The following is a 57,671-nucleotide window of genomic DNA, read 5'->3' on the forward strand; positions in this document are numbered from 1 at the left end:
GCCTTCGCCGACGTGCTCTACCGCCTGATCGAACAACCGTTCATCAAACTCGGCCGGCACATCGTCACCACCCGCCAGACCCGACGCAAGACCCGCCAGACAGCGCAGACAGCGCAGACAGCGGCACCGGCGGACGCCAGCGCAGCGGAGCCGGCCCGGCACCCCACCGCCGAACCGGTCACGGTGCCACCCGCGCAGGCCACCGGCAGCTGAACCACCAGACCCAGCGCCGAGCCGCGCCCGCGGCAAGCCCACGGTGATCCAAGTCGCGCCCCGGCCGTCTGGACGACCACGACGCGACTTCGATCAACCAGGCAAGAACACGAGTGGGCCGCCCGCCACCTGAACAGCGGTCTGACCAACACCGCGAACGGTGGTGGTCAGCGCGCTAGCGGGGAGTGTTGTCGTCGCGGTCGCGCGTGTAGTAGTCGGCGGTGTCCGCGTCCTCCGGCTCGGGGAGGTGTACGCCGGCGAGCTCGTGCTGGAGGGCGGTGAGGTCGGTCGGCGGGGTGAAGTACTTCAGCTCCCGGGCGATCCGCGTCTGCTTGGCCTTGGCCCGTCCACGTCCCATGTCGGCTCCCCGTCTCCCGTGCGCCGAGGGGCGGTGGCAGTGCCGCGCCCGGCGTCGTGACAACTTGAATTCATCCTCGTGCCCGACACGGTACATCCCCTCCGCAGCTGTCGTCTTCCGGCGATGGGACAAGAGTCCGACGCCACTGTCCCGCCGGTCGTTCCGGGTGGAAGCTTCCGGCCGTCAGGCAGCGCCGCCGTTGACGTAGATCGTCTGGCCGTTGATCCAGCGGGCCGGGCCGGCCAGCGACGAGACCACCTCGGCGATGTCCTCCGGGGTGCCCAGGCGCTCCATCGGGTTCATCTTCGCCATGCGCTCGACCGTGGCGTCGTCCTTGCCGTCGAGGAACAGGTCGGTGGCGGTGGGCCCGGGCGCGACGGCGTTGACCGTGACGTCCCGGCCGCGCAGCTCCTTGGCGAGGATCGGGCTGATCGCCTCCACGGCCGCCTTGCTCGCGGCGTATCCGGCGTACGCCGGCAGCGACAAGCGCGTGACCGAGGTGGAGAAGTTGACGATCGCGCCGCCACGGCGGACCCTGCGGGCGGCCTCCCGGCCCACCACGAACGTGCCGCGCACGTTGGTGCGGTGCATCCGGTCCAGCGCGTCGAGGTCGAGCTCGGCGACCGGCGCGAGCACCATGACGCCGGCCGCGTTGACGACCACGTCGACCCCGCCGAAGCGCTGCTCCGCGGTGTCGAAGAGCGCCGCGACGGCGGCCTCGTCGGCGACGTCCGCGCGCACCGCGACCGCCTGCCCGCCCTTGCCGGTGATCTCGGCCACCACCGCGTCTGCGGCGTCGGATGCGCGGCCGTACGCGACGACCACGGCCTGCCCGTCCAACGCCAGCCGCAGCGCGACGGCCCGCCCGATCCCGCGCGACCCACCGGTGACGACGGCAACCCGGTTCATGACAACCTCCTGCTGTTAGCGATGATAACAACTTTACGTTAGCACTAAGTCGCTAACGTGCAAGTGTTAACGTTGTTACCGTGACCACTACCCGCGAGAGGATCGTCGAAGCCGCCGCGGCCCTGCTGGACGAGGGTGGCCGCGAGGCGATCTCCACCCGGGCCGTCAGCGCTGCCGCCGGCGTGCAGGCCCCGACCATCTACCGGCTGTTCGGCGACAAACAGGGCCTCCTGGACGCCGTCGCGAGCCACGGATTTGTGTCGTACCTCGATGGCAAGATGTCGCTCGGGCACAGCGAGGATCCCGTCGAGGACCTGCGGCGGGGTTGGGACCTGCACGTCGGGTTCGGATTGGCGCACCCTGCCGTCTACACGCTGATCTATGGCGAGCCCCGCCCGGGGGTCGAGTCGCCCGCGGCCCGTGCCGCCGCCGAGGTGCTGGCGGGGCAGGTGCGGCGCATCGCAGCGGCGGGCCGGCTGCGGGTCAGCGAGGAGCGCGCGGCGCACCTGATCCACGCGGCGGGCTGCGGGCTGACGCTGACGCTGATCGCGCTGCCGCCGCAGCAGCGCGACCCCGCCCTGTCGGTCCTGGCCCGCGAGTCGATCCTGGCTGCGGTGACCAGCGACCCGCCACCGGCCGCGGGCGGCGCCGCGCCTGCGGGCGGAGTGGTCGGCGCGGACGCGGTGGCGGGCGCGGCCGGGGCCCTGCGGACCGCCCTGCCGGAGGTCACGGTGCTGAGCGGCGCCGAGCGGGCCCTGCTCGACGAGTGGTTGATGAGGATCGCCAAGGGCTGAGCTTTCGGGCCGCCTTTGCCCGGCGTGCGCGCCGGATCGCCGCGCTGGGGCGGGTCGGGTTGCCGTGCCGCGCCGGGTTCGTCGCGCCGTGCCGAGTGGGTCGCCGGGCCAGGTCGGGTCGCCGTGCGGTCGCCGGGCCGTGCGGGTTGCCGTGCCGGCGTGCCGTGCCGCGCCGCCACCTCGCCGCGCCGGTGACCTCGCCGGGCCGGGCTGCTTCACCGGGTCCGGTCGTCCCACCGCATCTTCCGTCCGCACCACAGCTTCCGTTCACCGTGTCTTCCTGCGGCGGGCGTCCGCCTGCGCGGCGCTGGGCGTCGCAACGATGGCCGCAGTTTTGTGCAACAAACCGACAAGCCGACGACAATTCCCTCCCGTTCGTTGCGTAAATATTTCGCAAGACCTTGTGGAGCGGGGGACGGGGGTCCTAATGTCACCTCACCCTCACCCTCATGGCGCCGCCCCGCCGTAGAGCGTCTCGGGCGTCCGCCCCCTCCCGAGAGAATCGAGTCATCGATGTCACGGAGCACAGGACCCTTACCGCGGTGGTCCAGCGGACCACCGCGGTGGGCCGCGGCGGCGACGGCCGCCGCCGTCGGTCTCGGTGTGGTGGTCACCGGTGCCGCACCGGCCGCCGCGGCCGGGGCCTCACCAGCGGTGACCCGCGCCGCCATCGACCCGGCGCTGACCGCGGGCCGCGGCGCCAGTGTCGCCTTCGTCGAGCAGGAGGCCGAGAAGGCCAAGACGAACGGCACCGTCATCGGCCCGGACCGCACGGCGTACACGCTGCCCGCCGAGGCCTCCGGGCGCAGCGCGGTGAAGCTGACGCCGGGGCAGTACGTGGAGTTCACGCTGCCGAAGTCGGCCAACGCCATCAACGTCCGCTACAGCATTCCCGACGCGCCCAACGGCGGCGGCATCACCTCGCCGCTGGACGTGACGGTCAACGGCGGCAAGAAGACCACGGTGACGCTCACGTCGCAGTACTCGTGGCTGTACAACCAGTACCCGTTCTCCAACGACCCGAACGCGGGGCTGCTGCACCCCGACTGGTGGATCACCGAGTGCGCGTGCGTGCCGGCCGCCACGACGCCCGCGCCGACGATCACCACCCCGTTCCGGCCGAACCACTTCTACGACGAGCAGCGGCTGCTGCTGGGCAAGACGTACCGGGCCGGTGACAAGGTCCGGCTGACCGCGCCGAAGAACAGCGCCGCGTGGACGGTCATCGACCTGCTCGACTCGGAGCTGGTCGGCCCGCCGAAGATCAGCATCATCGCGGCGAACGTGCTGCTGTTCGGCGCGGACCCGACGGGTCGCCGCGACTCGGCCGACGCGATCGACAGGGCCATCGCCTTCGCCAAGAAGACGCACCTGAAGGTGTACATCCCGCCGGGCACGTACCAGGTGAACCGCCACATCATCGTCGACAACGTCACGATCGAGGGCGCGGGCTCCTGGTACACCATCATCAAGGGCAAGGAGGTCGCGCTCAGCGAGCCGGCCCCGGACAACTCGATCCACACCGGCGTCGGGTTCTACGGCAAGTACGCCCAGGACGGCGGCAGCAGCAACGTGCACCTGTCCGGCTTCTCGATCATCGGCGACGTGCGCGAGCGTATCGACACCGACCAGGTCAACGGCATCGGCGGCGCGATGAGCAACTCGACCATCGACGGGCTGTACATCCAGCACACCAAGGTCGGCCTGTGGTTCGACGGACCGATGACCAACACGAAGGTCACCAACAACGTGATCGTCGACCAGATCGCCGACGGGCTCAACTTCCACACCGGCGTGACCAACTCGACCGCGTCGAACAACTTCGTGCGCAACTCGGGCGACGACGGCCTGGCGATGTGGGCCGAGAAGACCACCAACGCCGGCAACACGTTCGACCACAACACGGTGCAGACGCCGGTCCTCGCCAACGGCATCGCGATCTACGGCGGTAAGGACACCACGGTGTCCGGCAACCTGATCGCGGACCCGATCCGTGAGGGCAGCGCGATCCACATCGGCTCCCGCTTCGGCGCCGAGCCGTTCACCGGCTTCGTGAAGGTCAAGGACAACACCACGGTCCGCGCCGGCACGTACGAGCTGAACTGGAACATCGGCCTCGGCGCGATCTGGTTCCTCGCGCTGGAGAAGAACATCGACGCGGACATCCAGGTGACCGGGGACCACTTCCTCGACAACACCTACAACGCGATCATGCTCGTCGCCGACTGGCCGGTGAAGGACCTGTACTCCATCACCAACGTCAAGTTCAAGGACATCCGGGTCGACGGCACGGGCACCTCGGTGCTCAGCGCCCGGGCCGCGGGCTCCGCCTCGTTCCAGAACGTGGACGCCCGCAACGTCGGCGCCGTCGGCATCAACAACTGCGGCACGTTCCACTTCACCCCGGCCGGCTCCGAGTTCTCGGTCGTCGACCTGGGCGGCAACGACGGCGGCGGCACCACGGGCCCGTGGCTCGCCCCCTGGGAGCTGCCGAACACGATCACCTGCGACGACCGCCCGCCGGTCGTCGTGCCCCCGGCCCCCGCGCCGTGGTGACGAAACTGCTGTAGAGCGAGGGGCGGGCGTCCGAGGGGGCGCCCGCCCTTGCGCTGTCAGTGCTCCTGCGGCACCGCCGGCTGCTGCGGTACCGGCACCGCCGCTGCCTCCGGTGGGGGCGCCTGGGGCGGCAGGACTGGCGGGGGCAGGAACAGCAGGCGGTCGCCCGGGTCAGGCGGTCGCGGCGGTACCGGTCTCAGCGGCCGACGCCCGGGTCAGGCGGTCGCGGACGGCGAGCCAGTCGTCGCCTCCGGGCGGGGTCTGCGCGAGGATTGTCGTCACGCCGGCGTCGTCGAGGCGGTGCAGGGCGGCGTACAGGTCGGCGGCGTACTCGAGCGGGTCCGCGGACAGCAGCTCCACGTGCGCCCCCGGCGGTGCCGTCGGGTGGTGGGTGAGGATGCCCAGCGTGCCCGGGTCCGCGTCCTCGGCCCGCTCGGCCAGCAGGGCCGGGTCGTCGACGAGGAGCAGCCGGGCCCGCGGCGCGTAGTGGCGGTGGGCGAGCCCCGGCGAGCGGACCCCGGCGGCCGGGCTCTCGCCGGGGCCGTCGTCGCCGGGCAGCCGCAGCGCGCCGACCACGTCGCGGATCGCCCGCAGGCTCAGCGCGCCGGGGCGCAGCAGCCGGGGCGGCGACACGGTCACGTCGACCACCGTGGACTCGATGCCGAGGCGGCACGGGCCGCCGTCGAGGACCAATGGCACGTCGGGCAGGCTGCGGATCACGTGCTCGGCGGTGGTGGGGGAGATGCTCTCGGACCGGTTGGCGCTCGGCGCGGCGAGCGGCAGCCCGCACTCCTCCAGCAGCGCGAGCGCGACCGGGTGCGCGGGGACCCGGACCGCGACTGTCGCTGGGCCGCCGTTGGCCGGCAGGTGGTGGGCCCGCTCCACGACGAGGCTGAGCGGGCCGGGCCAGAACCGCTCCGCCAACAGCCGCGCCGCCTCGGGCCACGTATGGGCGAGCGCCTCAGCGTCCGCCGCCGACGCCACGTGCACGATCAGCGGGTTCCACGAGGGGCGGCGCTTCAGCCGGTACACCTCCGCGACGGCCTTGGCGGAGAAGGCGTGCGCGCCCAGCCCGTACACCGTCTCAGTGGGGAACGCGCAGACGGACTCCTGCCGCAGCAGCTCGGCGGCCCGGCGCAGCCCGGCGGCGTCGGCGGCGACCACCCCGTCAGTCATGTGCGCAAGGTTAGAGGGTCGCCGGGGCCACCGGCGGGCGCAGGTCGACCCCGTTGAGCATGGCGGCCGGCCCTCCCCCGAACGAGGTCAGCCTCCGCTGCAGGAACCCGGGCAGCCGGGGCAGCAGGCGCATCGCCTGGGCCATCGTCCAGACCTGCAGCTCGCTGCGCGGGATCAGGGTCGCCAGGACCGACGGCCCGACCGTCCTGCTGGCGGCGACCGCGTCGGCCATCGCGCGCTCGTACGCCGGAAACGCCACCGCATGGTCGTCACCGGCGGCGGCCAGCTCCGAGGCGAGCACGTACGCCCCGACGACCGCCAGGCTGCTGCCGCCACCGACCGCCGGCCCAGGACCGTAACCGGCGTCGCCGGCGAGCGTGACCCGCCCGCGCGACCACGACGGCAGCCGGATCTGGCTGATCCCGTCGAGGTAGAAGTCGTCGGCCGCGTCGAGGTGCTCGAGCAGCCGCGGGACCTCCCAGCCGAGCCCGGCGCAGACCTCGCGCAGCAGCCGCCGCTGCGCGGCCGGGTCGCGGTGGTCGGCCTGCTGTTCGCGGTTGTCGGGCCGCGGGTCGCGGCGGTCGGCCTGCGGGGCGCGGTTGTCGGCCTGCGGGGCGCGGTTGTCGGGCTGCGGGGCGCGGAACAGGATGACGACGCGGGTGCGGCCGGGCGTGCGGGTCGGGTAGAGGGCGACGGCCCGGTCGACGGTGTTGTAGCCGAGGACCTGCCCGTCGAGACCGATGAAGTCCGGCACGCTGAACACCGCAAGGTAGCCGCCGAGGAAGTGGCTGTAGTCCTCCTCCGGCCCGAACACCAGCCGCCGCACCCCGGAGTGCAGCCCGTCGGCGCCGACGACCAGGTCGAAGGTGCCCTTGGTCCCGTCGGAGAAGGTTGCGTCGACCCCGCCGTCGTGCTCGCGAAGCTCCTGGATGGTGGTGCCGAAGGTGTACGCGACGTGCTTGCGGGTCGCCTCGTACAAGATCTCCGCCAGGTCGCCGCGCATGATCTCCACGTGCCGGTCGGACACCCCGGCGAGGAGCTGGGCGGCGTCGATCGTGACGTCGGCCCGGCCCGGCCGGATCAGCGTCATCGTGTCGGTGGTCGTCCGCGCCGCCCGGACCTGCGGCAGCAGCCCCATCCGGTCGATGACCTCGACGGCCGGCCCGAGGATGTCGACCGCCTGCCCGCCGTCGCCGACCCGCAGCTCGGAGGTGCGTTCCACGACGCTGACCCGGTGCCCGTTGCGACGCAGCCAGTACGCGAGGACGGGCCCGGCGACGCTCGCACCGGAGATGAGCACGTGCATGACTCCCCCTACGTCCGTTTACTTACCGATAGGTAAAGGGAACCACTTACCTCCCGGTAAGTAAAGTAAGATGTGACCCGTGCCAAGGGTGAGGACCACAGAGACCGCCGACCGCATCCGCGCCGTCGCGATGGAGCTGATCGCCGAGAAGGGCGTCGCGCAGGTCAGCCTGCGCGAGATCGCCGAGCGCGTCGGCATCAGCAAACCCGCGCTGTACTACCACTTCGCCTCACGCGAGGACCTGGTCCGCAGCCTGTTCCAGCCCCTGGTCGACGACGTGGCCGCGCTGCTCGACGACTTCGAGTCGGGTCGCTGGCCGGGCGAACTCACCGACCGTCGCGCGGTGCTCGGCGCGTACTTCGACGTCACGTACGCCCACCGCGACATCACCAAGATGGTCATGCAGGACCCGAGCGTCCTGGCCGAGCTGAACCTGGCCGCCGCCGTCACCGACTGGGGCCGCCGCCTGACCACCCTGCTGTTCGGCCCGGCGCCGACCCTCGCCCAGCAGGCCCGGGCCACGGTGGCCGTCGGCGGCCTGGGCGACTGCACGGTGATGTTCACCGACGTACCGAAGGACGAACTGAAGACGGCCGTCCTGGACGCCGTCTGCGCCACCCTCGGCCAGACGCCATGACCTGACCGGCGCGCAGTGGGCGGTGGACGCGCAGTGGCTCGTGGCCGCGCAGGTGTGACGGTGCCGGCTCGCTGCTGATCTTGCTTGCTTGATCGAAGTCGTGTCGTGGTCACCCTGATGGCCAGCACGCGACTTGGATCACCGCGATGGTCCGGCCGGCGCGACGGCGAGGCCCGGATTGCCGCGCGCAGCGCAGGCAGCGCGCGGCGGCGAGGATGGGCGGCTCCGAGTTGGGGCCTGGCTGGCCCGCGGCGTCGGCCACGCCGAAGCTCGTGCTGTCGTCTGGTGACGTTGGCTGGGTTTTCGGTCGTGCGCTGACCGCGAGTCGCGCGAAGCGCGGCCTACCGTGCCGCGCGGCGAGGAGGTAACGGCGGGCCGCCATCGCAGCAGCGGACGGTGCGACGGTGCGCGGCAGGGACAGTCAGGGGCGTCAGGAACGGCAGGGACGTCAGGGGCGGCAAAGACGCCCGGAACGGCAGCGGAGGGCCAGTGGGCGCGACCGTGCAGGCCAGCCCGGGCGCGATGAGGCCGACTGCCGGAGCGGATCGAAGGTGCGGTTCGGGCCGCCGATGCCCAGCCTGCCGACGGGCAGGGCGGTGATGGGTAGGGCGGTGATGGGCGCGGCGCCGATCGCCGCCCTGATGACCGCGGCCCAGTGGGCCGGTGCGCCTTGACCACCCTGGTGCGCCGGACCTGGCATGTGACCAGCCCGGCCCGGCCGCGCCGACGAACGGCCACCCAGAAAGCGGCCGCCCAGCAAGCGACCGTGCCAGCGAACCGGCGAGCCGGCGAACGGTCGCGGAGCCCGGCGAGACTCCGCGACCGTGGCTCGGCCGCCGACGTCGCCGGGCGGGACGCGCCCGCTGGCGCGATCCGCCCGGCGACCGCCTGTCTGCGTCCTCCCCCTATCCCCCGTGTGAACGCGGACGTGCCGTTGGCTTCGGCCGGAGCTGGTCGATGCACGGCCATGCATCGTCCCCTCCGAACACCCCCCGTTGAAACCGTCTGGCTGGCTGGTCCAGATCAGCGTATCTAGACGTCTAGGTTCGCGCAATTGTTGATTTGAGGAACGGTGGTCTAGATTTGCCGGGTGCGTGGCCGGCTCTTTCCAGTCGTCGACGGCTGGTATGAATGGCGCCAGGAGCCGCCCCTGGCGCAGAGCGTGCAGGTGCGGGTCGGCGTCTCGGACGGTGGTCGGCTGGTGCTGACGGGGTTGCGCATCGACGGCAGCCCGAGCGCGGATCTGCTGCGCGCCATCCCGGTCGGGCGCATCGAGGCCGCGGCCAACGCGCAGCTCGCGGTCGTGCACGAGTCGATCGGCACGCCGCCGGTGTTCAACCCGCGGGCCCGGCCCGTCGCGCCGCCGGTGGTCGTCGACGGTGGGTGGGAGACGGTCGAGCCGGCTCTGGCGGTGCCCCGCGACGCGGCGGCCGGCGGCGGCAGGTCGCGCGGGCGGCCCGATGTGTTCTACCGCGAGGTCGCCGACGTCTATCTCGACTTCGCGCAGGACTCGCCGCGGCCCGCCTGCGACCTCGCCGACCAGCACGGCGTACCGGTCAGCACCGCACACCGGTGGGTGAAGGAGGCCCGCCGGCGCGGGTTCCTGCCGCCGGGCAGGCCAGGCAAGAGCGGCTGACGCAGAAACCCAAGAGCTGGCCACGAGAGGTCCGGACGCCGGCCACGAGCGGCGCGGGGGCGGGCAGCGGACCAGCGGCCGGTGGTGAGGGTGCGGCCGTTCGATAGGGTGGCGGCGTGTCGATCGACGCCGCTGTGCGCACCCGGGTGCACCGCCTGCTCACCGACTACCTCGGCGGGCAGCCGGTGCCTGCCGACCTGAGCGCCACCCCGGCCGCGATCCGCAGCGGCACCGCCGTGGTCTACCTGCGCCTGGTGGCCAACGAGCCACCGTTCGTGCGGGTCTTCTCGCCGCTGTTGCGCCGTCTGGAGTGCTCCCCGCAGCTGCTGAGCGAGCTCAACGAGCTCAACGGCCGGCTCAACTTCGTCCGGCTGTTCTGGCGCGACGACTCCGTCATCGCCTCCTACGAGCTGATGGCCGCGACCCTCGACGCGGTCGAGCTGAGCAACGCCTGCGACTGGGTCGCCGACGCCGCGGACTACTACGACGTGCGGCTGCGTGAGCAGTTCGGCGGCGAGCTGGCGTTCACGCCACCGCCGACGTCGCAGCACCCGGCCGACACGCCCCACGGCAAGATGGAGTGATGAGCAGCCTCCTCGTCTCCACCGTCGGCGGCAGATCCGTCGACGCGCCCGGCGAAGCCCGCTTCGTCTCCACCGACCCGGCCCGCCTCGACCAGGTCGTCGCCGAGGTCGCGCTGGCCGACGCCGACACGTTCGTGGCCGCGTGCCGCTCCGCCCGCCGCGCGCAGCGTGACTGGGCGGACGTGCCGGCCCCCGTCCGGGGGCGCGTGATCGCCAACCTGGGCCGTCTCGTCGAGGCCAACTTCGAGGCCCTGGCGGCGCTGGTCACCCGGGAGGTCGGCAAGACCGTCGCCGAGGCCCGGGGCGAGGTGCAGGAGATCGTGGACACCTGCGACTTCTTCCTCGGTGAGGGCCGCCGCATGTACGGGCAGACCGTGCCCAGCGAGATGCCGGACAAGCAGCTGTTCACGTTCCGGGTACCGGTCGGTGTGGCGGCGATCATCACGGCCGGCAACTTCCCGGTCGCGGTGCCGAGCTGGTACCTGGTGCCCGCGCTGCTGTGCGGCAACGCGGTGGTGTGGAAGCCGGCTGAGTACTCCGCTGCCTGCGCCGACGCGTTCGCCCAGCTGATCCGGCACGCCGGAGTGCCCGACGGGGTGTTCGACGTGGTGTACGCCGACGGCCCGACCACGTTCGCCGGTCTCGAGCGGGCCCTGGACGCCGGGCTGGTCGACAAGGTCGGGTTCACCGGCTCGTCGGAGGTCGGCGCGCGCATCGGCGAGCTCGCCGGCCGGCACCTGCAGAGCGCCTGCCTGGAGCTCGGCGGGAAGAACCCGATGATCGTCACCGAGGACGCCGACCTGGACCTCGCCGTGCACGGGGCGTTGTTCGCGGGGTTCGGCACGGCCGGCCAGCGGTGCACGTCGCTCGGCACGCTGATCGTGCACGACAGCGTCCTGCCCGAGTTCACCGCCCGTCTCGAGGATGCGGTCCGCCGCGCGCCCATCGGCGACCCCACCGACCCGTCGGTGCTCTACGGTCCGCTGATGACGGAGCGGTTCGCCGCCCGGTTCGAGGAGTACCTCGGCTGGATCGAGGACCACCACCGGGTGCCGGGCCCGACCGGCCGCATCGGCGCCGCCAGCCCGCGGGAGGGGTTCGTCGGCGACCCGGGATCCGGCCTCTTCTACCACCCTGTCCTGGTTCATGGTGTACGGCCAGAGGACAAGATCTTCCAGCAGGAAACCTTCGGCCCGCTGGTCGGGGTGACCGGCTACGCCACGCTGGACGAGGCGATCGAGCTGGCCGACGCCCCGGGGTACGGGCTGTCCGCGGCGATCTACACGACCGACCCGCGCAAGGCGTTCACGTTCCGGCGCCGCACCCGGGCCGGGATGGTCAGCGTCAACAACTCCACCTCCGGCGCGGAGGCGCACCTGCCGTTCGGCGGCAACGGCAAGTCCGGCAACGGCAGCCGCCAGTCCGGCGTGTGGGTGCTCGACCAGTTCACCCGCTGGCAGTCGATGAACTGGGACTACTCCGGCCGCCTGCAGCGCGCCCAGATGGACACCCTGGAAATCTTGCCAGACCTGGATTATCGGCTCAGCTGACCACGGACAGGGGCCGCATCACGACCGCGGTGCCGAGCCAGGACATCGTGGTCATCGGCACCGGGTTCATGCCGTACTCGACCGCGACGATCGTCATCTACTCGCAGCCGATCGTGCTGGGCACGGCGGTCACCGACGGCCTGGGCAACTTCAGCAAGCCGGTGAAGGTGCCGGCGGACCTGGTGGCCGGCGCCCACTCGCTGGTCGCGGCGGGGGTCGACCCGGCCGGCCTGCCGCACAGCCTGAAGATGGCGATCCAGGTGGCGGCGAGCACGGCGAGCTCGGGCTCGCTGGCGGTGACCGGCGCGCCGGTCACGATGATGCTGCTGGTCGGCCTCGCGCTGACGACCTCGGGCGGCGGGCTGCTGCTGGCCGGCCGGCCGCGGCGCAGGACCGCCTGACGCGCGCCGCACGACAAGGACGCGCGCCGCACGACAAGGACGCGCGCCGCACGACAAGGACGCCGGCCGATCGGAACTCGATCGGCCGGCGTCTTCATGCCGGTCAGGCGGCCGCGACGGCCACCGGGGCGGGGACCGTGAGGCCGCGCCGGGTGCGCAGGAGCAGCAGCGACAGCGCCGCCGCCGAGATCGACAGCCCGCCGGCGATGTACCAGGCGAGGTCGTAGTTGCCGAGCCGGTCGCGCAGCAGGCCGGTGGTCGTGGCCGCGATCGCCGCGCCGAACTGGTGCGACGCGAACACCCAGCCGAAGACGACCGGGCCGCTGGCCCCGAAGTACTCCCGGCACAGCGCGACCGTCGGCGGCACCGTCGCCACCCAGTCGAGGCCGTAGAACAGGATGAACACCACCATGCTCGGCCGGACGGTCGCCGCGAACAGGACCGGCAGCACCAGCAGCGAGGCGCCGCGCAACGCGTAGTACCAGCCGAGCAGGATGCGGCTGTCCATCCGGTCGGTGAGCCAGCCCGACGCGATCGTGCCCACGATGTCGAACAGGCCGATGAGCGCGAGCAGCGACGCCGCCACCGGCTCGGTCATCCCGTGGTCGTGCGCGGCGGGGATGAAGTGGGTGCCGATGAGGCCGTTGGTGGTCGCGCCGCAGATCGCGAACCCGCCGGCGAGCAGCCAGAACGCCGGCACGCGGGACGCGTCGCGCAGCGCGCCCAGCGCCCGCCGGGCCGCGCCGCCGGGCGCGACGGGCGCGGGCGGGGTGTCGGACTCGGCGCCGTAGGCGGTCACACCCAGCTCGGACGGGTGGTCGCGCAGCCGCCACAGGACCAGCGGCACCACCACGAGGGCCGCGCCGGCGACCGTCAGCGCGGCGGCGCGCCAGCCGCGGGCGTCGACCAGCAGCGCCAGCAGCGGCAGGAACACCAGCTGCCCGGCGGCGCCGCCGGCGGTCAGGACGCCGGTGACCAGGCCCCGCCGCGTGACGAACCAGCGCCCGGTGATCGTGGCGACGAACGCGAGCGCCATGGAGCCGGTACCCAGGCCGACCAGCACACCCCACAGCGCGATGAGCTCCCAGCTGTGCCGCATGAACACCGTCAGGCCGCTGCCCGCGGAGACGAGCAGCAGCGCGTACGCCACCACCCGCCGGATCCCGAAACGCTCCATGAGCGCGGCGGCGAAGGGTGCGGTGAGCCCGAACAGCAGCAGGTTGATCGACACCGCGAGGGAGATGGTCCCCAGCGACCAGCCGAACTCCTCGTGCAGCGGGTGCAGCATCACGCCGGGCGTGGCGCGGAAGCCGGCCGCGCCGACCAGCGCGACGAACGCGACGGCGGCGACCAGCCAGGCCGGATGGATTCGTTTCACGAAAAACATAATCTTCGACCCGGTACCGCCGGGCGAGTGGCCCGACAGCCATAGTGCGCAAGAATTGGGCCATGGAGCAGCACCTCGTGGCCGTGATCGCGCTGGACGGCGTCGTGGCGTTCGACCTCGGCACCCCGTCGCAGATCTTCGGCTCGGCCCGCGGCGAGGACGGCCGCCGCAGGTACCGCATCGAGGTGTGCACCCCCGGCGGGCTGCCGGTCCGCAGCGCGGCCGGCTTCCAGGTGCTGCCCGAGCACGGCCTGGAGCTCACCGAGGTGGCCGGCACGGTGATCGTGGCCGGCATCGCCCGCGGCGGGCCGGTGGAGGACGCCAGCGTCGAGCCGGCGGTCGCCGCCGCGCTGAAGGCCGCCCTGGCCCGCGGCGCCCGGGTCATGTCGATCTGCACCGGCGCGTTCGTCCTCGCCGCCGCCGGCCTGCTCGACGACCGCCCGGCGACCACGCACTGGGGCTGGGCCGAGCAGTTCCGGACGCTGTACCCGCAGGTCAAGCTCGACCCGGACGTGCTGTTCATCGACGACGGCGACGTGCTCACCTCCGCCGGCGTCGGTGCCGGGGTCGACCTGTGCCTGCACGTGGTGCGCACCGACTTCGGCAGCGAGGTCGCCAACCGGGCGGCCCGCCGCAGCGTGGTGCCGCCGTGGCGGGAGGGCGGCCAGGCGCAGTACGTCGAGCGGCCGCTGCCCCGGGTCGCCGACACGAGCACCGCGCCGACCCGCGCGTGGGCGCTGCAGCGGCTGGGTGAGCCGTTGACCCTGCAGGACATGGCCGCGTACGCGACGATGAGTGTGCGCACGTTCACCCGCCGTTTCCGCGAGGAGACCGGGGTGAGTCCGGCCCGGTGGTTGCTGCAGCAGCGGGTCGACCACGCCCGTGGCCTGCTGGAGAGCACCGACCTGGCGGTGGAGCAGATCGCCCGCAGCTCGGGGCTCGGCACCGCCGCGTCACTGCGCCAGCACCTGCAGACCACGATCGGGGTCGCGCCGAGCGCGTACCGCCGCACGTTCCGGGTTGTGCCGGGCGCGCCGGGGCGGTAGGCAGGAGGAACGATCACCGTCGATCCTCCGGGAGGCATCGTGCGCAGGCTCGTCCCGCTCTTCCTGATCCTCGTCCTGCTCGTGCCCGCCGCGCCCGCGCAGGCCGGCGCGCCACCGACCGCCGGGCCCACCGCGAGCGGCTACGGCGGGGCGGTGAGCTCGGTCGATCCGACGGCCACCGCGGTCGGCCTGGACGTGCTGCGCCGCGGCGGCAACGCGGTCGACGCCGCCGTCGCGGTCGCGGCGACCCTGGGCGTGACCGAGCCGTTCTCGGCCGGCATCGGCGGCGGCGGCTTCTTCGTGTACTACGACGCCCGCAGCGGTAGGGTGTCCACTCTCGACGGCCGCGAGACCGCGCCCCGGTCGATGACGCAGACCGCGTTCGTGAACCCCGCGACCGGCCAGCCCTACGCGTTCCAGGAGGCCCGCGTCAGCGGCCTGTCCGCCGGCGTACCGGGGACCCTGGCGACGTGGGACACCGCGGTGCGCCGCTGGGGCAAGCGCTCCCTCGCCACGAACCTGCGCCCCGCCGCCGACGTGGCCCGGCGCGGGTTCACCGTCGACCAGACGTTCGCGACCCAGGTCAACGACAACGCGGCCGCGTTCGCGCAGTTCACGCCGACCGCGGCGCTGTTCCTGCCGGGCGGCCGGGCGCCAGCGGTCGGCAGCACGCTGCGCAACCCCGACCTCGCCGCGACCTACGACCTGGTGGCGCGCCGCGGCATCGACGCCTTCTACCGCGGCGAGGTGGCCCGCGACATCGTCCAGGCCGTGCAGCAGCCGCCGGTCGCCACCAGCCCCTCCCTGCCGTGGCAGTACGAGATCCGCCCCGGCGGCATGACCCTGGCCGACCTGCGCGCCTACGAGGTCCGCAGCCCCGCGCCGACGCACATGGTCTACCGCGGCTACGACGTCTACGGCATGGCCACCCCGTCCTCGGGCGGCTCCACCGTCGGCGAGGCCCTCAACATCCTCGAGCGCTCCGACCTCGGTGCGTTGGACCGCACGCAGGCGCTGCACCGGTACCTGGAGGCGAGCGCCCTCGCCTTCGCCGACCGCAACCGGTACGTCGGCGACCACACCCCCCGGCGCCTGCTCGACGCGCTGCTGACCGACGGGTTCGCGGCCGAGCGCGCCTGCCGGATCGACCCGCTGCACGCGGCGGCCAAGCCCGTGCTGCCCGGCGACCCGGACGGCCGCTACGACGCGTGCGCCACCACCGCCGGCGGCGCGAGCACCGACTTCGGCAAGTCGACGACCAACCTCACCGTCGCCGACAAGTGGGGCAACGTGGTCGAGTACACCCTCACCATCGAGCAGATCGGCGGCAACGGCATCGTGGTCCCGGGCCGCGGCTTCCTGCTCAACAACGAGCTGACCGACTTCAACTTCACCAACACCCAGGGCACCGCCGACGACCCGAACCTGCCCGGCCCCGGCAAGCGCCCGCGCAGCTCGATGGCCCCCACGATCGTCCTGCGCGACGGCCGGCCGTTCCTCGCCCTCGGTTCCCCGGGCGGCTCCACCATCATCACCACCGTCCTGCAGATCCTGATCAACCGGATCGACCTGGGCATGACGCTGCCCGAGGCCCTCGCCGCGCCCCGTGCCACCCAGCGCAACACCGCGGCGGTGGTGGCCGAGCCGGCCTTCATCGCCGGCCCCGGACCGGCCCTGGGCGCGCTCGGGCACACGTTCACGCCGATGGCCGAGATCGGCGCGGCGACGGCGATCGAGTTCATGCCCCGCGGCAAGCTCCTCGCCTGCGCCGAGCCGGTCCGCCGCGGTGCCGGCTCGGCGGGCACCGTGCGCTGAGCCCGCCGGTCACGCCGCCGCGGTTCATCGCCGCCGTGCGCCCGCCGCCGGTCAGCGGGCGCACGGCACCGGCGGCGGACGTGGCCGCCGGCACCCACGGTGGACATGGGTGCCGGCGCCGCCGGTGGCCGTGGGATGTTGGACGCCGTGGGGGTCGAGGAGGAGGAGCTGCGCCGGCTGGCGCCGCAGGTGCTCGGGGTGCTGGTCCGGCGGCACGGGCAGTTCGACGCCTGCGAGGACGCCGTGCAGGAGGCGCTGCTCGCGGCGGCCGTGCAGTGGCCGCGGGAAGGGGTACCGGACAACCCGCGCGGGTGGCTGATCACCGTGGCTGGGCGGCGGCTGACGGACCAGTTCCGCAGCGAGGACGCGCGGCGGCGGCGGGAGCTCGCCGTTGCCCACGAGGTTTCACATGAAACATCGGAATCGCCGGACATCCAGCACAAAGACGACACGTTGCTGCTGCTGTTCCTGTGCTGCCACCCGGCGCTGCCGAGCGCGTCGCAGCTGGCGCTGACGTTGCGGGCGGTGGGCGGGCTGACCACCGCGCAGATCGCGCACGCGTTCATGGCGCCGGAGGCGACCGTGGCGCAGCGCATCAGCCGCGCCAAGCAGAAGATCAAGGCGGCGGGCGCGCGGTTCACGCTGCCACCGGCGGGCGAGCGGACGGGCCGGCTGCAGGTCGTCCTGCAGGTGCTGTACCTGATCTTCAACGAGGGGTACACGGCCTCGTCGGGGGAGGACCTGCACCGGCCCGAGCTGACCACCGAGGCGATCCGCCTGGTCCGCGAGGTGCACCGGCTGCTGCCCGACGAGGGCGAGGTCGCCGGGCTGCTCGCGCTGATGCTGCTGACCGACGCCCGCCGGGCCGCCCGTACCCGGCCGGACGGCGCGCTGGTCCCGCTCGCCGCGCAGGACCGCACGCTGTGGCACCCGGCGATGATCGCCGAGGGGGTCGACCTGATCACGCGGACGCTGCCGAAGGGGGCGCCCGGGCCGTACCAGCTGCAGGCCGCGATCGCCGCGATCCACGCCGAGGCGCCGTCGGCCGCCGCGACCGACTGGCCGCAGATCCTCGCGCTGTACCGGCTGCTGCAGCGGGTCGCCCCGAACCCGATGGTGACGCTCAACCAGGCGGTGGCGGTGGCGATGGTGCAGGGCCCGGGGGCGGGCCTGCGGCTGCTGTCGGCGCTGGACGGCGACGACCGGCTGGCCCGGCACCACCGGCTCGCCGCGGTCCGCGCCCACCTGCTGGAGATGTCCGGCGACGCCGAGGCGGCGCGGTCGGCGTACGAGCTCGCCGCCCACCGCACGACCAGCCTCCCCGAGCAGCGCTACCTGCTGTCCAAGGCGGCGTCCCTGCGGGGGTGAGCCCGCTCAGTGCACCGGCAGCGGCCTCGCCTTGTCGGTCGCCAGCCGGACCGCGATCATGCCGAGCAGCGTGCCCGTCACGTACCGCTGGATCCGCAGCCACGTGGGCCGCTTCGCGAGGAAGACGGCGATCGCGCCGGCCGCCAGCACGATGCCCGCGTTGACCAGCATGCTGACCGCGATCTGCACCCCGCCGAGAAGGAAGCTCTGGGCCATCAGGTGACCGGCGGCGGGGTCGACGAACTGCGGGATCAGCGACGCGTACATGATCGCCGCCTTCGGGTTGAGCAGGTTGGTCATCAGGCCCATCGTGAGCAGCCGGCGGGTCGAGTCGGGCGGCAGCTCCTGGTGCGTGAACACCGACGTGCCGCCGGGCCGGACCGCCTGCCAGGCGAGGTAGGCGAGGTACGCGGCGCCGGCGAGCTTCACGGTGACGTACAGCGCCGGGACGGTCGCGAAGATCACCGACAGGCCGGCGGCGGCCAGGGCCAGGTAGACGAGGAACCCGGCGGCGACCCCGGCGAGGGAGATCAGCCCGGCCCGGCGGCCCTGGGAGATGCTCCGCGAGACCAGATACATCATGTTCGGCCCGGGGGTGAGCACCATGCCGAGCGCCACCAGCGCCACCCCTGCCGCCGCCCCGAGCGTGATCATGATGCTGACGCTGCCAGCCGGCGGGCCGCGGGTCGAGTGCCAATCGGCGGTCAGAGGCTCTTCACCCAGCGCCGCCAGTCGTCCTGCGGGGTGTACCCGGCGGCGGCCCACGCGTGGTGGGCGAGGCTGTTGTCGTCGAGGACCATGGCGTCGGCGCGGCGGCCGCCGAAGCCGCGGAACCGCTCCTCGGCGTCGGCGAGCAGCATCGCCCCGATGCCCTGCCGGCGGCGCGCGGGGTGCACGGCGAAGCGGTACAGGTGGCAACGCCACCCGTCGAACCCGGCGATGAGCGAGCCGACGATGTCGCCGCCCCCGTCGCCGGCGCTGTTGTCGGCGCCGCTGTCGACCGCGAGCCGCAGGGCCGCCGGGTCCCGCTCGATCAGCGCCCGCACGGCCGCGGTGTCGTCGCCGCCACGGTTGGTGTCCTCGGCGGCGAGCTTCCAGAAGGCGAGCACGGCCGGCACGTCGTCCGGCGTGGCGAAGCGGAGGATCATGCCGCCGACCGTACGGCACGAGGGCCTGACCGGCGGCGGGATGAACCGGCGGACCCGGCTCGCCGGATTCGGCCTCGCGGCGCGTGACCTGCGCATAGTGTCGGGTCGACGTGCCGTCGGCGGTCCGGCCTCGCGACCAAAGGGAGTTTGTGATGACCTCTCGGCTCAACCCGTACCTGAGCTTCCAGGGCAACGCCCGGCAGGCCATGGAGTTCTACCAGGGCGTCTTCGGCGGCACCCTGCGGCTGAACACATTCGGCGAGTTCGACCCCGACGCCGGCCCGATCGCCGGGCAGATCATGCACGGCATGCTGGAGACGCCGAGCGGCTACACGATCATGGCTGCGGACGCGCCGCCGGAGATGGCGCACAACCTCGGCGACACGATCACGGTCAGCATCAGCGGCGACGACGGTCTCGAGCTTCGCCGGTACTGGGACAAGCTGTCCGCGAGCGGCAAGGTGAGCGTCCCGCTGGAGAAGCAGATGTGGGGCGACGAGTTCGGTGCCTGCACCGACCAATTCGGCATCCCGTGGATGGTCAACATCGTCCAGCGGGGCTAGGACCCGCGGCGGGCGTCAGCGGCCGGCGACGACGAGGAGGACGCCCACCAGCACGACGCTGACGCACAGCAGCGAGACCGTGGCGATCGTGACCAGGACCCAGATGAGGGCGCCGGCCCTGCGGCCCGGGGTGATCGCGATCGGTGGCGGCGGTCCGGCCGGATCGCCGCCGGCCTGCAGTTGCGCGGCGACGTCGGCGGGGTCGCCGAGCAGGTCCAGGACCGAGCGCACCTCGGCCTCCGACGCGCCCTGGGCAGGCGGCTGACCGGCCCGGGTCTCGGCCAGTTTGGCGGCGATGTGGTCGCTGAGGTCGGCAAGCAGCTCGTCGCGACGGCTCGCGGGCACGCCGTCCAGCGCCTGCTCGACGGCGCGCAGATAGTCGTTGACCTGGTCATCGTAGGTGTTCACGGGCTCCCCGTCCGGAAAACTGGCACTCTCCGACATGATCAGTAAGACTTTTCGCGCAGAGCATGGTGCGCGACGCGCACCCGTGGAGGGAGCGACGTGAGCCCACCGACCCGCTGGCTCGATGCCGACGAGCAACGTGCCTGGCGTGCTTTCTACACCGCCGCGACGCAGCTCATCGACCGGCTCGACCGGGAGCTGCAGCACGACGCGGGCATGCCGCACGCGTACTACGAGATCCTCGTCGTGCTGTCGGAGTCGCCGGGGCGCACCCGGCGGATGAGCGACCTCGCCGACCTCACCAGGTCCTCCCGGAGCCGGCTGAGCCACGCCGTCACCAAGCTCGAGGCCCGTGGCTGGGTGCGCCGGCGCGACTGCGACGACGACAAGCGGGGGCAGTTCGCCGACCTGACCGAGGCGGGATTCGCCGCGATCGAGGCCGCCGCGCCCGGGCACGTGGAGACGGTGCGCGCGCACCTGTTCGACCCGCTGACCCCGGAGCAGGTCGAGCAGCTGCGCGCCATCAGCGAGGCCATCACCAGGACGCTGCACCGGGACTGATCAACCGCGGCAAGCCTTGTGTCGATCATTCTGTGTCGATACGTTCACGGCCTGCCGCGAGATGATGAGGCCCCGCCATGAAGCGTCTGAAACTCACGCAAACCATCGCCGCCGCCGGTTTCGTCCTGGCCATGCTCGCCGCGTTGCCGGGCAGCGTCCCCACGCTGCCGGACCAGGCGCAGGCGCCGAGCGGCTACGCCGGCGGCATACCCCAGTGGGAGGGCGAGCCGTCGATCGCGAGCCTGCTCGCCGGCAGCACCGCCCAGCACGCCGAGCAGTTCTACTTCGTGCTGCCGGACCGCTTCGCCGACGGCGACCCGTCCAACAACACCGGCGGCCTTCCCGGCGACCGGCTCAGCACCGGCTACGACCCGGCGGACAAGGGCTTCTACCACGGCGGTGACCTCAAGGGCCTCATCGACCGGCTCGACTACATCGAAGGGCTCGGCACCACCGCGATCTGGCTCGCGCCGGTGCTGAAGAACCGGCCCGTGCAGGGCAGCGGCGCCGACATCTCGGCCGGCTACCACGGGTACTGGACCACCGACTTCACCCAGATCGACCCGCACTTCGGCACGAAGGACGATCTGCAACGGCTGGTCCGGCTGGCGCACGGGCGCGGCATCAAGGTCTACCTCGACGTCATCACCAACCACACCGCCGACGTCATCCGGTACGCGCAGGACCAGTACTCGTACCGGAACAAGACCGACTACCCGTACAAGGACGCGGCCGGCAACAGGTTCGACGACCGTGCGTTCGCCGACGGGCGGCACGGCTTCCCCGCCGTCAACGCGCAGTCGTTCCCCTACACGCCGGTATTCGCGAACGAGGCGGACAAGACGGTCAAGAAACCGGCCTGGCTCAACGACCCGCTGATGTACCACAACCGCGGCGACTCCACCTTCAGCGGCGAGAACAGCGAGTACGGCGACTTCTTCGGCCTCGACGACCTGTGGACCGAGCGCCCCGAGGTGGTCCGGGGCATGACGAAGATCTACGCCGACTGGGTCAAGGACACCGGCATCGACGGCTACCGCATCGACACCACCAAGCACGTCAACCTGGACTTCTGGCCGCAGTTCGTCGAGGGCATCGACAAGGTCGCCAAGCCCGACTTCTTCATGTTCGGCGAGGTGTACGACGCCGACCCCGAGTTCGACTCGATCTACGTGCGCAAGGGGCGGCTCCCGGCGACCCTGGACTTCCCGTTCCAGCAGGCCGCGACGGACTTCGTGGCACGCGGCGGCTCGGCCGCCGGCCTGGCGGGCGTGTACGCCAAGGACGACCTGTACACCTCGGCCGGCACCACCGCGGGCACCCTGCCCACGTTCCTGGGCAACCACGACATGGGCCGCATCGGCATGTTCGTCGCCGGCGGCGGCACCGACCCGGCCACCCACCTGCGCCGCGACCTGCTCGGCCACGAGCTGATGTTCCTGACCCGCGGCCAGCCGGTCGTCTACTCCGGCGACGAGCAGGGCTTCACCGGCGCCGGCGGCGACAAGGACGCCCGGCAGGACATGTTCCCGAGCGTCTCGCCCGACTACCTCGACGACGACCTGCTCGGCACGGACACCACCCACGCCACCGCGCACTACGACATGACCCACCCGATCTACCGCACCATCGCCGACCTGGCCCGGCTGCGGCAGGCGCACCCGGCGCTGAAGCAGGGCATCCAGGTGACCCGCTACGCGGCGCAGGGCGCGGGCGTGTTCGCGTTCTCCCGCATCGACCCGAAGCAGCGCGTCGAGTACCTGGTCGCGACGAACAACGCCACCACGACACAGACGGTCACCGTGCCGACGGCCATGGCGAGCACCACGTTCGACCGGATCTACCCGGCCGGCGGGCCGATCGCCGCCTCCGCCGGTGACGGCCGGCTGCAGCTGGACGTCCCGCCGCTGAGCACGGTGGTGTTCAAGGCCCGCGGCACGATCGCCAAGCCGGCCGGCAAGCCCACGATCACGCTGGTCGCGCCCACCGCCGGGCAGCCCGTCCCGGCCCGCGCCGAGGTCAGGGCCGAGGTCACCGGCGACCCGCTGGCCACGGTCACGTTCGCCGCGAAGGTCGGCAACGGCCCGTGGCAGCTGCTCGGCACCGACACCGCCGCGCCGTACGCCGTCTACCACGACCTCGACGGGCTGCCGGCCGGCACGAAGCTGGAGTACAAGGCGGTCGTCCGGGACGGCTCCGGCCGGGCCGCTGAGACGAGGGTCACGGCGAAGGTCGGCACGCCGCCGAGCGCGGTCGCGCCCGACTACGCGGTCGTGCACTACCAGCGCCCGGCCGGCGGATACGAGCCGTGGAGCCTCTACGCGTGGGGTGACATCGAGACGCCGATGACGTGGCCGGTGGGTGCCCCGTTCGCCGGGGAGGACTCGTACGGGCGCTTCGCATGGGTCAAGCTGAAACCGGGAGCGACGAATGTGGGCTTCCTCGTGGTCGACTCGGGCGGGGTGAAGGACGTCGCCGTCGACCGCTCGCTCGACCCGACGAAGACGCCGGAGATCTGGCTCAAGCAAGGAGACGCGACCATCTACACCTCCCAGGCCGCGGCCACCGGCACCGTCGCCGTGCACTACGCGCGACCCGACGGCGATTACACCGGATGGGGCCTGCACCTGTGGGGCGACGGCCTCGCGCCCGGCACGGCCACCGAATGGACCGCGCCCCGCCCGCCCGACGGCACCGACACGTTCGGCGCCGTCTGGCACGTACCGGTGAGCGACCCGAACAAACCCGTCAACTTCATCGTGCACAAGGGCGACGTGAAGGACCCCGGCCCAGACCAGTCGGTGCTGCCGGCCCGGCAGGGCGAGGCGTGGATCCGCTCCGGCGAGGCGACCGTCCACCCGACCCGCGCCGCCGCCGAGCACACCGCCGTGCTGCACTACCGCCGCCCGGCCGGTGACTACACCGGGTGGGGTCTGCACGTGTGGACGGGCGCGGCGACCCCGACGGAGTGGGCGAGCCCGCTGCCGCCGGAGGGCTCCGACGCGTTCGGCGCCAGGTTCCGCGTCCCGCTCGCCGGCAACGCGACGACGCTCAACTACATCGTGCACAACGGCGACACCAAGGACCTGCCCGCCGACCAGGCGCTCGACCTGGTCACCGTCGGCCACGAGGTGTGGATCCTGTCGGGCCGGGAGCGCTACCTGCTGCCGATCCCGCCGCAGGGCACCCCGGACACCGACCTGACCAAGGCCAAGGCGGTGTGGGTCGACCGCGACACGGTCGCGTGGCGGGCCGGGCCGACCGACGGGCACACCTACGAGCTGCTGTCCGCGCGGGCCGGCGGCCTGTCGGTGGTCGACGGGCAGGTCGTGGGGACCGCGACGGCGCTGCCGATGCGGGCGACCGGCAGCCTGACCGAGCCGCAGCGGGCGAAGTACCCGCACCTGTGGGCGTATCAGGCGTTCCACGTCACCGGCGACCGGGCGGCGATCGCGAACGCGCTGCGCGGACAGGTCGTCGTGGTCGAGCGCGACGCCGCCGGCGCCGTCACCGAGGCCAGCGCCGTGCAGCTCGCCGGGGCGCTCGACGACCTGTACGTCGGCGCGGTCGGGGCGAAGCTCGGCCCGCACTTCGAGGGCGGCCGGGTCACCGTCAGCGTGTGGGCTCCGACGGCGCAGAACGTCGCGCTGGAGCTGTTCGACGACCCGGCAGGGCAGCCGGTACTGAAGCCGATGAAGCGCGACGAGCACACCGGGGTGTGGAGCGCGGCCGGCGACCGGAGCTGGAAGGGGCGCTACTACCGCTTCCGGGTCACCGCCTGGCAGCCGGCGGTGCGGGGGGTGACGACGGCGTCGGTGACGGACCCGTACTCGGTGTCCCTGGCCGCGAACTCCACCCACAGCCAGATCGCCGACCTGTCCGACGCCGCGCTGCAGCCGCCCGGCTGGTCGGCGGTGAAGAAGCCGCCGGTGCCGTCCCGGCCACAGATCCAGGAGCTGCACGTCCGGGACTTCTCCATCGCCGACACCACCGTGCCGGAGCAGCAGCGCGGCACGTACCTGGCGTTCACGCAGGCGCAGTCGGCGGGCATGACGCACCTGCGGGACCTCGCCCGGGCCGGCACGTCCTACGTGCACCTGCTGCCGGTCTTCGACATCTCCACGATCCCCGAGCGGCGGGCCGACCAGCAGCAGCCGCCGTGCGACCTGGCCGCCCTGCCGCCGGACTCCAGCCAGCAGCAGGCGTGCATCGCACAGATCGCCGAGCAGGACGGCTACAACTGGGGCTACGACCCGCTGCACTACTCGACCCCGGAAGGCTCCTACGCGACCGACCCGCAGGGCACCGCGCGGATCAACCAGTTCCGCCAGATGGTCGCCGGGCTCAACGGCGCCGGGCTGCGGGTCGTCGTGGACGTCGTCTACAACCACACCACCGCCGCCGGCACCGACCCGCACTCGGTCCTCGACCAGATCGTGCCCGGGTACTACCACCGGCTGCTGGACGACGGGACCGTGGCCAACTCGACCTGCTGCGCCAACACCGCGCCGGAGAACGCGATGATGGGCAAGCTCGTCGTGGACTCGGTGGTGCTGTGGGCCAAGCAGTACAAGGTCGACGGGTTCCGCTTCGACCTGATGGGCCACCACCCGAAGGCCAACATCCTGGCCGTGCGGGCAGCCCTGGACCAGCTGACCCTCGGCAAGGACGGCGTCGACGGCAAGAAGATCCTCATCTACGGCGAGGGCTGGAACTTCGGCGAGGTCGCCGACAACGCCCGCTTCGTCCAGGCCACCCAGGCCAACATGGCCGGCACCGGGATCGGCACCTTCAACGACCGGCTCCGCGACGCGGTCCGCGGCGGCGGCCCGTTCGACGGCGACCCGCGCATCCAGGGTTTCGCCTCGGGCCTGTACACCGCGCCCAACGGCGACCCGGCCAACGGCACCCTCGCCGAGCAGCGGGCCAGGCTGCTGCACTACCAGGACCTGATCCAGGTCGGGCTCACCGGCAACCTCGCCGCCTACGAGTTCGTCGACTCCACCGGCCGCCGGGTCACCGGCGCGCAGGTCGACTACAACGGCTCACCCGCCGGCTACACGAGGCTGCCCGCCGAAGGGGTCACGTACGTCGACGCGCACGACAACGAGATCCTGTACGACGCGCTGGCCTACAAGCTGCCCACCGGCACGACCGCCGAGCAGCGGGCCAGGCTGCAGGTGCTCGCGCTGTCCACGACGGTGTTCGGGCAGGGGACCGGGTTCGTCACCACCGGCTCCGACCGGCTGCGCTCCAAGTCCCTGGACCGCAACTCGTTCAACTCCGGCGACTGGTTCAACCAGATCCGGTGGGACTGCACGGTGGGCAACGGCTTCGGCGCCGGCCTGCCACCGGCCGCCGACAACCAGGACAAGTGGTCCTACGCGCAGCCGCTGCTGGCCGACCCGGCCCTGGTGCCGGACTGCGCCGCGGTCGACCTGGCCGCGGCCCGCTTCCAGGAGCTGCTGCGGATCCGGGCGAGTTCGCCGGTCTTCGCCCTCGGCACCGCCGGGCAGGTCCAGCAGCGGGTCGCGTTCCCGCTGTCGGGCCCGTCGGCGACGCCCGGCGTGATCACGATGACGCTGGACGCCCGCGGCCTGGACCAGCGCTACCGCACCGTCGTCGTGATCTTCAACGCCGGCCCGACCGCCGCCACGCAGACGGTCGCCGGGTACGCCGGCGCCGGGTTCGCCCTGCACCCCGTCCAGGCGGCCTCGGCCGACCCCCTGGCCCGGCAGGCGACATTCGCCGCCACCCACGGCACGTTCACCGTCCCGGCCAGGACCGTCTCGGTCTTCGTCCGGCCCGCGTAACCACCGCACCACCGGCACCGGCCGCCAGAAGTTCTCAGGAACGGGCGGTCGGTGCCGTTTCGTCCGGTGTGAAGGCGTTCACTGTCGCGGGGGTGCTGCTGGTCGCGCTGCTCACCGGGGCGACCGGCAAACCGTCGCCGCCGCCCGGGCCGCCGCTGCCCGGACCCCCGGCCGTCATCGAGCCCGGCGCGCCGCCCTCCACCCTGCCGGCGCTGAGCGACCTGCCGTCGCTGCGCGAGCCGTCCGGCCGGTCCGTCGCGCCGTCGGGCTCCTCCACGGCGCCGGCGCCCCCGGCGACCACTGCGGCCGCCGACCCGGACGTTAAAACAACCTCAACGCCGAGCCCTGCGGCGACCACCGGGACCGGCCGCCACTCGTCGGTCTGGATCGGCCTCGGCGTCGTCATCGTGGTCGCCGGAGCGGTCGTTTTCCTCGTACTGCGACGCCGCCGTCACGCATAGTCGCGCCCCGGGGGCCGTTTGGCTTGTGACGGCCGCCGTTCGGCGAATGAAGTCTTATCGGAGCAGCACTCTTCCAGTACCGTGCCCTTTCGTGCTCCTTAACGATCCCTCTCACTCCGGTGGGTCGGGGGAGTGCGCTCGTCTTCACTCTCCGCATGTATGTGCGGAGATCGCGTGTCCTCTGTGACGGCTAGGGGATGACGGTGACAGGCAGCAGCTCCTCCCGAGCGGCCGGTGCCGACTCGGCCCGTGCGATCGGCGCCGGCGGCGGCCGGCGCAGGCCGGGCGTGCCCGACACGTCGGTCGCCGGGCACCGCCGCGGCGGCGGCGCGCGGCCCAGCCGCCTGCGCTCCGTGCGCACGCAGCTGCTCGCCCCCATCGTCGTGGCCATGATCGGCCTCGCCGCCCTGAGCACCGCGCAGGCCGCGACCGCCACCTCCGCCGCGCAGGACGCGGTGCGCGCCCGCACCCTCGCCTCCACCGCGACCAGCGCCGTCAGCTTCGTCCACGAGCTGGAGCGCGAGGTCGCCGAGACCGCCGCGCTGCGGCAACGTGGCGGCAAGTCCGGGGTCGCGCTCGTGGTCGCCCAGCGGCAGCGCACCGACGCGGCCGCCGCCCGGTACCTCGCCGACAGCCGCGCCGCCGTGCAGGCCGTCCCGGCGTTCGAACTCCTCGTGCGGACCGTCAGCGACATCTACAGCCGGCTCGGCGCCACCCGCGAGGCCGCCGACAACAACGCCGCGGTCTCGCTGATGGCCGACCCCGTGTACCGGCCGCTCGCCGAGGCACTACTCGCCATCGCCGACGCCGTGCCGGCCCAGATCGCCGACATCGAGCTGGCCAACGCCGCCCGCGCGGTCGCCTCCGTCGGCGCGGTCGAGCACTTCGCCGCCCTCGAACGCGACCTGTTGCGCGCCGTCTTCTCCCGGGGTGCCCTCGTGCCCGGCGACCTCGGCACCATGTCGGAGCTGCGCGGCGCCCGTGACCAGCGGATCGCGGAGTTCCAGCGGGCCGCGACGCCCGCCGGGCGCACCCTGTACGACGACGAGGTCCGCGGCCTGGACGTCGACCGGGCCGACAAGCTCAGCGCCGCGGCCCGCAACGCGGAGAAGGAGCCGGACGGGCTGAAGGTCGACGCCGACACCTGGTTCGTCGCGCAGTCCGGCCTCATCCGCCGGCTCAACATCGTCAGCCTCGACCTGTCCGACCGCCTCGACGTGCGGGCCGAGCAGATCGCGGTCACCGCGCAGCGGCGCGCCTGGGCCACCGTCATCGGCACCGTCGTCATCGGCCTCGCCGCGCTCGCCATCGCGATCACGCTCGCCGTGCGGACCGCCCGCCGGCTGCGCCGCCTGCGCGCCGCCGCGCTCACCGTCGCCCGGCAGGAGCTGCCCGACGTCATCCACTCCGTGACCACCGGCGCGCCGATACCGACCGGCACCGCCGCCGCGGCGGCCACCCGCAGCATCGCCGCCACCAACGACGAGATCGGCCAGGTCGCCGACGCGTTCGCCACCGTGCACCGCACCGCGCTGCGGCTCGCCGGTGAGCAGGCCGAGCTGCGCGTCGATGTGTCGCGGATGGCCGAGGTCCTGGCCCGGCGCATCCGTACCCTCATCACCCGGCAGCTGCGCCTGCTGGACGAGTTCGAACGCGACGAGACCGACCCCGACGTGCTGGCCCGCCTCTTCGCGCTCGACCACATCGCCGCCCGCCTGCGCCGCAACGGGGAGAACCTGCTGGTCCTCTCCGGCGGCGAGCCGGGCCGCCCGGCGACCCAGGCGGTCGGCATCGGCGCTGTCATCACCGCCGCCGCCTCCGAGATCGAGGACTTCCAGCGGGTCGAGGTCCAGTCCGCCGACCTGGCGATCACCGGGCCGGTCGTCGGTGACCTCGTCCACCTGCTGGCCGAGCTGCTGGAGAACGCGACCGCCTTCTCCCCGCCGACGCAGCAGGTCCGCGTCGACGCCCGGCCCACGGTCGACGGCGCGATCATCCGGGTCCACGACAGCGGCATCGGCATCGCGCCCCGCCGGCTCGCCGAGATCAACTCCCGGCTGGCCACGCCGACGACGCTGAGCAGCGCCGCGGCCGGCACGATGGGGCTGCACGTGGTGTCGCACCTCGCCGCCCGGCACCGCATCCGGGTCGAGCTGCACGCCACCGGCACCGGGACCGTCGCGTACGTGGCGCTGCCGCACCGGGTCCTGGAGCGGGTCAGCGCGCTGCCGTCCTCGCCGGTGACCTCGGCACCCTTGCCGTCCGCCGAGCCGTTGGTGTCCGCCGAGTCCTTGGCGTCCGCGCCGGTGTCCGCCGCGCCCGTCTCGGCCGTGCCCATCTCCGCCGCGCCGGTGTCGTCGGCGCCGATCTCGGCGGTGCCGGTGTCCGGCTCGTCCCGGACCGGGCCGCCGCCGGTGGTCGTGCCGTCGACCGTCGGCGCGCCGCTCGGGCGGCCCCGGATTCCGCAGCAGCGGTCGGCGCCGGTCGCGCCCGCACCGGCCGCGGCGTCGTCCGCGTACGTGCCCGCACCGTCGGCGTCCTCGTCGTTCGTGCCTGCGCCCCCGGCGCCGGCGGTACCGCAGCAGCATCAGGCAACTCCGTCCGGGCCGCCGGCACCCTGGTTCCGCCCGTACCTCAGCGGTGGCGACATCCAGCAGCCATCCCTCCCCTTTGCCCCGCCCGCGCCCGGCGCATGGCCGCCACGCGCGGGGATCCCGTCCGGTGCCGGAGGTGGCGCGATGTCCGAGGGCGACCTACCCCGCCGCAGCCCCGGAGCGCAGCTCGCCCCCGGAGTCACCGAACCGCAACCGCAGCCCACCCGCAGTACCGCGGTCGACCCGGAGACCGTCCGGTCCCGGCTGTCCGCGTTCGCCGAGGGCGTGTCGGCCGCCGCACGCCGTACGAACAGCACGACCCCAGGACAGAAGGACCAGTGATGGCGATGCCAGACGCTCAGAACCCGACCGGTGCAGGCCAGCTCGACTGGCTGATGGCGAGCTTCGCCCGGCAGGTGCCCGATGTCGCGCACGCGATCACCGTCTCCGGCGACGGGCTGCGCCTGGCCTGCTCCGCCGACCTGCCGGTCGACCAGGCCGACCACCTCTCCGCCGTGATCAGCGGCCTGGCCAGCCTCACCTTCGGCGCGGCCCGCGTCATGCAGGCCGGGCAGGTGCGCCAGACCATCGTCGACATGGACGGCGGCGTCATGATCGTCATGGCGGTGGGTGACCGCGCGCTGCTCGGCGTGCTCGCCGCGCCCGGCTGCGACCTCGGCCAGGTCGGCTACGAGACCGCGATGCTCGTCCACCGGGTCGCCGACGCGCTCGACCCCCTGCCCCGGGATGCGATGCTGCGGTGAGGCGTCTCGCGCTTGTACTGGCGGTCCTGGGTCTGCTCGCGGGCTGCGGCGCCACGGCACCGCCCCGGGCCGGCGCCGGCCTGTGGCACGGCGGGCGGATCTACATCGCCACCGGCAACACCACCGGCGTGTACTACCAGATCGGCGGCGGCTACGCCGACCTGATCACCAAGCACGTGCCCGGTTACGAGGCGCGCGCCGAGGCGACCGGCGCCTCCGGCGAGAACATCCAGCGCGTCGCGACCGGTGACATGGACGTCGCGTTCAGCATCGCCGACACCGCCGCCGACGCCGTCGCCGGCAAGGGGGCCTTCGACGGCGGGCCGCGGAAGGTGGTCGCGCTGGCCAAGGTGTACCGCAGCTACGCCCAGGTCGTGGTCCGCAACAGCGCGCGCATCACCACCTTCGCCGACTTGCGCGGCAAACGGGTCTCCACCGGTTCGGCCGGCTCCGGCGCCGACGTGTTCGCGGGCCGGCTGCTCTCCGCCGGCGGGCTCAACCCGGACACCGACATCGTCCGGCATCGGCTGTCGCTGCCCGAGACGACCAAGGGCATGCAGGCCGGCACCCTCGACGCGCTCATCTTCACCGGTGGTCTGCCCACGCCGGGCATCGCCGACCTGCTGGCCAGCGCGCCTGGGCAGTATTCCCTGCTGCCGCTCGGCGAGGTCTACCGGGCGCTCACGTCCCGTCATGGCGCGGTCTACGCCGCCGGAAAGCTGCCCAAGTCGGCCTACCAGACCCCGGCCGACATCGACACGATCGTGATCGGAAACCTGGTGCTGGTCTCCCCGGACATGCCCGAGCCGCTGGCGTACGCCCTCACCAAGATCCTCTTCGATTACCAGGTGGAGCTGAGCCGGGTCCACCCCGAGGGCGCCAACTACGACAAAGCGGGTGCTTCGGGCACCGACCCCGTCCCCCTGCACCCGGGCGCCGCGAGGTTCTTCAACAGCGGCTGACGAGCGACGTTATGGATCTCTCATTCGCCGGACGCGAGGAGGGTGATCAAGCTCGTGGGCTGTCAAGATGACCTCGTGACCGCCACCCAGCAAGACCTCGTCCGCCTGGACGACATCCGCGACGCCGCCGCGCGGATCTCCGGCCTCGTGGTCCGCACCCCGCTGCTGCCGTGCCCGTGGGCCGACGAACTGTGGCTGAAGCCCGAGAGTCTCCAGCCGATCGGCGCCTTCAAGCTCCGCGGGGCCACCAACGCGCTGCACCGCCTCGACCTCGACCAGCGCCGCGCCGGCGTGGTCACGCACTCCTCCGGCAACCACGGCCAGGCCCTCGCCTACGCCGGCCGCGCCCTCGGCGTCCCCGTCGCCGTCGTCATGCCCGACGTGTCCACCCCGCTGAAGATCGAGGCGACCCGCGGCTACGGCGCCGAGGTCATCCTCGTGCCGCAGGCCGACCGCGAGACCGTCGCCAGGCAGCTCGTCGCCGAGCGCGGCATGACCCTCGTCCCGCCGTACGACCACCCCGACATCATCGCCGGCCAGGGCACCGTCGGCCTGGAGATCTTCGAGGACCTCTCCAACGTCGACGTCGTCGTCGTCCCCGTCGGCGGCGGCGGCCTCTCCTCCGGCGTCGCGACCGCGATCAAGGCCCTCGCCCCGCACGTCGCCGTGATCGGCGTCGAGCCCGCCGTCGCCGCCGACGCCGCGGAGAGCCTCGCCGCCGGGATCGTGCGCATCTGGCCCGAGCAGCGCATGCTCAGCACGGTCGCGGACGGCCTGCGGACCCCGCTGTCGGAGCTGACCCTCGCGCACCTCAGCGCCCACCTCGACGCGATCGTCACCGTCGCCGAGGACGAGATCCTCGACGCGGTCAAGGTCCTCGCCCGCCGCGGCCGCCTCATCGCCGAACCCAGCGGCGCGGTCACCACCGCCGCCGTCCTCCACCACCGCGACGAACTCCCGGCCGGCCGCACCGTGGCCGTCGTCAGCGGCGGCAACATCGACCCCCGCCTGGCCGCCACCCTCTTCGCCGACTGACAGTTATCCACAGGCTGTGGGTAACGCCTGTGGGCATCGCCACTCCCATCACCCCTCGCCCGCGTGATGATCAGGCAACACGCAGGCGGATCCCCGGCGTACGCCACGTGGTTATCCACAGGCGTGCACACGTGTATCCACAGCTTAGGCGGGCGTTATCCACAGGTGGGGACAGAACGCTGTGGACAGCCGCACGGGTTATCCCCACCCTTTCGGGTGTCACCCGCGACCCTTGCCGCTCTGTGACCAGCGGCCGCCTGGCCGCCGCCGCGCTGTGGCCGCCGGCCGCATGGCTGCCGCCGCTTCGTGGCCGGCGGGCGCCCCTGGCCGCCGACCGGCTCACTGATGATCTTGCAGGGTTGATCGAAGTCGCGTCGTGGTCGTCCGGATGACCCGGACGCGACTTGGATCATCATGGCGGCCCGGCTGGCGGCCCGGCTGGCGAATGGCGACCACCGGCTGTCGCACGCGCGGGGCTGTCGCACGCCGGCGCAAGCAGTGCCAGCGGCAACGAGCATGGGGCCCAGGGCGGGACCCCGACCGGCCCTGGGCAGCACGAGCCGCGCCGAAGTTGGTGCGGTGGCCGTGACGTTGGCCGGGCCTTTCTGTCGTACCCCGACCCCCACCACGTCACCACCGCATCAGACGGCGGCGCGACCGTACACACGGCAAGGACGGCAGCAAGGGTCCGTCAGCCGGCTGAGGCCCGCCCACCACGGAGGGGAGCCGCTCGCCGCGCCCGCCCGGCGCACCAGGCCCGGCACCTCACCGGCCGCGTCCGGCTCGACCGTCCAGGCGCCGGACCTGCCCTCCGCGCGACCCGCTCAGCGAGCCGGCGAAACCGGGCGGCCCGGGCGGCCCGCGCGGCTCAGGCGAGCCCGACCCGGTCCAGGACCCACGCCGTGATGAAGGACTCCTCGCGCCAGGCGTCATACCGGCCGCTCGGGCCACCGTGGCCGGCGCCCATCTCGGTCTTCAGCAGCACGTGCGAACCGGGGGAGAGGGCGCGCAGGCGGGCGACCCACTTGGCCGGCTCGTGGTAGAGGACGCGGGTGTCGTTGAGACTGGTCACGGCCAGGATCGCCGGATACGGGCGGGCCGAGAGGTTCTCATACGGCGTGTACGACTTCATGTACGCATACACCTCGGGGTCCTCGAGCGGGTTGCCCCACTCCTCCCACTCGGTGACGGTCAGCGGCAGCGACGGGTCGAGGATGGTGTTGAGGGCATCGACGAACGGGACCTGCGCGACGATCCCGGCGAACGTTTCCGGGGCGAGGTTGGCCACCGCGCCCATGAGCAGGCCGCCGGCCGAGCCGCCGCGGGCGACGAGCCTGTCCGACGAGGTCCAGCCGGCCTTGACCAGGTGCTCGGAGCAGGCGACGAAGTCGGTGAACGTGTTCTTCTTCGCCAGCAGCTTGCCCTCGTCATACCAGCGGCGGCCCATCTCGCCGCCGCCGCGGATGTGGGCGACGGCGAAGACGACGCCGCGGTCGAGCAGCGACAGGCGCGGGATGGAGAACCAGGGGTCCATCGAGGCCTCGTAGGAGCCGTAGCCGTAGATGACGGCGGGGGCCGAACCGTCGCGCGGGGTGCCGGCGCGGGCCACGATGGAGATCGGCACGCGGGTGCCGTCCTCGGCGAGGGCCCACTCGCGGTGCTGCTCGTAGCGGGCCGGGTCGAAGTCGCCTAGGACGGGCTTCTGCTTGCGCAGGGTCAGCTCGCCGCTGTCGAGGTTGCAGTCGTAGACCGAGTCCGGCGTGACCAGCGAGACGTAGTGCAGGCGGAACGAGGTGGTGTCGTATTCGAGGTTGGCCTCGGGGCCGACGGCGTAGATCGGCTCGGGGAAGGCGATGTCATACGGCGCGGCGCCCTGCAGCGGCACCACCCGGATGCCGGTGAGCCCGTCGCGGCGCAGCGAGACGACCAGGTGGCCGGCGAACGCGTCGACGCCGAGCAGCCGGGTGCCGGGCTCGTGCTCGATGAGCGTGGTCCACGAGCCGGGGGCGTCGGCGGACGTGTAGGCCAGCGCGAAGTCCTCGGCGCCGTCGTTGTGCAGGATCAGGAACCGGTGGCCGTGGTGCTCCACCGAATACTCGATGCCCTGGCGGCGGGGCGCGATCGACAGCGGCGTGCTGGCCGGCGCGTCGGCCGGGATGGCCAGGACCTCGCTGGTGACCTTGCTGTGGATGTCGATGAGGATGAAGCGCTCGGAGCGGGTGAGGTCGACGCCGACCCAGAAGCGCTCGTCGGTCTCCTCGTGGACGATCACGTCCTCGCTCGCGGCGGTGCCGAGGGTGTGCCGCCAGACCCGGTTGGGCCGCCACGCCTCGTCGACCGTGATGTAGAACAGCGTCGAGCCGTCGGCGGACCACGCCGAGCCGTAGAACGCGGCCTCGACGGTGTCGGGCAGCAGTTCGCCGGTGTCGAGGTCCTTCACGCGCAGGGTGAAGCGCTCGTCGCCGGCGAAGTCGGTGCTGTAGGCCAGGCGGCGGCTGTCGGGGCTGATGTCGAACGTGCCCAGCGCGAAGAACTCGGAGTCGCCGGCCAGCTCATTGCCGTCCAGCAGCACCTGCTCGCCGGGGAGGGCGCCGCCGTCGCCGAGGTCGGGCGGGGTCGTCTGGCCCGCGGCGACCGGCACGCGGCAGTGGATCCCGTACTGCTTGCCCTCTTCGGTGCGCGTGTAATACCAGTAGGCGCCCTTGCGGGTCGGCACCGAGAGGTCGGTCTCCTTGGTGCGGGACTTGATCTCGTTGAACGCCGTCTCGCGCAGGCTCTCCAGGTGTGCGGTCGCCGCCGTGGTGAACGCGTTCTCCGCCTCGAGATAGGCGACCGTGTCCGGGTCTTCCTTGTTCTGGAGCCAGAAATACTCGTCGACCACGGTGTCGCCGTGGTGCGTCCGCTCGTGCGGAACCTGCTTCGCCGTCGGCGGCTGAACGCCCGTCACACCTGAAGTCACGCTCCAAGACGTTACCCGCAACCTCTGACACTTTCCGCCGCGCCGAGCCCCCGAGGGCACCCCACGGAAAAACCCGAAGGCAACCAGGGGGGTACCTCGCCGGTCTGTCCTGTAGGAGAAAGCGACGCCGGTACCGTCATGGTCTCGAAGTTCGGGCGAGCTCATGGAGGAGTGCGGTGCGGCGTCGCGGGGTGTTGCACATCGGGGTGGCGGGACTGGCAGCGATGCTGGTCCAAGCGTGCGCCGAGGAGTCGAATGCACCTGACGTGAAGGGCGGCGCGGCACCGGGCTCCTCCGGTGCGGTCCAGCCGACCAGCACGTTCGACCCCTCGGCGTACGTGCCCGCCGCGATCCCGATCGCGGAACTGGAGAAGCTGTTCGGCTACGACGCCAAGGCGACGATGAACGCCCAGCTGACCGACAAGCGGACCGGCGACGGCGTGATCCTCGAGGACGTCACGTACTCCGACACCAGGGGGCGCGAGGAGATCCCGGCGTACGTGCTGGGCCCGGAGAAGTTCACCGGCCGGCTGCCGGCGGTCGTCTACGCGCACGGCAGCGACGGCAACCGCGACACCCTGCTCGCCGAGGCGCTGGCGGTGGCCCGGCTGGGCGCGCTGGTCTGCGTGCCGGAGCTGCCGCTCAAGCCGTCGGGCGACCCGGTCGCCGACAGCAAGGTGGTCGCGGACTCGGTCGTGGCCCTGCGCCGGGCCTTCGACCTGCTGATCCGCCGCTCGGACTGCGACGGCTCCAGGGCCGGGTTCGCCGGGCACAGCTGGGGCGCCGTCCAGGGCGCCGTCCTGTACGGCATCGACACCCGTATCACGGCGAGCGTCCTGGCGTCGGGGACCAGCCGGATCTCCCGGTGGATGGTCCGGCAGCCGGTGCCGCAGGACTGGCACGCGTACCTGGACGCACTGTCGCGCTTCGATGCGCCGCCGTACGTGGCGGTGACCGGCCGCAAGCCCGTCCTGCTGCAGTTCGGCAGGCAGGACACGGTGGTGCCGGAGGCCGAGCGCGCCGAGCTGGCCAACGGCGTCGCCGGCCCGAAGGAACGCAAGGACTACGACACCGGTCATGATCTCGTCGCGTTCGAGGCGGCGCGCGCCGACCGGGTGGCGTTCCTGCGCAAGCAGTTGCGGCTGAAGTAGGGACCCACTACGCTTTCGAACATATGTTCGATGTGCTTGGTGCGCCATGTGCATGGTTCGGGCGCTCGATCATATTTGAACGCGTCGTTGGGAAAGCCTGGACCATGCCCTCACCGGCCGGCCCAGGCTGCCGCGAATCCCGCCGGCGAGCACTTCCCCGTGTGGTCGTCTCGTCGGACGGTCCAGCTGGTGCTGGGCCGTGAGCAGGGAAGCGTGGGCTGCGGTGAGCGTGATCGAAGTGCTGGCGGAGGCATGCGGGCCGGAGCACGTGTGGGAGGCCGGCCCCGGTGACAGGGTGGACGGCGTGCCGGCCGGTTGGGTCGTCGCGCCCGGCACCGCCGAGGAGGTCTCCGGCGTGCTGCGCGCCGCGGCCGCCGCAGGCCTGTCGATCGTGCCGTCCGGCGCCGGCACCAAGCTCGACTGGGGACTTCCGCCCGCGCACGTCGACATCCTCATGGACCTCGGCCGCCTGTCGGGCGTGCTCGACCACGAGCCGGACGACCTGGTCGCCACCGTCGCCGCCGGCACCCCCATGCGGGCGCTGCGCGCCCACCTGCTGCGCAAGGGCCAGCGGATCCCGCTCGACGTCGCCTCGCCCGGCGCGACCGTCGGCGGGGTGCTCGCCACCAACGAGGCGGGCCCGCTGCGCCACCGGTTCGGCACGCCCCGGGACCTGGTCGCCGGCGTAAGAGTGGCACTGGACGAAGGCAGTCTCGAGCGTCACGTGGACGGTCACGACCTGGCCCGGCACATCTGCGGCTCCTTCGGCACCCTCGGCGTGATCACGGAGGCGACGCTGCGGCTGGAGCCGATGCCGTCCGCCCGTGCCTGGGTGATCCGCCCTGTGTCGACCCCGCGCGAGGTCCACCAGCTGACCGAGGCGCTCGTCGGCTCGTCGTTCGGCGCCGCCGCGATCGAGGCCGACCTGCCCGGCGGCACCGGCCGCCCCGCCGAGCTCGCCGCCCTGTTCGAAGGCAGCCGGGCCGGCAGCGCCGCCCGTGCCGAGGCGGCGGCCCACCTGCTCGGCGGCGGCGCCTCCGTCGAGCACGCGCCGCCCGACTGGTGGGGGCGCTACCCGTTCGACGCCGACGACGTGGCGCTGAAGATCTGGGGCCAGCCGAGTGAGCTGTTCGCCGTCGTGTACGCGCTGCGCGACGCCGCCGGCATCCCGGTGCCCGTCCGCGGCTCGGTCGGCGCGGGCGTTGCCCACGTCGCACTGCCCGGCACGGTCCCGGCCGAGCGGCTCGCGGGCATGCTGACCGCCGCCCGGACCGTCCTCCTGGCCCGGGGCGGCGGTGGCTGCACCCTGCTGCGCGCCCCCGCCGACCTGCGGGAACTCGTGGAGACCTACGGCCCCGGCCGGCTGTCCGACGCGACCGTCCGCCTGAAGCTCGCCCTCGACCCCGAGGAGCGGATGGCCCCCGGCCGGCTGCCCACGTGCTAGCACTCCGGCCACGAGCGCTCACGGTGTGATCTTGCCTGGTCGATCGAAGTCGCGTCGTGGTCGTCCAGACGGCCGGGACGCGACTTCGATCACCACGACGGTCCGGCCCGCGGCGCTAACGGGTCTTCTGCGTCCAGAGCACCAGCTGCTCCACGCCGTCGATCTCGGTGGCGTACCGCCGCGACGGCACCTCGACGAAGCCGAACCGCCGGTGCAGGGCGAGCACCGGCGTGTTCCAGGCGAGGGTCCGGCCGCCGACGGACGTGAGCTTCATCTCGTCGAAGGCGTAGGCGACCGCGGCCTTCTCCAGCTCCATCCACGCGGGGAGCAGCTCGCCGCGCTCCTCCAGCCCGTCGACGTCGAGAAAGAATCCCCACTCGGCAGTGCCGGAGAACTCGTCGTGGTCGTTGAACATCACGACACCGCAGTCATGGCCCCGGTACGCGAAGACGAGCACCCGGCGGGACGGGTCCGACTGGACCTTCGCCCACCACCGAGCGTGACCCTCCGGGGTGATGAATGCGGTGTAGATACTGGCACCGCGGGTCTTCGGGTGATTGCGCCAGCGGCGGATGATTTCGACGTCCGATTCGTCGGCTTCGCGCATCACCTGAAACCTCCTATTGGGCAGCGTGCGTCCATTAAAAGACCGGACAACGGTACAAACGGTACACTCGCTCGCGGATGTCAGCCCTGCTTTCCCGATCGAACAGGACCCTGATCTGATGAGCAATTTCGATCGTCTGCGCGTCGCCTTCCGTACCGCCCTGGCTCTGCCAGAAGACTATGACGTCGACAAGCTCGAATACCGGGGCATCGAGAAGTGGGACTCGCTGGCGCACCTTTCCCTGGTCGGCGAGATCGAGGACGCGTTCGACGTCATGATTGACACCGACGAGGTGATCGACCTCAGCTCGTTCGGCAAGGCCGTCGAGATTCTCGGAAAGCACGACGTTGCATTCTTCGACTGACGCCAGAGTCGCGCTCGTGACGGGATCCTCCCGCGGGATCGGCCGGGCCGTCGCGCGTAAACTCACTACCGAGGGTTACCAGCTCGTCCTGCACGGCATGCGGGAGGGCTCGGCGAAGACCACGGCCGACGAGCTGCGCGCCGAGTTCGACGCCGAGCCGCTCGTCGTGCACGGCGACGTCAGCGACGCGGCCGAGGTCAAGGCGATGCTCCGGCTCGTCTTCGAGCGGCACCACCACCTCGACGCCCTGGTCGTCAACGCCGGCACGCACGAGGCCGGCCTGCTCGGCATGATGGGCGACGCCGCCGTCGAGCGGCTGTTCGCCGTCAACGCCGTCGGCGCCGCCCACACCGTCAACGGCGCGGTCAAGCTGCTGCGCCGCGGCCACGCGTCCTCCGTCGTGCTGGTGTCCTCGGTCATGGGCACCGCTGGCGCCGCCGGCCAGGTCGTGTACGGCGCGACCAAGGCCGCCGTCGCCGGGTTCGCCCGCGCGGCGGCCAAGGAGCTCGGCCCGGCCGGCATTCGGGTCAACGCGGTCGCGCCCGGGTTCATCGCCACCGAGATGCTCGAGTCCCTCGACGAGGCCGGGCGCGCCGACCGGGTCGCGTCGACCGCGCTGCGCCGCCTCGGCGAGCCCGAGGACGTCGCCGACGTGATCGCGTTCCTGCTCTCCGACGCGGCGAGGTTCGTCACCGGCCAGGTGATCGAGGTCGACGGCGGTCTGGTCATATGACGGCCCCCGGCGCACGCACCGGACATGCAGAGGTCGCAGCGTGACGCTGTTGCACCCCGATGCCAGGCTGATCGACGCCGCGACCGGCGCCGAACTCAGTGGTGTGCCGCTGCGCGAAGCCGTGCACGCCGCCGTCGCCGGCTTCGCGCAACTGACCCCGGGCGTGGTGTTCCTGCGCACGCCGACGACCGTCGAGGCGATCGTCCGCTACCTCGGCGCCTTCGAGGCCGGTCGCCCGCTCGCGCTGCTCGACCCGGGCCTGCCCGCCGAGACCCTCGCCGACTTCGTGGAGCGCTTCGAGCCCGCCGCCGTCTGCGGGCCGCCACTCCCGCCGGACGCGCAGCCCGAAGGGCTCAAGGGGTACACCCGCCGCGACGACGAGCCGTGGGAGCGCGGCACGGAGCTGCGAGAGCGGGGCACCGAGCCGTGGGAACGCGGCACGGAGCTGTGGGAGCGGGACACGCCGTCGAGCACCGTGCCGCACCCCGAACTCGCGACGCTGCTGGCGACGTCCGGCTCGACCGGGGACCCGAAGCTCGTCCGGCTCTCCCGCGGCGCGGTCCTGGCCAACACGACCTCGATCATCGAGGCGCTCGGCATCAGCGGTGAGGACGTGGCGGTCAGCAGCCTGCCGTTCTACTACAGCTTCGGCATGTCGGTGCTCAACACGCACTTCGCCGCCGGCGCGACCGTCGTGGTCGAGGCCGGTGGGTTGGTCGCCCGGTCGTTCTGGCCGGCGGTCGACAGGTATCAGGTGACCTCGCTCGCGCTGGTGCCGTCGCAGTACGAGATGCTGCGCCGCCTGCGGTTCGACCCACGGCGTCACCCGAGTCTGCGCACCCTGACCCAGGCCGGCGGCCGGCTGCGGACCGAGCTCGTCCGGGACTTCCACGGGCGCATGGCGTCCGTCGGAGGGCGGCTGTTCGTCATGTACGGCCAGACCGAGGCCGCCCCGCGGCTCACCACGCTGCCCGCCGGGCGGCTCGCGGAGAAGCTCGGCTCGGTCGGGCCCGCGGTGCCCGGCGGCCGGCTCACCGTGCGGCTCGAGGACGGGACCGAGACCACCGCGCCCGGTGTCGTCGGCGAGGTGCTCTACCGGGGTCCCAACGTGATGATGGGGTACGCCGAGACCGCCGCAGACCTGGCCCGCGGCGACGAGCGGGGCGGGCTGCTGGAGACCGGCGACCTGGGGCACCTCGACGAGGAGGGGTACCTCTTCATCGACGGCCGGCTCAAGCGGTTCGGCAAGGTGTTCGGCGTACGGCTCAACCTCGACGACGTCGAGCGGCTCGCCGCCGCGACGGGCCCGGGCGCGGTGGCCGCGGTCGCCGGCGACGACAAGGTCGTCGTCTTCGTCGAGGGGGCCACCGTCGAGCAGCTGGCGACGCGGGTGAACGAGCTCGCCGACCGGCTGAAGCTGCACTGGTCGGGCTTCACGATGCGCGGCGTCCCCGCGCTGCCGCTGCTCAGCAACGGCAAGGTCGACTACCGAGCGCTGGAGTCCGCACGATGAGCGTGTTCACCCTGCCGCAGCCGGAGCGGGAGGCGCGGCTGCTGCCCCGCCTGGTCGAGCTGACCGAGCGGCACCGGGCGCGCAGCACGGCGTACGCCAACATCCTCGCCGCCACCGGCCACGGCCCCGGCCGCCCGTACGCGCGGATCAGCGACCTGCCCTGGCTGCCGGTCCGGCTGTTCAAGACCCACGAGCTCAAGAGCATCCCCGATGACGAGGTGTTCAAGGTCCTGACGTCCAGCGGCACCACCGGCGACGTCAGCCGCATCTATCTGGACAGGGCGGCCGCGGCGGCCCAGACGCGGATGCTCGGCCAGACGCTGCAGGCCGTCCTCGGCCCGAAGCGGCTGCCGATGCTCATCGTCGACACCACCGCGATCATCAAGGACCGCCGCTCGTTCAGCGCCCGCGGCGCCGGGGTCCTCGGCATGGTCACGTTCGGCCGGGACCACGTCTGGGCCCTCGACGACGCCGGCGAGCCCGATCTCCAGGCGGTCCGCGGCTTCCTGGCCAGGCACGGTGACCGGCCGTTCCTGGTGTTCGGCTTCACGTTCATGGTCTGGCTTCACCTGTACGAACTGGCGCGCGCCCACGGTCTCGACCTGAGCAACGGGATCCTGGTCCACTCCGGCGGCTGGAAGAAGCTGGTCGACCGGCGGGTCGACAACGCCGAGTTCCGCCGCGCGTTCCGGGACGACACCGGGCTGACCCGCATCCACAACTTCTACGGCATGGTCGAGCAGATCGGCGTCGTGTACCTCGAAGGCCCCGAGGGCGGCTCGCTGTACTGCCCCGACTTCGCCGACGTCGTGATCCGCGACCCGGGGACGTGGGAGCCGCTGCCGCCGGGCGAGCCGGGGCTCGTCGAGGTGATCAGTACGCTGCCGGAGTCGTACCCCGGCCACCTGCTGCTCACCGAAGATCTGGGCGTCATCGACGGCGTCGACGACGGTGCCTGGCCCGGCAAGCGCTTCTCCATCCTGGGCCGGCTGCCCCGCGCCGAGGCCCGGGGCTGCAGCGACACGCTGGTGGGCGCGTCATGAAAACCGTCTTCCCAGCCACCGCCGGCGGCCCAGCCGCCCCCGGCTCCGCCGGTCCAGCCGGCTCCGCCGCGGACCTCGGCGTCGAGCGGCTCCTGGCAGAGATCACCGACGAGCCGGCCGGCGGCCGGCTCACCGTTGGCGACCAGCGGGTCCGGGCGTTCCTGATCGCGTTCTCCCGGCGGCTGCTGCGGCCCGACCTCGCCCGCCGCCACCCGGAGCTCGGCTCGCTCGGCTTCTTCCTGCGCAAGGGTGAGCTGGCCCGGGCCGTCGAGCGCCTCGGCGACGGCGTCGCCGGCCAGCGCCGGGCGCCGCGCGGCCTCGTCGTGCACTTCCCGCCGGCGAACGTCGACACGATTTTCGTGTACTCATGGGCGCTGTCCGCGCTCGCCGGCAACCACAACGTCGTGCGGGTCTCGCCCCGCGCCGCCGGCGCCGCGCAGGCCGTCCTCGAGGCGCTCAACGACGTGCTCGCCGCCGCCCACCCGGCGATCGGGCAGACCCAGCGCATGGTCACGTACGACCGCGACGACGCGGTCACCGGCGCCCTGATCGGCGCCTGCGACCTGCGCGTGCTGTGGGGCGGCGACCAGTCCGTCAATGAGCTGCGCAGGCACCCGATCCGGCCGCTGGCGCGGGACCTCGCGTTCCCGGACCGTTCCTCGTTCGCCGCGATCTCCGTCGCCGGCTGGCGGGCCGCCACGCGGGACGAGCGGCGGGCGGCGGTCGAGGGATTCGCCAACGACGTGTACTGGTTCGACCAGGCCGCCTGTTCCTCGCCCCGGGCCCTGTTCTGGATCGACCCTGGGGAAGGGAACGCCGTGGTGGCCCGCGCCGAGTTCGACGAGCTGCTGGAAGAGGTCGTCACGCGCCGCGGCTGGGGCGTCGACCCCGCGATGGCCGTCGAGAAGCACGTCGCCACCTACGGCCTCGCCGCGACCGGCGCCGCCACGAAGGTGCTGTTCAACGGCAACGCCGTCGCCAACGTGTCGCTCGCCGGCCTCGGCGACGTGCAGCGGCGCTGGCTCGGCGCCGGCACCATCTGTCACGTCACCGTCGGCTCCCTCGCCGAGCTCGCCCCGGCGATCCATCGCAAGGACCAGACGCTCAGCCAGTACGGCTTCACCATGTCCGAGCTTGACGACTTCGTCACCGCCCTGGCCGGCCGCGGCATCGACCGGATCGTGCCGTTCGGCCAGGCGTTGACCTTCGCGGGCACCTGGGACGGATGCAACCTGCTCCACGAGTTCACCCGCATCATCACGATCCAGGCCTGACGCAACGGTCCAGGCCCGACGGATCACGCTCGCCGTACGTCTGTGAGGAGCTCCGCACCGTGTCACTGTCCGTCGTCGTCCCGTGCTACCGCTCCGCACGCATCCTTCCGACGCTGGTGGAGCGGCTCAACGGCGTGCTGCCCGGCATCACCCCCGACCACGAGGTGATTCTCGTGGTCGACAGCACCGACGACACGTGGGACGTCGCCGGCCAGCTCGCCGAGAAGTACGAGCATGTCCAGGCGATCCGCATGGCCCGCAACTACGGGCAGCACAACGCGCTCATCGCCGGGATCCGGGCCGCCTCGTTCGAGCGCATCATCACCATGGACGACGACCTGCAGCACCCGCCGGAGGAGCTGCCCAAGCTCGTCGACGCGCTCACCGACGACCTCGACGTCGTCTATGCGGTCTCCGAGCAGGAGGAGCACGGCGTCCTGCGCAACATCACCTCGTGGGGCGCGAAGACGCTCGTCCTGGGCCGCACGATGGGCATCCCCAACGCGGACGTGCTGGGTGCCCTGCGCATCTTCCGCACGTTCCTGCGCGCCGGCTTCGACCAGGTCAGCGGCCCGCACGTCTCCGTCGACATCGTGCTGTCCTGGACCACGACCCGGGTCGGCTCGACGACGGTGCGCATGGAGCAGCGCGTCGAGGGGCGGTCGGGGTTCACGTTCCGGTCCCTGGTGAAGCACGCCGTGAACATGATCCTCGGGTACTCGACGAAGCCGCTGCGGCTGGTTACGTACCTGGGATCCCTGATCGGCATCTGCGGTCTCGTGCTGACGATCCGGCTCGTCTACCTGTACCTCGTCGGCGACACGACGGTGGCCGGCTTCACGACGATCGCGTCACTGGTGACGGTGTTCTCCTCGGCGCAGCTCATCGGGATCGGGGTGCTGGGGGAGTACCTGGGGCGGGTGCACGCACACGGCATGGGGCGGCCCACGTACGTGATCCGCGAGCACATGCACGGGGGCGATGCGGGCGCGCGAGCCGACCGGCCGGCCCGCCGGACTGCGGCGGCACCGGGTACCCGCCGGGAAAAGGCCGCGAACGTCAGCGGCGGAAGGCCCAGAGCTTACTGAGCTGGTAGTTGATCAGCGGGGCGACCACGATCAGGACCGCCTGGGCGACCAGGACCGGCACGTGGCACACCTCGACCAGCAGCGGCAGCCCGAGCAGGGTGAACGCCAGCGCCCACAGACAGATCACGTAGAACTTCAGGAACCCGGCGAGGACCGGGCCGTTCGACCGGAAGACGAAGCGCCGCTGCAGCGGGTACGTGACGACGGCGCAGACGAAGTTGGCCAGGATCGTCAGGATCAGGTAGTGCAGGTGGTCGCCGGCCAGCAGGTACGCGCCCGCGAAGCAGCCGTAGTACGAGACCGCGGAGACGCCACCGACGGCGAGGTAGCGCACCCGGCGGTCGTGGTAGAGCGTGACCGCGGCGCGCACCGGCCACGACCGCGACGCCGGCGCGGACGCCGGGCGGGCCGCGGCGTCCAGGATCCTCGTCATCCGCGGGGCTGGAACGACTCGACGGCGCCGATGACCAGCTCGATGTCGGCGTCGGTCATGCCGCCGTAGAGCGGCAGGCGCAGCAGGCGGTCCGCGACGTCCTCGGTGACGGGGCAACCCTCCGGCCCGGTGCGCCCGAACTTCATGCCGGCGGGCGACAGGTGCAGCGGCTGGTAGTGGAACGTGCCGAGGACGCCGTGGCCGAGCAGGTGCTTGAGCATGCGTTGCCGGCTGTCGAGGTCGGGCAGGAGCAGGTAGTACAGGTGCGCGGGATGCTCCCGGTCGTCGGGGATCGTGGGCTGGGCGACCCCGTGCTCGACGGCCCAGGTGGCGAGGCGCTGGTGGTAGCTGTTCCAGATGTGCTTGCGGCGGCGCTGGATGTCGGTGAAGTGCTCCAGCTGCGCGGTGAGGAACGCGGCGAGCAGGTCCGACGGCAGGTAGGACGAGCCGATGTCGATCCAGCGGTACTTGTCGACCATGCCGCGGAAGAACTGGCCGCGGTTGGTGCCCTTCTCCCGGATGATCTCGGCCCGTTCGAAGTACGTGTCGTCGTTGAGGATGAGGGCGCCGCCCTCGCCGCACTGGACGTTCTTCGTCTCGTGGAAGCTCTGGGTGGCCATCGCGCCGATCGAGCCGAGCTTGCGGCCGCGGTAGGTGCCGCCGATGCCGTGCGCGTTGTCCTCGATGACCACGAGGCCGTGCCTGCGGGCGATCGCCTCGATCGCGTCCATCTCGACCGCGACGCCGGCGTAGTGCACGACGAGGATCGCCTTGGTGCGCCCCGTGACGGCCGCCTCGACCTGGCGCTCGTCGAGGTTGAGCGTGTCGGGGCGGCAGTCGACGAAGACCGGCACGGCGCCGCGCAGGGCGCAGGCGTTGGCGGTCGAGCAGAACGTGAACGACGGCACGATGACCTCGTCACCCGGCTCGAGGTCCAGCAGCAGCGCGGTCATGTCCAGCGCGTGCGTGCAGGAGGTGGTCAGCAGCGCGTGTTCCGCCCCCAGGATCTGCGTGAGCAGGGTGCTCGCGCGTTTGGTGAACGGGCCGTCCCCGGTGAGGGGTCCGCTTTTCATCGCCTGCTTCATATAGCCGGTCTCGTTACCGGTGAAATAGGCCCTGTTGAATGGGACGTTGAGCTGATTCGTTCGGGTCACTGCTGGAGCCTGCCTCGCGGTGAGCGGTCATGCCGACGGCAGTTCATACACCGCGGCGACCCCCGACCGATAACGTTCGGTAGCGAAGTCCGGTAGCCGCGGTGAAACGTTGTCCTGACTCTCGTCAACGAAAAGCCAGCGTATCCCGTAACGGTCGCGCAGCAGACCTACCCTTTGGGATGACGGATCCTGGAACGCTGCGTCATTGTCGGCGAGGACGTCGGGGCGCCAGTAGGGTACGTGCCCGACCCAGGTGCGCAGCCGTGCCGCCTCCTCGTGCGCGGTCGTGGTGAAGCCCCAGCCCTCCACGAGCATGCGCCGTTCGCTGTACGCGGACATCGAAAAATGAAGATTCGTGCACTGTTTGTACAACCGCTGGCAGTGCGCATTGGTGGCGACGAGGTCGTCGGGGTCGGAGTGCGCGCGCAGCCACCGGCCGGCCTCCAGGACGCCCTCGGAGACGATCGGCTCGCCCTTGACCACGTTCCGCCAGCCGGTGTGCGCCGAGTCCCGCAGGATCGTGAGGTAGTTCTGCAGGCTGGTGTTGCCGCCGTACCCCGCGAGCAGGGCCACGACCAGGGCCACCACCATGCCACGCAGGGCCGGCACGCGGTGCCGGGCGAGCAGCAGCGCGGCGGCGACCGCGACCGCGACGACGGCGAGCGCCGCGTAGGGCAGCACGACGGCGCGGGTCAGCGCCGCGGCCGAGCCGGTGCCGGCGAGGTTGGGCACGCGGCCGTGGCCCGCGACCTGGATCGCCTGGGTGACCGCCACGCCGAGCACGACGAAGCCGGTCAGCGCCCACGCCCGGCGGGCGGTCAGCCGGCCGCCGGGCAGCAGCGACGCCAGCCCGGCGACCGCCGCGACCGACAGGTACGGCCGGGCCGCCTCGATGAAGAACCGCTGGCTGTCACCGTCCTGGCCGGTCAGCAGCGTCGCGGCGGCCCCGGCGAGCCCGATGCCGACCATGGTCAGCACGGCGGGCTCCGGCAGGCGGCGGCGCAGCAGGCCGGCCAGGCCGGCCCAGATGCACGCCCAGCAGAACAGCAGCAGGACCAGCAGCACGAGCAGCCGCCCGGTGGCCCCGGCCGCGGCGTAGCCGGTGCTCACGCCCAGCGCCCCGGTGACCAGCGTGGTGAGCGGCTTGATCGCCGTGCCCTGGCTGCTGCCGCCGAACAGCACGACCTGCGCGAAGACCAGCCCGGCGGCGGTGAGGCCGAGGCCGGCCAGCGCACCGCGGTGCAGGGTGTGGTGCAGCAGCAACTCGGCCCCGACGACCACCAGCAGGCCGCAGCACAGCAGCGGCAGGTAGGTGGCCTTGGCGCCCATGACCCCGGCGAGCAGCACCGCGAACAGCGCCCATCCGCGGCCGTCGCGCCACTGCCGCAGCCGGTCGACGAGCACGATCATCAGCGGCACCATGAGCAGCGCGCCGAAGGTCTGCGTCGGGCCGCTCCACACGGTGAGCCGCAGCGCCGAGCCGTCCTCCAGGGTGCTGAACGCGAGGTTCCGGTAGAACTCCGTGGTCACCCACTGGTACGGGTTGGGTGACAGCACGAACAACGTCAGCGTGCTCGCCGCGACGCCGCTCCACCAGCCGCCGGTGACCTTGCCGGCCAGCACGGCGACGAGCACGGCGAACGCCATCAGCATCGGCAGCATCGACAGGCGCAGCAGCAGCACCTGCGGCTCGATCCCGGTGACCCAGCTGGTCGCGGCCAGCTCCGGGTAGACGAACCAGTGGTAGTACAGCGGCTCGCCGGTGAGCCACGGGACCGCCATCGGCACGTGGTGCTTCGCCTCGCCGACGAGCGCCAGATGGAAGGTCGAGTCGGTGTCCGGTGTCGAGTTGTACGGGTACCGCAACCCGTACAACCGGTAGAACTTGCAGCTCCACAGCACCGTCATGGCGGCGGTCAGCGTCAGGCACCAGCGCCACAGCAGCGGCGGGACCGGCGCGCCGGCGGCGCTGCGCCAGTACCGGCGCAGCGCCGGCACCAGCAGGAACACCGCGACCGTGCCGGCCGGCCAGGCGAGCACCAGCAGCGGCAGGCCGAGCAGCCGGGCACCGAGGTAGACGAAGACCTCACCGACGTAGCCGAGCGCGAGCCCCGCTGCGACGTCGGCGACGAAGAAGCCGCGGGACCGGCTGAGCAGGCGCCACCACAGGGTGCCCGGCAGCGCGACGCCGAGCGCCAGGTAGGCGGTGAACACGACGGTGGTGAGCGGGGTGACCTCGAACCACCACAGCACGGCCGTGGTCGCGGCCCAGAGCAGCGAGACCGGCAGCCAGCCGGAGGTGAGCACGGCCCGCACGCCCCGTGCCGGCGCGGCCGCCGGCTCCGGGACGGTGTCCGTCACGTCCGGGTCGGCGGCTCCGGTCGGCGTCTGCACCATCTGTCTCCCCCCGAGACATCGGCATCGGCCCCGGATCAGGTTATCTGACGGTCCCCGACAGGTGCGGTCTGCCGGAACGCCGGTCATGCACCCCGAAATCCCACCCGTCGCCGGACCCGTCACGCTGTCCGTCACGCTGCCTGTCACCCGGTACGGTGGCGCTGAAGCCGACCGTCGCGGGCAACAGGACTGGCAGCTTGAAGGCGACGGCGACGGTGTACGTGTCGGGCAGCCGCCCCTCCAGCGCGGCGAGGCAGCGGGCCTTCGTCCACATGCCGTGCGCGATCGTGCGGGGGAAGCCGAACACCTTCGCCAGCAGCCGCGAGGTGTGGATCGGGTTGCGGTCGCCGGACACGGCCGCGTAGTCGGTGCCCACCCGCCGCGGCACCCGCCACACGGCGTTCGGCGCCGGCGCCCCGGCGGAAGCGCCGCCCGCTGCCCCGCTATCGGCCGCGCCGGTCGCCGAGCCGCCCGCCGAGCCGCCACCGGAGGAGCCGCCGGAAGAACCGGACGAGGTACGGCGCAGGTAGGTGGACGTGTCCCGCCAGACCACCTCGCCGTCCACCGCCGCGGTCGTGACCACGTCGAGCTGGGTCCCGCGGTCGTGCGGTCGCAGCGCCTCGGCCCGTACCCGGAACGACAGCGGCGACGAGAACCGCACGGGTCGCAGCAGCTCGATGCGGTTGGCCACGTGGATCAGCCCGAGCAGCGGGAACGGGAAGTCCGGCGCCGTCATCAGCGTCATGGCCAGGGGGAACGCCACGACGTGCGGATACGTGGCGGGCAGCTCGTCGCGGAGCCGGAAGCCGCAGACCCGGTTGTAGCCGGCCAGGTGCGCCGGGTCGACGGTGACGCCGTCGAGGGTGACCTCCCGCGACGGCAGCACGGGGTCCTTGGCCACCCCGCGCCGCAGCGCCGCGGCCCGGTACAGGGGTCCGAGGCTGGGCATCCGGTCCATGTCAGGCACCGTCAGGCACCCAACAGGCTCTGCCCGCAGACCCGGATGACGTTGCCGTTGACGCCGCCGGACGCCGGGTGGGCCAGCCACGCGATCGTCTCGGCCACGTCGACCGGCAGGCCGCCCTGCGACATGCTGTTCATGCGGCGGCCGGCCTCGCGGACGAACATGGGCATCGCGGCGGTCATCTTCGTCTCGATGAAGCCGGGCGCGACCGCGTTGAGGGTCAGCCCGGCCGCGGCGAACGCCGGCGCGTGCGCCTGGACGAGGCCGATGACGCCCGCCTTCGACGTGGCGTAGTTGGTCTGGCCGCGGTTGCCTGCGATGCCGGACACGGAGGAGACCGCGACGATCCGGCCGTTGCCGCCGAGCAGGTTCTCCGCGAGCAGCACCTCGTTGATCCGCTCCTGGCTGCCGAGGTTGACGTCCAGCACCGACTGCCACTGGGCGGCGTCCATCTTCCCGAGCGTCTTGTCCCGGGTGATCCCCGCGTTGTGCACGAAGATGTCGGCGTGCACGTGCCGGGTGGCGATGAAGTCCGCGAGCCGGCGCGGCGCGTCCTGCGCGGTCAGGTCCAGCTGTAGCGCGGTGCCCTTGAGCGCGTTGGCGACCCGGGTCAGGTCCTCCCCGGCGGCCGGCACGTCCAGGCAGACCACGTGCGCGCCGTCGCGGGTGAGCACCTCGGCGATGGCGGCGCCGATGCCGCGGGCCGCGCCGGTCACGATCGCGGTCCGGCCGACCAACGGCTGGTCCCAGTCCTCGGGGACGTCAACGGCGGCCGGGCCGACCCGGATGACCTGGCCCGACACGTACGCCGAACGCCCGGACAGCAGGAAGCGCACGGTCGACTCGATCGCCTCCTCGGCGCCGGGCGCGACGTAGACCAGCTGCGCGGTGCCGCCCCGGCCGAGCTCCTTGCCCACGGAGCGCACGAAGCCCTCCAGGGCGCGCTGCGCGGTGGCCTCGCGGGCGTCGGCGCACAGCTCGGGCGGGCTGCCCAGGACGATGACCCGGCCGCTGGAGCGCAGGGTGCGGATCAGCGGGTGGAAGAAGTCGTACAGGCCGCGCAGGCCGTCGGTGTCGACGATGACGGTCGCGTCGAACATCAGGGCGGCGGTGGGCCCCTCGAGGGCGACGCCGAGCTTCTCCAGCAGCTTGCGGACCGGTTCGGCCAGGCGGCCGCCGCCGTTGACGATGACCTGCCCGTCGACGAGCGGCCCGTCGGGGTCGTGGCGGCGCAACTTCGGCGGGTCGGGCAGACCGAGCCGCCGGATGACGAACTTCCCGGCGCCCGAGTGGGCGAAGTTGGCGTAGCGATCGGTCATTGCAGTGCCTCCCCAGTCACAACAAACGCGCTAACCTACTCATCAGTAGGGTAGCGCCGGGCTGCCGTGTCGCACTGAAGGAGACTCCGATGGCCCCGAAACGAGTGGCGATCGTCGGCGGTAATCGCATCCCCTTCGCGCGCTCGGGCAGTGTCTACGCCACTGCATCAAACCAGGACATGCTGACGGCCGCTATAGATGGACTGTTGGCGCGGTTCGGCCTGGCCGGGGAGCGGCTCGGCGAGGTCGCGGCCGGTGCGGTGCTCAAACACAGCCGCGATTTCAACCTGACGCGGGAATCCGTGCTCGGCTCCCGCCTCGACCCGCGGACTCCCGCGTACGACGTCCAGCAGGCGTGCGGAACCGGTCTGGAGGCCGCGATCCTCGTCGCCAACAAGATCGCCCTCGGGCAGATCGAGTCGGGCATTGCCGGCGGCGTCGACACCACCTCCGACGCGCCGCTCGGGGTCAACGAGGACCTGCGGCGGGTCCTCATGGAGCTCAACCGGGCCCGGTCGCTCGGCGCCCGGCTCCGCGCCGTGGGCAAGCTGCGCCCCACCCAGCTCAAACCGGACATCCCGCGCAACAGCGAGCCCCGCACCGGGCTGTCGATGGGCGACTCCGCCGCGCTCACCGCCCTGGAGTTCGGCGTCACCCGTGCCGCGCAGGACGAGCTGGCGCTCGCCTCCCACCAGCGGCTCGCCGCGGCGTACGAGCGCGGCTTCTTCGACGACCTCGTCACCCCGTACCTCGGCCTGCAACGCGACCAGAACCTGCGCCCCGACACGTCGCTGGAGCGCCTCACCACGCTGAAGCCCGTCTTCGGCCGCGGGCCGTCGGCCACGATGACGGCCGGCAACTCCTCACCCCTGACCGACGGTGCGGCCGTGGTCCTGCTGGCCAGCGAGGAATGGGCCGCGGCGCGCAACCTGCCTGTGCTGGCGTACTTCGACACGGCCGAGACGGCCGCGGTCGACTTCGTCCACGGCGGCGAAGGGCTGCTCATGGCCCCGGTGTACGCGGTGCCGCGGATGCTTGCCCGCGCCGGGCTCACTCTGCAGGACTTCGACTTCTACGAGATCCACGAGGCGTTCGCCTCGCAGGTGCTCGCCACGCTGAAGGCCTGGGAGGACCCGGCGTTCTGCAAGGAGCGCCTCGGCCTGGCCGAGCCGCTCGGCGCCGTCGACCGCGCCCGGCTCAACGTCAACGGCTCCTCCCTGGCCGCCGGGCACCCGTTCGCCGCGACCGGCGGCCGGATCATGGCGACCCTGGCCAAGCTGCTCGCCGAGCGCGGATCCGGCCGCGGCCTCATCTCCATCTGCGCCGCGGGTGGGCAAGGGGTGACCGCGATCCTCTCAAGGTGAGCGCGGCGCTCGATCCACCCATATCGTTGACGCATGACGATCCAGCCGACGATGCTCCGGCCGCCACCGCCCCGACCCGGCTGGCAGGTCGCTGTCGGCCTCATCCTCGTCCTGCCCGCGCTGGTGCTGCTGCTCACGTCCTACGTCGAGCCGCTGTACTGGACCGTCACGTCCAGCTTCCGCAAGTTCAGCGGGCTGCGGCTGAGCGAGGGCGGCAAGGCGGTCGGCTGGGACAACTACGACGCCGCGTACGCGCAGGGCCGCCTCGCAGACGCGCACTGGTACGCGCTGAGCCTCGCCGTCGTGCCGGTGGTGCTGGTCCTGCTGCTCGCCCCGGCCATCGCCTGGGCCGCGCACGCCGGCGGCACCTGGGCCCGATGGGTCACCCGGGTCGCCCTCGCGCTGCCGCTGGCCGCGTTCGCGCCCGTGGCGATCGCCGTCGGCCTGCGCGAGTCGTCCACCCGGGCCGCGTACTGGCTGGGCACCCTCGGCCTGGTCGTGGCCCTCGCCGCGACCGCCTACCTGGCCGCGCTGCGCCGCCGCACCCTGGACGCCACCCGCAGCCCCGTGCCCGCCACCTTCGTCGTCGGCGGCCTGGCCGTGCTCACCGTCGTCGCGGTCGCGCTGCAGGACTTCACGTTCGCGTTCATCGGCGGCTTCGGCACCAGGGACGACCTCACCCCGGCCCGCCTCATGTACGAGACGTCCTTCCGCACCATGAGCTTCGGCGTCGGCGCCGCCACCTCGGTGACCCTCCTCGTGCCGCTCATCCTGCTCGGTCTCGCCGCCACGCTGCTGGTGATCCTGCCCGGCACCCGCCTGGAGGTCGACCCGAAGCTGCCCGCCGCCGCGAAGGGCCAGCCGGTCGTCGCCTGGGTCATCGGCGGCGTCCTGCTGCTCGGCACCCTCGGCGCCGTCATCTCCGGCCTCGGCCCGTGGCTGTCGCACATCACCGAGACCGGCCGCGCCGGCGCCCCCACCACCTGGGTCAACACCTGGCTGCCGCCGGTGATCTCCACGCTGGTCGGGGTCACCGTCGCCGCCCTGGCCGCGTTCGGCATCAGCGGCCTGCGCCCGTTCGGCCGGCACAGCGAGTGGCTGCTGCTGCCCTTCGGCCTCTTCCTCTTCGTCGGCTCCGCCCCGCTCGCGCTGCGCAACTTCGCCGCGGGCGTCACCGCCGACCGGCTCGACTCCTTCATCGGCCTGATCCCGCCGTCGCGGGTCGCGATCCCGGCCCTGTTCCTGCTCGCGCTGCTCTTCCGCGGCCAGGCCCAGCGCCGCGAGGTCCTGCTGCAGGAGGGGCACCGCGCCCCCTGGACCGGCGTGCTGCTGCCGGCCCTGCCGATGCTCGGCCTGGCCTACCTGGCCACCTGGCTGGTCCAGGCGCAGGACCTGATCTGGCCGCTCATCACCGCCGCCGCTGACCACCCGACCGCGCAGAACCAGCTCGTGCAGGCCCTGTTCGTGCGCGGGCGCACCGCGGACCTGGCCCTGCCCTACGCGCCGCTGCTGCCGCTGTGGCTGCTCGTGCTGCTCTTCCTGGTCGTGGTCGCCGCGCAGCTCTTCTATGTGGACCGGGTCGCCCTGCGCGTCGGCCTCCCCGAACGCGACCACCCACCACGTACCTGACCTGGCACCTTGCACATCCTGCAAGGTGGTATGCAGGGTGTGCAAGCTTCGACGACCTGACCTGAGCGGCGGACCGCTTTTCCGGCGGCCAGGCCGCCGAGGGAGAATCGGCCGGTGATTCCTAATGTGCTTGCTGGTCGGTACGCGTCACCCGAGCTCGTGGCGATCTGGTCGCCCGAGGAGAAGGTCCGGTTGGAGCGGCGGCTGTGGCTCGCCGTGCTCACCGCGCAGCGGGACCTCGGGGTTGCGGTGCCGGACGGGGTGGTCGAGGACTACCGGCGGGTGCTCGACGACGTCGACCTGACCAGCATCGCCGAGCGGGAGGGGGTCACCCGGCACGACGTGAAGGCGCGCATCGAGGAGTTCTCCGAGCTCGCCGGGCACGAGCACATCCACAAGGGCATGACCTCGCGCGACCTGACGGAGAACGTCGAGCAGCTGCAGATCCGCCGGTCGTTGGAGCTGGTCCGGGACCGGATGGTCGCGGCCCTCGCACGGCTCGCGGCGCGGGCCAAGCAGTACGACGAGCTCGTCATGGTCGGCCGGTCGCACAACGTGCCGGCGCAGGCCACCACCCTCGGCAAGCGGTTCGCGAGCGCGGCGGAGGAGCTGCTCATCGCGTACCAGCGCATCGACGACCTCCTCGGGCGCTACCCGCTGCGCGGGATCAAGGGGCCGGTCGGCACCGCGGCGGACCAGCTGGACCTGCTCGGCGGCGACGCGGACAAGGCCGCCGAGCTGGAGCGGCGGGTCGCGGAGCACCTCGGCTTCGCCAACGTGCTCACCAGCGTCGGCCAGGTGTACCCGCGCTCGCTGGACTTCGACGTGGTGTCGGCGCTCGCCCAGGCGGTCGCCGGACCGTCCAGCCTGGCCACCACGATCCGGCTGATGGCCGGCTACGAGCTGGCCACCGAGGGGTTCAAGGCGGGGCAGGTCGGCTCCTCGGCGATGCCGCACAAGATGAACACGCGCTCCTGCGAGCGGGTCAACGGGCTCGCCGTGATCACCCGGGGCTACCTGTCGATGGTGGGGGAGCTCGCCGGCGACCAGTGGAACGAGGGCGACGTGTCCTGCTCGGTGGTGCGCCGGGTGGCGTTGCCGGACGCGTTCTTCGCCGTCGACGGGCTGTTCGCCACCTTCCTCACCGTGCTGGACGAGTTCGGGGCCTACCCGGCGGTCGTCGCCCGGGAGCTCGACCGGTACCTGCCGTTCCTGGCGACGACGCGGGTACTGGTGGCCGCCGTCGGACGGGGGGTCGGCCGTGAGGATGCTCACGAAGCGATCAAGGAGCACGCCGTCGCGGTGGCGCTCGCCATGCGCGAAAAGGGCATCCAGGACAACGATCTGCTGCAGCGGCTCGCCGGCGACGGGCGGCTGCGACTGTCCCGGGAGGAGATCGACGCCCTGGTCGTGGACCCGAAGGAGTTCGTCGGAGCGGCATCCGCGCAGGTCGGCGCCGTGGTGAGCAAGATCGGCGAGGTCGTGGCGAAGCATCCGGAGGCGGGTGGCTACGTGCCGCCGCCCATCCTGTGAGCCGCTCCGTCGCTTGGATCTTGGCGCCGGCGCGGGCGGCTAAGATGCGTGTCGGGCGATGTGTTCCGGGTCACGCCGTGTGATCCACCGAACCGTGACACGGGCGGTGATCTGCGGCGTTGCCCCGCCCGGTAGGCTCGTATCGCTCGCCCTCGAGCGCCCGACTCAACTGTCAGGAGTGCCCCGTGGCCCGCGTCGTGGTGGACGTCATGCTCAAACCCGAGATCCTGGACCCCCAGGGTCAGGCGGTCGCGAACGCGCTGCCACGCTTCGGCGTCGCCGACGTGGCATCCGTGCGCATCGGCAAGCGGATCGAGATCGAGTTCGACGGCGCCGCCGACCTCGACCGGGCCCGCGAGATCGCCGACAAGCTCCTCGCCAACCCGGTGATCGAAGACTTCACCCTCCGGGTCGAGGAGACGCCGGCCGAGGGCGAGCAGCAGTGACCGCTCGGATCGGTGTCGTCACCTTCCCCGGCTCGCTCGACGACCGCGACGCCGCCCGCGCCGTGCACCTGACCGGCGCGGCGCCGATCTCACTCTGGCACGCCGACGCCGAGCTGTACGGGGTGGACGCGGTCATCCTGCCGGGTGGCTTCTCCTACGGCGACTACCTGCGCGCCGGCGCCATCGCCCGGTTCTCCGCGGTCATGGAGTCGATCATCAAGGCGGCCAGCGACGGCCTGCCCGTGCTGGGCATCTGCAACGGCTTCCAGGTGCTGTGCGAGGCCCACCTGCTGCCGGGTGCGCTGACCCGCAACCAGCACCTGCACTTCCGCAACCGTGACCAGGCGCTGCGCGTGGAGAGCACCACGACCGCGTGGACGGGCGGCTTCCAGCACGGCCAGGAGATCGTCATCCCGGTCAAGAACGGCGAAGGCTGCTACATGGCCGACGAGCGCACGCTCGACGAGCTCGAAGGCGAAGGGCGGGTCGTCGCCCGGTACATCCGTGGCAACCCCAACGGCTCGCTGCACGACATCGCCGCGATCACCAACGCTGCCGGCAACGTCGTCGGGATCATGCCCCACCCGGAGCACGCCGTCGAGGTGCTGACCGGTCCGTCGATCGACGGGCTGGGCATCTTCACGTCCGTGCTCGCACACCTGGGAGCTCGTGTATGACCGCCACAACGGGTTTCGACACCGTCTCGCACGCCGCCGAGACCCCTGACGAAGAGCAGCCCTACGAGGAGCTCGGTCTCCGCGAGGACGAATACGACAGGATCAGGCAGATCCTCGGCCGCAGGCCCACCTCGTCCGAGCTGGCGATGTATTCGATCATGTGGAGCGAGCACTGCTCGTACAAGAGCAGCAAGGTCCACCTGCGCCAGTTCAGCGAGAAGGCGCCGCCGTCGGACCTGATGCTGGCCGGCATCGGCGAGAACGCCGGGGTGATCCGGATCTCCGACGACATCGCCGTCACGTTCAAGGTCGAGTCGCACAACCACCCCAGCTTCGTCGAGCCCTACCAGGGCGCGGCGACCGGCGTCGGCGGCATCGTCCGCGACATCCTCGCCATGGGCGCCCGCCCGGTCGCCGTGATGGACCCGCTGCGCTTCGGCGCCGCCGACCACGAGGACACCAAGCGCGTCCTGCCCGGCGTCGTCGCCGGCGTCGGCGGCTACGGCAACTGCCTCGGCCTGCCCAACATCGGCGGCGAGGTCGTGTTCGACCCCTGCTACCAGGGCAACCCGCTGGTCAACGCACTGTGCGTCGGCGTGCTGCCGGTCAACCGCCTGCAGAACAAGGAGGCGCACGGCCCCGGCAACGTGGTCGTCCTCCTCGGCGCCAAGACCGGCCGCGACGGCATCGGCGGCGTGTCGGTCCTGGCCAGCGCCACCTTCAACAGCGACGGCCCGGCGCGCCGCCCGTCGGTGCAGGTGGGCGACCCGTTCATCGAGAAGCTGCTCATCGAGAGCTGCCTCGAGCTGTACGAGCGGGAGCTCATCGTCGGCGTGCAGGACCTCGGCGGTGCCGGGCTCACCTGCGCGCTGACCGAGACCAGCGCGTCGGCCGGCACCGGCATGGACATCAACCTCAACCTGGTGCCGCTGCGCGAGGCGTCGATGGACCCGCAGGAGGTCCTGGCCAGCGAGTCGCAGGAGCGCATGCTGCTCATCGTCGAGCCGGCCAAGCTCGACGAGGTGCTCCGCGTCGCCGAGCGCTGGGGCGTCATCGCCACCGCGATCGGCCGGGTCACCGAGGGCGGCCGGCTGGTCGTCAGCTGGCACGGCGAGGTCGTCGTCGACGTCCCGCCCGGCTCGCTCGTCGACGACGGCCCGGTGTACGCCCGGCCGATGCGCGAGCCCGCCGACCTCATCCTGCTGCAGGCCGACCGCGCCGAGACGCTGCCCCGGCCGCGCAGCGGCGTGGAGCTGCGCGAGACGCTGCTGCGGCTGGCCGCCAGCCCCAACCTGTGCGACAAGAGCTGGGTCACCGAGCAGTACGACCGCTACGTGCAGGGCAACACGATCCTCGCCCAGCCTGAGAACTCCGGCGTGATCCGCATCGACGAGCAGACCGGTCTCGGCATCGCCCTGTCCGTCGACGGCAACGCCCGGTATGCGCGGCTCGACCCGTACAACGGCGCGAAGCTCGCCCTCGCCGAGTCCTACCGCAACGTCGCCGCCTCCGGCGCCACGCCGCTGGCGGTCACCAA

General features: G+C 72.3%; 48 protein-coding genes (1 of these 48 running past the window's edge). 33 read left to right on the forward strand and 15 right to left on the reverse strand.

What is annotated here, in order from left to right; genetic code table 11:
- Positions 1-213, forward strand: a 213-nt coding sequence (locus tag AB0H83_RS24720) for a hypothetical protein (protein ID WP_360098271.1), incomplete at its 5' end; no start/stop codon positions are given.
- A 175-nt stretch (positions 214-388) separates the two neighbouring features.
- Here the strand turns inward: AB0H83_RS24720 and AB0H83_RS24725 are convergent.
- A complete protein-coding gene (locus tag AB0H83_RS24725; protein ID WP_360098273.1) occupies positions 389-571 on the reverse strand; it encodes a DUF3073 domain-containing protein in 183 nt (60 codons plus the stop codon).
- Positions 572-754: 183 nt separating this feature from the next.
- Positions 755-1,480, reverse strand: coding sequence for an SDR family oxidoreductase (locus AB0H83_RS24730; RefSeq protein WP_360098275.1), 726 nt, complete (start codon positions 1,478-1,480; stop codon positions 755-757).
- Positions 1,481-1,560: 80 nt separating this feature from the next.
- On the opposite strand from AB0H83_RS24730, the gene AB0H83_RS24735 reads away from it, so the two are divergent.
- Positions 1,561-2,274: a TetR/AcrR family transcriptional regulator gene (locus tag AB0H83_RS24735; protein ID WP_360098277.1), complete on the forward strand. Its 714-nt coding sequence runs from the start codon at positions 1,561-1,563 to the stop codon at positions 2,272-2,274.
- Positions 2,275-2,877: 603 nt separating this feature from the next.
- Positions 2,878-4,830 carry a glycosyl hydrolase family 28-related protein gene (locus AB0H83_RS24740; protein WP_360098279.1) on the forward strand — a complete coding sequence of 651 codons (1,953 nt, stop codon included), beginning with the start codon at positions 2,878-2,880 and terminating at the stop codon, positions 4,828-4,830.
- 171 nt (positions 4,831-5,001) lie between these two features.
- On the opposite strand, the gene AB0H83_RS24745 is transcribed toward AB0H83_RS24740, so the two are convergent.
- Together AB0H83_RS24745 and AB0H83_RS24750 are read right to left on the reverse strand one after the other, a co-directional pair.
- Positions 5,002-6,006 (reverse strand): L-threonylcarbamoyladenylate synthase, encoded by a 1,005-nt coding sequence (locus AB0H83_RS24745; protein WP_360098281.1) that lies wholly within the window; start codon positions 6,004-6,006, stop codon positions 5,002-5,004.
- 10 nt (positions 6,007-6,016) lie between these two features.
- Positions 6,017-7,312, reverse strand: a complete 1,296-nt coding sequence (locus tag AB0H83_RS24750) for an FAD-dependent monooxygenase (protein WP_360098283.1) — start codon at positions 7,310-7,312, stop codon at positions 6,017-6,019.
- Positions 7,313-7,391: 79 nt separating this feature from the next.
- On the opposite strand from AB0H83_RS24750, the gene AB0H83_RS24755 reads away from it, so the two are divergent.
- The 5 genes from AB0H83_RS24755 to AB0H83_RS24775 all read left to right on the forward strand — a co-directional run bounded on the left by AB0H83_RS24755 (position 7,392) and on the right by AB0H83_RS24775 (position 12,120).
- On the forward strand, positions 7,392-7,949 hold the full coding sequence (locus AB0H83_RS24755; RefSeq protein WP_360098285.1) for a TetR/AcrR family transcriptional regulator: 558 nt from the start codon (positions 7,392-7,394) through the stop codon (positions 7,947-7,949).
- 1,090 nt (positions 7,950-9,039) lie between these two features.
- A complete protein-coding gene (locus tag AB0H83_RS24760; RefSeq protein ID WP_360098287.1) occupies positions 9,040-9,585 on the forward strand; it encodes a hypothetical protein in 546 nt (181 codons plus the stop codon).
- A 116-nt stretch (positions 9,586-9,701) separates the two neighbouring features.
- Positions 9,702-10,169, forward strand: a complete 468-nt coding sequence (locus AB0H83_RS24765; RefSeq protein WP_360098289.1) for a YbjN domain-containing protein — start codon at positions 9,702-9,704, stop codon at positions 10,167-10,169.
- Positions 10,169-11,719: an aldehyde dehydrogenase family protein gene (locus tag AB0H83_RS24770; protein ID WP_360098291.1), complete on the forward strand. Its 1,551-nt coding sequence runs from the start codon at positions 10,169-10,171 to the stop codon at positions 11,717-11,719. Before AB0H83_RS24765 ends, AB0H83_RS24770 begins: the two co-directional genes overlap by 1 nt.
- A 29-nt stretch (positions 11,720-11,748) precedes the next feature.
- On the forward strand, positions 11,749-12,120 hold the full coding sequence (locus AB0H83_RS24775) for a hypothetical protein (protein WP_360098293.1): 372 nt from the start codon (positions 11,749-11,751) through the stop codon (positions 12,118-12,120).
- 103 nt (positions 12,121-12,223) lie between these two features.
- On the opposite strand, the gene AB0H83_RS24780 is transcribed toward AB0H83_RS24775, so the two are convergent.
- Positions 12,224-13,507, reverse strand: a complete 1,284-nt coding sequence (locus AB0H83_RS24780; protein ID WP_360098295.1) for an MFS transporter — start codon at positions 13,505-13,507, stop codon at positions 12,224-12,226.
- 62 nt (positions 13,508-13,569) lie between these two features.
- Here AB0H83_RS24780 and AB0H83_RS24785 point away from each other — a divergent pair, with 62 nt between their 5' ends.
- The 3 genes from AB0H83_RS24785 (at position 13,570) to AB0H83_RS24795 (ending at position 17,736) form a co-directional block, all read left to right on the forward strand.
- Entirely contained in the window at positions 13,570-14,553 is a 984-nt protein-coding gene (locus AB0H83_RS24785) for a helix-turn-helix domain-containing protein (protein ID WP_360098297.1), read from the forward strand.
- Positions 14,554-14,634: 81 nt separating this feature from the next.
- Positions 14,635-16,368, forward strand: a complete 1,734-nt coding sequence (ggt, locus tag AB0H83_RS24790) for a gamma-glutamyltransferase (RefSeq protein ID WP_360098504.1) — start codon at positions 14,635-14,637, stop codon at positions 16,366-16,368.
- A 135-nt stretch (positions 16,369-16,503) separates the two neighbouring features.
- Positions 16,504-17,736: a sigma-70 family RNA polymerase sigma factor gene (locus AB0H83_RS24795; RefSeq protein WP_360098299.1), complete on the forward strand. Its 1,233-nt coding sequence runs from the start codon at positions 16,504-16,506 to the stop codon at positions 17,734-17,736.
- 6 nt (positions 17,737-17,742) lie between these two features.
- Here AB0H83_RS24795 and AB0H83_RS24800 read toward each other — a convergent pair whose 3' ends face one another.
- Positions 17,743-18,390, reverse strand: a complete 648-nt coding sequence (locus AB0H83_RS24800) for a LysE family translocator (RefSeq protein ID WP_360098301.1) — start codon at positions 18,388-18,390, stop codon at positions 17,743-17,745.
- 50 nt (positions 18,391-18,440) lie between these two features.
- Positions 18,441-18,884 carry a GNAT family N-acetyltransferase gene (locus AB0H83_RS24805; RefSeq protein WP_360098303.1) on the reverse strand — a complete coding sequence of 148 codons (444 nt, stop codon included), beginning with the start codon at positions 18,882-18,884 and terminating at the stop codon, positions 18,441-18,443.
- Positions 18,885-19,036: 152 nt separating this feature from the next.
- On the opposite strand from AB0H83_RS24805, the gene AB0H83_RS24810 reads away from it, so the two are divergent.
- A complete protein-coding gene (locus tag AB0H83_RS24810) occupies positions 19,037-19,447 on the forward strand; it encodes a VOC family protein (protein WP_360098305.1) in 411 nt (136 codons plus the stop codon).
- 15 nt (positions 19,448-19,462) lie between these two features.
- On the opposite strand, the gene AB0H83_RS24815 is transcribed toward AB0H83_RS24810, so the two are convergent.
- The gene (locus tag AB0H83_RS24815) at positions 19,463-19,855 is read right to left on the reverse strand and encodes a hypothetical protein (RefSeq protein WP_360098307.1); all 393 of its coding nucleotides are present in this window, start codon (positions 19,853-19,855) and stop codon (positions 19,463-19,465) included.
- Positions 19,856-19,951: 96 nt separating this feature from the next.
- Here AB0H83_RS24815 and AB0H83_RS24820 point away from each other — a divergent pair, with 96 nt between their 5' ends.
- From AB0H83_RS24820 to AB0H83_RS24850, 7 genes are all read left to right on the forward strand, one after another.
- Entirely contained in the window at positions 19,952-20,413 is a 462-nt protein-coding gene (locus tag AB0H83_RS24820; protein ID WP_360098309.1) for a MarR family transcriptional regulator, read from the forward strand.
- A gap of 77 nt (positions 20,414-20,490) precedes the next feature.
- Entirely contained in the window at positions 20,491-26,226 is a 5,736-nt protein-coding gene (gene pulA / locus AB0H83_RS24825; RefSeq protein WP_360098311.1) for a pullulanase-type alpha-1,6-glucosidase, read from the forward strand.
- Between the two features lie 68 nt (positions 26,227-26,294).
- The gene (locus tag AB0H83_RS24830) at positions 26,295-26,687 is read left to right on the forward strand and encodes a hypothetical protein (RefSeq protein ID WP_360098313.1); all 393 of its coding nucleotides are present in this window, start codon (positions 26,295-26,297) and stop codon (positions 26,685-26,687) included.
- Between the two features lie 197 nt (positions 26,688-26,884).
- Complete coding sequence (locus AB0H83_RS24835; RefSeq protein WP_360098315.1) at positions 26,885-29,623, forward strand: nitrate- and nitrite sensing domain-containing protein; 2,739 nt, start codon at positions 26,885-26,887, stop codon at positions 29,621-29,623.
- Positions 29,623-30,045, forward strand: coding sequence for a roadblock/LC7 domain-containing protein (locus tag AB0H83_RS24840; protein WP_360098317.1), 423 nt, complete (start codon positions 29,623-29,625; stop codon positions 30,043-30,045). The genes AB0H83_RS24835 and AB0H83_RS24840 overlap by 1 nt, the downstream gene beginning before the upstream one ends.
- On the forward strand, positions 30,042-31,007 hold the full coding sequence (locus tag AB0H83_RS24845; RefSeq protein ID WP_360098319.1) for a TAXI family TRAP transporter solute-binding subunit: 966 nt from the start codon (positions 30,042-30,044) through the stop codon (positions 31,005-31,007). Before AB0H83_RS24840 ends, AB0H83_RS24845 begins: the two co-directional genes overlap by 4 nt.
- 75 nt (positions 31,008-31,082) lie before the next feature.
- A complete protein-coding gene (locus AB0H83_RS24850; protein ID WP_360098321.1) occupies positions 31,083-32,042 on the forward strand; it encodes a threonine/serine dehydratase in 960 nt (319 codons plus the stop codon).
- Between the two features lie 868 nt (positions 32,043-32,910).
- On the opposite strand, the gene AB0H83_RS24855 is transcribed toward AB0H83_RS24850, so the two are convergent.
- Positions 32,911-34,989, reverse strand: coding sequence for a S9 family peptidase (locus AB0H83_RS24855; RefSeq protein WP_360098506.1), 2,079 nt, complete (start codon positions 34,987-34,989; stop codon positions 32,911-32,913).
- A gap of 188 nt (positions 34,990-35,177) precedes the next feature.
- Here AB0H83_RS24855 and AB0H83_RS24860 point away from each other — a divergent pair, with 188 nt between their 5' ends.
- The gene (locus tag AB0H83_RS24860; protein ID WP_360098323.1) at positions 35,178-36,152 is read left to right on the forward strand and encodes a hypothetical protein; all 975 of its coding nucleotides are present in this window, start codon (positions 35,178-35,180) and stop codon (positions 36,150-36,152) included.
- A 223-nt stretch (positions 36,153-36,375) separates the two neighbouring features.
- A complete protein-coding gene (locus AB0H83_RS24865; RefSeq protein ID WP_360098325.1) occupies positions 36,376-37,596 on the forward strand; it encodes an FAD-binding oxidoreductase in 1,221 nt (406 codons plus the stop codon).
- Positions 37,597-37,711: 115 nt separating this feature from the next.
- On the opposite strand, the gene AB0H83_RS24870 is transcribed toward AB0H83_RS24865, so the two are convergent.
- Positions 37,712-38,203, reverse strand: coding sequence for a GNAT family N-acetyltransferase (locus AB0H83_RS24870; protein ID WP_360098327.1), 492 nt, complete (start codon positions 38,201-38,203; stop codon positions 37,712-37,714).
- A 118-nt stretch (positions 38,204-38,321) separates the two neighbouring features.
- On the opposite strand from AB0H83_RS24870, the gene AB0H83_RS24875 reads away from it, so the two are divergent.
- The 6 genes from AB0H83_RS24875 to AB0H83_RS24900 are packed head-to-tail and all read left to right on the forward strand — an operon-like array spanning position 38,322 to position 44,218.
- Positions 38,322-38,567, forward strand: a complete 246-nt coding sequence (locus tag AB0H83_RS24875) for an acyl carrier protein (protein ID WP_360098329.1) — start codon at positions 38,322-38,324, stop codon at positions 38,565-38,567.
- Positions 38,568-38,583: 16 nt separating this feature from the next.
- A complete protein-coding gene (locus AB0H83_RS24880) occupies positions 38,584-39,300 on the forward strand; it encodes an SDR family NAD(P)-dependent oxidoreductase (RefSeq protein ID WP_360098331.1) in 717 nt (238 codons plus the stop codon).
- Positions 39,301-39,340: 40 nt separating this feature from the next.
- Positions 39,341-40,813: an AMP-binding protein gene (locus AB0H83_RS24885; RefSeq protein WP_360098333.1), complete on the forward strand. Its 1,473-nt coding sequence runs from the start codon at positions 39,341-39,343 to the stop codon at positions 40,811-40,813.
- Positions 40,810-41,856: an acyl-protein synthetase gene (locus AB0H83_RS24890; RefSeq protein ID WP_360098335.1), complete on the forward strand. Its 1,047-nt coding sequence runs from the start codon at positions 40,810-40,812 to the stop codon at positions 41,854-41,856. The genes AB0H83_RS24885 and AB0H83_RS24890 overlap by 4 nt, the downstream gene beginning before the upstream one ends.
- Complete coding sequence (locus AB0H83_RS24895; RefSeq protein WP_360098337.1) at positions 41,853-43,130, forward strand: acyl-CoA reductase; 1,278 nt, start codon at positions 41,853-41,855, stop codon at positions 43,128-43,130. The genes AB0H83_RS24890 and AB0H83_RS24895 overlap by 4 nt, the downstream gene beginning before the upstream one ends.
- 59 nt (positions 43,131-43,189) lie before the next feature.
- Positions 43,190-44,218: a glycosyltransferase family 2 protein gene (locus AB0H83_RS24900; protein WP_360098339.1), complete on the forward strand. Its 1,029-nt coding sequence runs from the start codon at positions 43,190-43,192 to the stop codon at positions 44,216-44,218.
- Here the strand turns inward: AB0H83_RS24900 and AB0H83_RS24905 are convergent.
- From AB0H83_RS24905 to AB0H83_RS24925, 5 genes are read right to left on the reverse strand one after another with little or no spacing between them, the layout of a single operon-like run.
- Positions 44,190-44,651, reverse strand: a complete 462-nt coding sequence (locus AB0H83_RS24905; protein WP_360098341.1) for a GtrA family protein — start codon at positions 44,649-44,651, stop codon at positions 44,190-44,192. The two genes, AB0H83_RS24900 and AB0H83_RS24905, sit on opposite strands and share 29 nt — an antisense overlap.
- Entirely contained in the window at positions 44,648-45,805 is a 1,158-nt protein-coding gene (rffA, locus tag AB0H83_RS24910) for a dTDP-4-amino-4,6-dideoxygalactose transaminase (protein ID WP_360098343.1), read from the reverse strand. The genes AB0H83_RS24905 and rffA overlap by 4 nt, the downstream gene beginning before the upstream one ends.
- 27 nt (positions 45,806-45,832) lie before the next feature.
- A complete protein-coding gene (locus AB0H83_RS24915) occupies positions 45,833-48,202 on the reverse strand; it encodes a hypothetical protein (protein WP_360098345.1) in 2,370 nt (789 codons plus the stop codon).
- Positions 48,203-48,242: 40 nt separating this feature from the next.
- A complete protein-coding gene (locus AB0H83_RS24920) occupies positions 48,243-49,160 on the reverse strand; it encodes a MaoC/PaaZ C-terminal domain-containing protein (protein WP_360098347.1) in 918 nt (305 codons plus the stop codon).
- Between the two features lie 11 nt (positions 49,161-49,171).
- Positions 49,172-50,485 (reverse strand): 3-oxoacyl-ACP reductase, encoded by a 1,314-nt coding sequence (locus tag AB0H83_RS24925; RefSeq protein WP_360098349.1) that lies wholly within the window; start codon positions 50,483-50,485, stop codon positions 49,172-49,174.
- Between the two features lie 89 nt (positions 50,486-50,574).
- Between AB0H83_RS24925 and AB0H83_RS24930 the strand changes: the two genes are divergently transcribed.
- From AB0H83_RS24930 to purL, 6 genes are all read left to right on the forward strand, one after another.
- Positions 50,575-51,849, forward strand: a complete 1,275-nt coding sequence (locus tag AB0H83_RS24930; protein WP_360098351.1) for an acetyl-CoA C-acetyltransferase — start codon at positions 50,575-50,577, stop codon at positions 51,847-51,849.
- Between the two features lie 33 nt (positions 51,850-51,882).
- Positions 51,883-53,478 (forward strand): sugar ABC transporter permease, encoded by a 1,596-nt coding sequence (locus AB0H83_RS24935; protein WP_360098353.1) that lies wholly within the window; start codon positions 51,883-51,885, stop codon positions 53,476-53,478.
- A 114-nt stretch (positions 53,479-53,592) separates the two neighbouring features.
- Positions 53,593-55,011, forward strand: coding sequence for an adenylosuccinate lyase (gene purB / locus AB0H83_RS24940; RefSeq protein WP_360098355.1), 1,419 nt, complete (start codon positions 53,593-53,595; stop codon positions 55,009-55,011).
- Positions 55,012-55,196: 185 nt separating this feature from the next.
- Positions 55,197-55,457: a phosphoribosylformylglycinamidine synthase subunit PurS gene (gene purS, locus AB0H83_RS24945; RefSeq protein WP_360098357.1), complete on the forward strand. Its 261-nt coding sequence runs from the start codon at positions 55,197-55,199 to the stop codon at positions 55,455-55,457.
- Complete coding sequence (purQ, locus tag AB0H83_RS24950) at positions 55,454-56,134, forward strand: phosphoribosylformylglycinamidine synthase subunit PurQ (RefSeq protein WP_360098359.1); 681 nt, start codon at positions 55,454-55,456, stop codon at positions 56,132-56,134. Before purS ends, purQ begins: the two co-directional genes overlap by 4 nt.
- Positions 56,131-57,671, forward strand: the 5' portion of a protein-coding gene (purL, locus tag AB0H83_RS24955) for a phosphoribosylformylglycinamidine synthase subunit PurL (protein WP_360098361.1). The gene runs 1,090 nt beyond the window's last position; only the first 1,541 of its 2,631 coding nucleotides appear in the window; it begins with the start codon at positions 56,131-56,133; its stop codon lies off the right edge, out of view. Before purQ ends, purL begins: the two co-directional genes overlap by 4 nt.

Source organism: Dactylosporangium sp. NPDC050688, from assembly GCF_040654515.1.
Taxonomy (GTDB): domain Bacteria; phylum Actinomycetota; class Actinomycetes; order Mycobacteriales; family Micromonosporaceae; genus Dactylosporangium.

What these genes read in the sequence shown, in the direction of transcription:
- AB0H83_RS24840 (WP_360098317.1), top strand. Translation starts at nt 29,623, where the DNA reads ATGGCGATGCCAGACGCTCAGAACCCGACCGGTGCAGGCCAGCTCGAC.
- AB0H83_RS24915 (WP_360098345.1), bottom strand. Translation starts at nt 48,202, where the DNA reads ATGGTGCAGACGCCGACCGGAGCCGCCGACCCGGACGTGACGGACACC.
- AB0H83_RS24875 (WP_360098329.1), top strand. Translation starts at nt 38,322, where the DNA reads ATGAGCAATTTCGATCGTCTGCGCGTCGCCTTCCGTACCGCCCTGGCT.
- AB0H83_RS24785 (WP_360098297.1), top strand. Translation starts at nt 13,570, where the DNA reads ATGGAGCAGCACCTCGTGGCCGTGATCGCGCTGGACGGCGTCGTGGCG.
- AB0H83_RS24725 (WP_360098273.1), bottom strand. Translation starts at nt 571, where the DNA reads ATGGGACGTGGACGGGCCAAGGCCAAGCAGACGCGGATCGCCCGGGAG.
- AB0H83_RS24870 (WP_360098327.1), bottom strand. Translation starts at nt 38,203, where the DNA reads ATGCGCGAAGCCGACGAATCGGACGTCGAAATCATCCGCCGCTGGCGC.
- pulA (WP_360098311.1), top strand. Translation starts at nt 20,491, where the DNA reads ATGAAGCGTCTGAAACTCACGCAAACCATCGCCGCCGCCGGTTTCGTC.
- AB0H83_RS24805 (WP_360098303.1), bottom strand. Translation starts at nt 18,884, where the DNA reads ATGATCCTCCGCTTCGCCACGCCGGACGACGTGCCGGCCGTGCTCGCC.
- AB0H83_RS24730 (WP_360098275.1), bottom strand. Translation starts at nt 1,480, where the DNA reads ATGAACCGGGTTGCCGTCGTCACCGGTGGGTCGCGCGGGATCGGGCGG.
- AB0H83_RS24905 (WP_360098341.1), bottom strand. Translation starts at nt 44,651, where the DNA reads ATGACGAGGATCCTGGACGCCGCGGCCCGCCCGGCGTCCGCGCCGGCG.
- AB0H83_RS24780 (WP_360098295.1), bottom strand. Translation starts at nt 13,507, where the DNA reads ATGTTTTTCGTGAAACGAATCCATCCGGCCTGGCTGGTCGCCGCCGTC.
- AB0H83_RS24925 (WP_360098349.1), bottom strand. Translation starts at nt 50,485, where the DNA reads ATGACCGATCGCTACGCCAACTTCGCCCACTCGGGCGCCGGGAAGTTC.
- AB0H83_RS24810 (WP_360098305.1), top strand. Translation starts at nt 19,037, where the DNA reads ATGACCTCTCGGCTCAACCCGTACCTGAGCTTCCAGGGCAACGCCCGG.
- AB0H83_RS24795 (WP_360098299.1), top strand. Translation starts at nt 16,504, where the DNA reads ATGTTGGACGCCGTGGGGGTCGAGGAGGAGGAGCTGCGCCGGCTGGCG.
- AB0H83_RS24930 (WP_360098351.1), top strand. Translation starts at nt 50,575, where the DNA reads ATGGCCCCGAAACGAGTGGCGATCGTCGGCGGTAATCGCATCCCCTTC.
- AB0H83_RS24920 (WP_360098347.1), bottom strand. Translation starts at nt 49,160, where the DNA reads ATGGACCGGATGCCCAGCCTCGGACCCCTGTACCGGGCCGCGGCGCTG.
- AB0H83_RS24935 (WP_360098353.1), top strand. Translation starts at nt 51,883, where the DNA reads ATGACGATCCAGCCGACGATGCTCCGGCCGCCACCGCCCCGACCCGGC.
- AB0H83_RS24745 (WP_360098281.1), bottom strand. Translation starts at nt 6,006, where the DNA reads ATGACTGACGGGGTGGTCGCCGCCGACGCCGCCGGGCTGCGCCGGGCC.
- AB0H83_RS24890 (WP_360098335.1), top strand. Translation starts at nt 40,810, where the DNA reads ATGAGCGTGTTCACCCTGCCGCAGCCGGAGCGGGAGGCGCGGCTGCTG.
- AB0H83_RS24800 (WP_360098301.1), bottom strand. Translation starts at nt 18,390, where the DNA reads ATGATCACGCTCGGGGCGGCGGCAGGGGTGGCGCTGGTGGCGCTCGGC.
- AB0H83_RS24770 (WP_360098291.1), top strand. Translation starts at nt 10,169, where the DNA reads ATGAGCAGCCTCCTCGTCTCCACCGTCGGCGGCAGATCCGTCGACGCG.
- AB0H83_RS24895 (WP_360098337.1), top strand. Translation starts at nt 41,853, where the DNA reads ATGAAAACCGTCTTCCCAGCCACCGCCGGCGGCCCAGCCGCCCCCGGC.
- AB0H83_RS24750 (WP_360098283.1), bottom strand. Translation starts at nt 7,312, where the DNA reads ATGCACGTGCTCATCTCCGGTGCGAGCGTCGCCGGGCCCGTCCTCGCG.
- AB0H83_RS24835 (WP_360098315.1), top strand. Translation starts at nt 26,885, where the DNA reads ATGACGGTGACAGGCAGCAGCTCCTCCCGAGCGGCCGGTGCCGACTCG.